The sequence below is a fragment of the Arcanobacterium pinnipediorum genome (assembly GCF_023973165.1).
GTDB lineage: Bacteria > Actinomycetota > Actinomycetes > Actinomycetales > Actinomycetaceae > Arcanobacterium > Arcanobacterium pinnipediorum.
This window is the reverse complement of record NZ_CP099547.1, coordinates 288,358-346,028: the sequence shown is the minus strand read 5'-3', so window position 1 is coordinate 346,028 and position 57,671 is coordinate 288,358. Positions and strand designations below refer to the sequence as shown.

The 57,671-nt window shown below is 51.2% G+C and carries 55 protein-coding genes and 1 riboswitch (2 of these 56 only partly in view); of the genes, 21 read left to right on the top strand and 34 right to left on the bottom strand.

The features are described 5' to 3' along the window. Positions 1-942 carry the 5' portion of a hypothetical protein gene (locus tag NG665_RS01485; protein ID WP_252673557.1) on the bottom strand. Its footprint begins 99 nt before the window's first position, so only the first 942 of its 1,041 coding nucleotides appear in the window; the start codon lies at positions 940-942; its stop codon lies off the left edge, out of view. A gap of 172 nt (positions 943-1,114) precedes the next feature. Between NG665_RS01485 and NG665_RS01480 the strand changes: the two genes are divergently transcribed. The 6 genes from NG665_RS01480 to NG665_RS01455 all read left to right on the top strand — a co-directional run bounded on the left by NG665_RS01480 (position 1,115) and on the right by NG665_RS01455 (position 5,807). Continuing rightward, the gene (locus NG665_RS01480; protein WP_252673556.1) at positions 1,115-2,362 is read left to right on the top strand and encodes a DUF5692 family protein; all 1,248 of its coding nucleotides are present in this window, start codon (positions 1,115-1,117) and stop codon (positions 2,360-2,362) included. A 148-nt stretch (positions 2,363-2,510) separates the two neighbouring features. Beyond that, positions 2,511-3,476, top strand: coding sequence for an SPFH domain-containing protein (locus NG665_RS01475; protein WP_252673555.1), 966 nt, complete (start codon positions 2,511-2,513; stop codon positions 3,474-3,476). Between the two features lie 16 nt (positions 3,477-3,492). Next, positions 3,493-3,708 carry a type II toxin-antitoxin system antitoxin gene (locus NG665_RS01470; protein WP_252673554.1) on the top strand — a complete coding sequence of 72 codons (216 nt, stop codon included), beginning with the start codon at positions 3,493-3,495 and terminating at the stop codon, positions 3,706-3,708. Between the two features lie 1,249 nt (positions 3,709-4,957). Next, a complete protein-coding gene (locus tag NG665_RS01460; protein ID WP_252673553.1) occupies positions 4,958-5,257 on the top strand; it encodes a hypothetical protein in 300 nt (99 codons plus the stop codon). 54 nt (positions 5,258-5,311) lie between these two features. Continuing rightward, complete coding sequence (locus NG665_RS08685; protein WP_435366681.1) at positions 5,312-5,452, top strand: DUF2599 domain-containing protein; 141 nt, start codon at positions 5,312-5,314, stop codon at positions 5,450-5,452. Next, a complete protein-coding gene (locus NG665_RS01455; protein ID WP_252673552.1) occupies positions 5,445-5,807 on the top strand; it encodes a hypothetical protein in 363 nt (120 codons plus the stop codon). The genes NG665_RS08685 and NG665_RS01455 overlap by 8 nt, the downstream gene beginning before the upstream one ends. A gap of 94 nt (positions 5,808-5,901) precedes the next feature. Here the strand turns inward: NG665_RS01455 and NG665_RS08785 are convergent, their stop codons facing one another. From NG665_RS08785 to NG665_RS01425, 7 genes are all read right to left on the bottom strand, one after another. Beyond that, positions 5,902-5,976, bottom strand: coding sequence for a 50S ribosomal protein bL37 (locus NG665_RS08785; protein ID WP_372443439.1), 75 nt, complete (start codon positions 5,974-5,976; stop codon positions 5,902-5,904). A 192-nt stretch (positions 5,977-6,168) separates the two neighbouring features. Then, positions 6,169-6,450 carry a mycothiol system anti-sigma-R factor gene (rsrA, locus tag NG665_RS01450; protein ID WP_252673551.1) on the bottom strand — a complete coding sequence of 94 codons (282 nt, stop codon included), beginning with the start codon at positions 6,448-6,450 and terminating at the stop codon, positions 6,169-6,171. Then, positions 6,450-7,058, bottom strand: coding sequence for a sigma-70 family RNA polymerase sigma factor (locus NG665_RS01445; RefSeq protein WP_252673550.1), 609 nt, complete (start codon positions 7,056-7,058; stop codon positions 6,450-6,452). Before NG665_RS01445 ends, rsrA begins: the two co-directional genes overlap by 1 nt. Positions 7,059-7,157: 99 nt before the next feature. After that, the gene (locus NG665_RS01440; protein ID WP_252673549.1) at positions 7,158-8,318 is read right to left on the bottom strand and encodes an N-acetylglucosamine-6-phosphate deacetylase; all 1,161 of its coding nucleotides are present in this window, start codon (positions 8,316-8,318) and stop codon (positions 7,158-7,160) included. Next, positions 8,315-9,091 (bottom strand): glucosamine-6-phosphate deaminase, encoded by a 777-nt coding sequence (locus tag NG665_RS01435; protein WP_252673548.1) that lies wholly within the window; start codon positions 9,089-9,091, stop codon positions 8,315-8,317. The genes NG665_RS01440 and NG665_RS01435 overlap by 4 nt, the downstream gene beginning before the upstream one ends. A 55-nt stretch (positions 9,092-9,146) precedes the next feature. After that, positions 9,147-9,818: an N-acetylmannosamine-6-phosphate 2-epimerase gene (locus NG665_RS01430; RefSeq protein WP_252673547.1), complete on the bottom strand. Its 672-nt coding sequence runs from the start codon at positions 9,816-9,818 to the stop codon at positions 9,147-9,149. Continuing rightward, the gene (locus tag NG665_RS01425) at positions 9,818-10,738 is read right to left on the bottom strand and encodes an ROK family protein (RefSeq protein ID WP_252673546.1); all 921 of its coding nucleotides are present in this window, start codon (positions 10,736-10,738) and stop codon (positions 9,818-9,820) included. Before NG665_RS01425 ends, NG665_RS01430 begins: the two co-directional genes overlap by 1 nt. A 123-nt stretch (positions 10,739-10,861) precedes the next feature. Between NG665_RS01425 and NG665_RS01420 the strand changes: the two genes are divergently transcribed. The 9 genes from NG665_RS01420 to NG665_RS01380 all read left to right on the top strand — a co-directional run bounded on the left by NG665_RS01420 (position 10,862) and on the right by NG665_RS01380 (position 19,637). Continuing rightward, positions 10,862-11,620, top strand: coding sequence for a FadR/GntR family transcriptional regulator (locus tag NG665_RS01420; protein WP_252673545.1), 759 nt, complete (start codon positions 10,862-10,864; stop codon positions 11,618-11,620). 80 nt (positions 11,621-11,700) lie between these two features. Beyond that, entirely contained in the window at positions 11,701-12,216 is a 516-nt protein-coding gene (locus NG665_RS01415) for a DoxX family protein (RefSeq protein WP_252673544.1), read from the top strand. A gap of 67 nt (positions 12,217-12,283) precedes the next feature. After that, the gene (locus NG665_RS01410) at positions 12,284-13,720 is read left to right on the top strand and encodes a 3-phosphoshikimate 1-carboxyvinyltransferase (RefSeq protein ID WP_252673543.1); all 1,437 of its coding nucleotides are present in this window, start codon (positions 12,284-12,286) and stop codon (positions 13,718-13,720) included. A gap of 6 nt (positions 13,721-13,726) precedes the next feature. Next, positions 13,727-14,794: a ribosome small subunit-dependent GTPase A gene (gene rsgA, locus NG665_RS01405; protein ID WP_252673542.1), complete on the top strand. Its 1,068-nt coding sequence runs from the start codon at positions 13,727-13,729 to the stop codon at positions 14,792-14,794. An 88-nt stretch (positions 14,795-14,882) separates the two neighbouring features. Beyond that, positions 14,883-14,986, top strand: a riboswitch (TPP riboswitch). Between the two features lie 22 nt (positions 14,987-15,008). After that, on the top strand, positions 15,009-16,163 hold the full coding sequence (locus tag NG665_RS01400; RefSeq protein WP_252673541.1) for a phosphotransferase enzyme family protein: 1,155 nt from the start codon (positions 15,009-15,011) through the stop codon (positions 16,161-16,163). A gap of 27 nt (positions 16,164-16,190) precedes the next feature. Beyond that, positions 16,191-17,201: an ABC transporter substrate-binding protein gene (locus tag NG665_RS01395; RefSeq protein ID WP_252673540.1), complete on the top strand. Its 1,011-nt coding sequence runs from the start codon at positions 16,191-16,193 to the stop codon at positions 17,199-17,201. Further along, the gene (locus NG665_RS01390; RefSeq protein ID WP_252673539.1) at positions 17,198-17,971 is read left to right on the top strand and encodes an ABC transporter permease; all 774 of its coding nucleotides are present in this window, start codon (positions 17,198-17,200) and stop codon (positions 17,969-17,971) included. Before NG665_RS01395 ends, NG665_RS01390 begins: the two co-directional genes overlap by 4 nt. Next, a complete protein-coding gene (locus tag NG665_RS01385) occupies positions 17,964-18,710 on the top strand; it encodes an ABC transporter ATP-binding protein (protein ID WP_252673538.1) in 747 nt (248 codons plus the stop codon). Before NG665_RS01390 ends, NG665_RS01385 begins: the two co-directional genes overlap by 8 nt. A 9-nt stretch (positions 18,711-18,719) precedes the next feature. Then, on the top strand, positions 18,720-19,637 hold the full coding sequence (locus NG665_RS01380) for an ABC transporter substrate-binding protein (protein ID WP_252673537.1): 918 nt from the start codon (positions 18,720-18,722) through the stop codon (positions 19,635-19,637). Positions 19,638-19,697: 60 nt separating this feature from the next. Here NG665_RS01380 and NG665_RS01375 read toward each other — a convergent pair whose 3' ends face one another. Then, the gene (locus NG665_RS01375) at positions 19,698-21,137 is read right to left on the bottom strand and encodes a hypothetical protein (protein ID WP_252673536.1); all 1,440 of its coding nucleotides are present in this window, start codon (positions 21,135-21,137) and stop codon (positions 19,698-19,700) included. 166 nt (positions 21,138-21,303) lie between these two features. Here NG665_RS01375 and NG665_RS01370 point away from each other — a divergent pair, with 166 nt between their 5' ends. Both NG665_RS01370 and NG665_RS01365 read left to right on the top strand, forming a co-directional pair. Next, positions 21,304-22,497 (top strand): metallophosphoesterase family protein, encoded by a 1,194-nt coding sequence (locus NG665_RS01370; protein ID WP_252673535.1) that lies wholly within the window; start codon positions 21,304-21,306, stop codon positions 22,495-22,497. A 1-nt stretch (position 22,498) separates the two neighbouring features. Continuing rightward, complete coding sequence (locus tag NG665_RS01365; RefSeq protein WP_252673534.1) at positions 22,499-25,564, top strand: AAA family ATPase; 3,066 nt, start codon at positions 22,499-22,501, stop codon at positions 25,562-25,564. A 25-nt stretch (positions 25,565-25,589) separates the two neighbouring features. Here the strand turns inward: NG665_RS01365 and NG665_RS01360 are convergent, their stop codons facing one another. From NG665_RS01360 to NG665_RS01350, 3 genes are read right to left on the bottom strand one after another with little or no spacing between them, the layout of a single operon-like run. Beyond that, positions 25,590-26,039, bottom strand: a complete 450-nt coding sequence (locus tag NG665_RS01360) for a DUF6912 family protein (RefSeq protein WP_252673533.1) — start codon at positions 26,037-26,039, stop codon at positions 25,590-25,592. After that, the gene (locus NG665_RS01355; RefSeq protein ID WP_252673532.1) at positions 26,018-27,235 is read right to left on the bottom strand and encodes a CpaE/TadZ family protein; all 1,218 of its coding nucleotides are present in this window, start codon (positions 27,233-27,235) and stop codon (positions 26,018-26,020) included. Before NG665_RS01355 ends, NG665_RS01360 begins: the two co-directional genes overlap by 22 nt. After that, on the bottom strand, positions 27,235-27,822 hold the full coding sequence (locus tag NG665_RS01350; protein WP_252673531.1) for a CpaB family protein: 588 nt from the start codon (positions 27,820-27,822) through the stop codon (positions 27,235-27,237). Before NG665_RS01350 ends, NG665_RS01355 begins: the two co-directional genes overlap by 1 nt. 123 nt (positions 27,823-27,945) lie before the next feature. Here NG665_RS01350 and NG665_RS01345 point away from each other — a divergent pair, with 123 nt between their 5' ends. Continuing rightward, positions 27,946-28,158 (top strand): helix-turn-helix domain-containing protein, encoded by a 213-nt coding sequence (locus tag NG665_RS01345; RefSeq protein ID WP_252673530.1) that lies wholly within the window; start codon positions 27,946-27,948, stop codon positions 28,156-28,158. A 168-nt stretch (positions 28,159-28,326) separates the two neighbouring features. Here NG665_RS01345 and NG665_RS01340 read toward each other — a convergent pair whose 3' ends face one another. Further along, the gene (locus tag NG665_RS01340) at positions 28,327-28,875 is read right to left on the bottom strand and encodes a hypothetical protein (protein WP_252673529.1); all 549 of its coding nucleotides are present in this window, start codon (positions 28,873-28,875) and stop codon (positions 28,327-28,329) included. A gap of 139 nt (positions 28,876-29,014) precedes the next feature. Between NG665_RS01340 and NG665_RS01335 the strand changes: the two genes are divergently transcribed. Both NG665_RS01335 and NG665_RS01330 read left to right on the top strand, forming a co-directional pair. Then, on the top strand, positions 29,015-29,662 hold the full coding sequence (locus NG665_RS01335) for a LysM peptidoglycan-binding domain-containing protein (protein ID WP_252673528.1): 648 nt from the start codon (positions 29,015-29,017) through the stop codon (positions 29,660-29,662). Between the two features lie 5 nt (positions 29,663-29,667). Continuing rightward, on the top strand, positions 29,668-30,264 hold the full coding sequence (locus NG665_RS01330; RefSeq protein WP_252673527.1) for an Rv3235 family protein: 597 nt from the start codon (positions 29,668-29,670) through the stop codon (positions 30,262-30,264). A gap of 120 nt (positions 30,265-30,384) precedes the next feature. Here NG665_RS01330 and secA read toward each other — a convergent pair whose 3' ends face one another. The 18 genes from secA to NG665_RS01240 all read right to left on the bottom strand — a co-directional run bounded on the left by secA (position 30,385) and on the right by NG665_RS01240 (position 52,663). Further along, on the bottom strand, positions 30,385-33,240 hold the full coding sequence (gene secA, locus NG665_RS01325) for a preprotein translocase subunit SecA (RefSeq protein ID WP_252673526.1): 2,856 nt from the start codon (positions 33,238-33,240) through the stop codon (positions 30,385-30,387). A gap of 110 nt (positions 33,241-33,350) precedes the next feature. After that, positions 33,351-34,301: a polyprenyl synthetase family protein gene (locus tag NG665_RS01320; RefSeq protein ID WP_252674057.1), complete on the bottom strand. Its 951-nt coding sequence runs from the start codon at positions 34,299-34,301 to the stop codon at positions 33,351-33,353. A gap of 65 nt (positions 34,302-34,366) precedes the next feature. Then, positions 34,367-35,965 (bottom strand): NADH-quinone oxidoreductase subunit NuoN, encoded by a 1,599-nt coding sequence (gene nuoN / locus NG665_RS01315; RefSeq protein ID WP_252673525.1) that lies wholly within the window; start codon positions 35,963-35,965, stop codon positions 34,367-34,369. Further along, positions 35,962-37,494, bottom strand: a complete 1,533-nt coding sequence (locus NG665_RS01310) for an NADH-quinone oxidoreductase subunit M (protein WP_252673524.1) — start codon at positions 37,492-37,494, stop codon at positions 35,962-35,964. Before NG665_RS01310 ends, nuoN begins: the two co-directional genes overlap by 4 nt. A 19-nt stretch (positions 37,495-37,513) precedes the next feature. Next, positions 37,514-39,439 carry an NADH-quinone oxidoreductase subunit L gene (gene nuoL / locus NG665_RS01305; protein ID WP_252674056.1) on the bottom strand — a complete coding sequence of 642 codons (1,926 nt, stop codon included), beginning with the start codon at positions 39,437-39,439 and terminating at the stop codon, positions 37,514-37,516. A 21-nt stretch (positions 39,440-39,460) separates the two neighbouring features. Next, positions 39,461-39,760 (bottom strand): NADH-quinone oxidoreductase subunit NuoK, encoded by a 300-nt coding sequence (nuoK, locus tag NG665_RS01300; RefSeq protein ID WP_252673523.1) that lies wholly within the window; start codon positions 39,758-39,760, stop codon positions 39,461-39,463. Beyond that, entirely contained in the window at positions 39,760-40,767 is a 1,008-nt protein-coding gene (locus tag NG665_RS01295; protein WP_252673522.1) for an NADH-quinone oxidoreductase subunit J, read from the bottom strand. Before NG665_RS01295 ends, nuoK begins: the two co-directional genes overlap by 1 nt. After that, positions 40,767-41,450 carry an NADH-quinone oxidoreductase subunit NuoI gene (gene nuoI, locus NG665_RS01290; protein WP_252673521.1) on the bottom strand — a complete coding sequence of 228 codons (684 nt, stop codon included), beginning with the start codon at positions 41,448-41,450 and terminating at the stop codon, positions 40,767-40,769. The genes NG665_RS01295 and nuoI overlap by 1 nt, the downstream gene beginning before the upstream one ends. A 2-nt stretch (positions 41,451-41,452) precedes the next feature. After that, entirely contained in the window at positions 41,453-42,772 is a 1,320-nt protein-coding gene (nuoH, locus tag NG665_RS01285; RefSeq protein WP_252674055.1) for an NADH-quinone oxidoreductase subunit NuoH, read from the bottom strand. A 5-nt stretch (positions 42,773-42,777) separates the two neighbouring features. Continuing rightward, entirely contained in the window at positions 42,778-45,372 is a 2,595-nt protein-coding gene (locus NG665_RS01280) for an NADH-quinone oxidoreductase subunit G (protein ID WP_252673520.1), read from the bottom strand. Beyond that, positions 45,369-46,709, bottom strand: a complete 1,341-nt coding sequence (nuoF, locus tag NG665_RS01275) for an NADH-quinone oxidoreductase subunit NuoF (RefSeq protein WP_252673519.1) — start codon at positions 46,707-46,709, stop codon at positions 45,369-45,371. Before nuoF ends, NG665_RS01280 begins: the two co-directional genes overlap by 4 nt. Then, entirely contained in the window at positions 46,706-47,386 is a 681-nt protein-coding gene (gene nuoE, locus NG665_RS01270; protein ID WP_252673518.1) for an NADH-quinone oxidoreductase subunit NuoE, read from the bottom strand. Before nuoE ends, nuoF begins: the two co-directional genes overlap by 4 nt. Beyond that, entirely contained in the window at positions 47,386-48,735 is a 1,350-nt protein-coding gene (locus NG665_RS01265) for an NADH-quinone oxidoreductase subunit D (RefSeq protein WP_435366680.1), read from the bottom strand. Before NG665_RS01265 ends, nuoE begins: the two co-directional genes overlap by 1 nt. After that, complete coding sequence (locus NG665_RS01260; RefSeq protein WP_252673517.1) at positions 48,735-49,433, bottom strand: NADH-quinone oxidoreductase subunit C; 699 nt, start codon at positions 49,431-49,433, stop codon at positions 48,735-48,737. The genes NG665_RS01265 and NG665_RS01260 overlap by 1 nt, the downstream gene beginning before the upstream one ends. Next, the gene (locus NG665_RS01255; RefSeq protein ID WP_252673516.1) at positions 49,430-49,987 is read right to left on the bottom strand and encodes an NADH-quinone oxidoreductase subunit B; all 558 of its coding nucleotides are present in this window, start codon (positions 49,985-49,987) and stop codon (positions 49,430-49,432) included. Before NG665_RS01255 ends, NG665_RS01260 begins: the two co-directional genes overlap by 4 nt. Positions 49,988-49,992: 5 nt before the next feature. After that, positions 49,993-50,352 (bottom strand): NADH-quinone oxidoreductase subunit A, encoded by a 360-nt coding sequence (locus NG665_RS01250; protein ID WP_204424912.1) that lies wholly within the window; start codon positions 50,350-50,352, stop codon positions 49,993-49,995. A 91-nt stretch (positions 50,353-50,443) separates the two neighbouring features. Beyond that, positions 50,444-51,727 carry an NAD(P)/FAD-dependent oxidoreductase gene (locus tag NG665_RS01245; protein WP_252673515.1) on the bottom strand — a complete coding sequence of 428 codons (1,284 nt, stop codon included), beginning with the start codon at positions 51,725-51,727 and terminating at the stop codon, positions 50,444-50,446. 195 nt (positions 51,728-51,922) lie between these two features. Then, a complete protein-coding gene (locus NG665_RS01240) occupies positions 51,923-52,663 on the bottom strand; it encodes a class I SAM-dependent methyltransferase (RefSeq protein WP_252673514.1) in 741 nt (246 codons plus the stop codon). A gap of 38 nt (positions 52,664-52,701) precedes the next feature. On the opposite strand from NG665_RS01240, the gene NG665_RS01235 reads away from it, so the two are divergent. Beyond that, positions 52,702-54,012, top strand: a complete 1,311-nt coding sequence (locus NG665_RS01235; protein ID WP_252673513.1) for an isochorismate synthase — start codon at positions 52,702-52,704, stop codon at positions 54,010-54,012. Positions 54,013-54,074: 62 nt separating this feature from the next. Here NG665_RS01235 and NG665_RS01230 read toward each other — a convergent pair whose 3' ends face one another. From NG665_RS01230 to NG665_RS01220, 3 genes are all read right to left on the bottom strand, one after another. After that, positions 54,075-55,574 carry a S1C family serine protease gene (locus tag NG665_RS01230; protein ID WP_252673512.1) on the bottom strand — a complete coding sequence of 500 codons (1,500 nt, stop codon included), beginning with the start codon at positions 55,572-55,574 and terminating at the stop codon, positions 54,075-54,077. Positions 55,575-55,660: 86 nt separating this feature from the next. Further along, the gene (menD, locus tag NG665_RS01225; protein WP_252673511.1) at positions 55,661-57,289 is read right to left on the bottom strand and encodes a 2-succinyl-5-enolpyruvyl-6-hydroxy-3-cyclohexene-1-carboxylic-acid synthase; all 1,629 of its coding nucleotides are present in this window, start codon (positions 57,287-57,289) and stop codon (positions 55,661-55,663) included. A 10-nt stretch (positions 57,290-57,299) separates the two neighbouring features. Beyond that, positions 57,300-57,671, bottom strand: the 3' portion of a protein-coding gene (locus tag NG665_RS01220; protein WP_252673510.1) for an o-succinylbenzoate synthase. The gene runs 609 nt beyond the window's last position; only the last 372 of its 981 coding nucleotides appear in the window; the start codon falls outside the window, past its right edge; the stop codon is at positions 57,300-57,302.

Here is a 57,671-nt window from a genome sequence, read left to right as displayed (position 1 = left end):
CCAATCAGTGAAGTAATCTTCGTCGACAATATCAGCCCATGGTGTGCCTGGACCCGTCGGTGGCCATTGTGGGTTATCCGTAACAGGTTCACGAATTTCGGCTACCGCCGGGGCTTGGCGACCGTATCGCATCCACTGGGTGTAGGTCTCTTCGAACAGCGGCGTACCATCCCAGCGTCCAGCTGGTGTACCAGTATTAAACCAACGGCCACCTAGAATACCGCGCATCATCTTCCCGGTGTGTTGTTGCTTCTTGCGGAATTCCACCACACGCTTGACGTAGAGGTTTTGCAGGTGAGTCATCACCCCACCAATGAGCTCAATATTGATCCAGTTGATGGCTGAAATCGTCGGGTTATCTGGCTCGAAACCGATACGCCAATGGTTAATCAGACGGCACCGATCTCCTTTGAGCGGAACAAAGTAGAAACACCATGCCGCAGCAAAGTGCTTCATGAATGGGAACCGGAATGCGTAAGAACCTGGCGCGGCTGGAGGGTTCTTGGTATCAACCCACTGCACCATGTACTTTCCGGGAACAATATCTGCCCATTCCATCGACATTCCGTGAAAATCGAAGGCGGCAACGTCACCGGGCATCATTGAGTCTGGCTGTTGGAATTCTTCCTGAATCTCATAGGAGTTAAAGAATGGTAGCCGAGCAAAGGTTCGCTCAAGGAATTCAGAGCTGAACGAACCGGACTTGTCTGCACCAATCTGCTTGAAAATTCGGTAAACAGCATAAGCTGGAGCATCAATATCGATAGCGTATGTTGATGAATAGCCATTTTCATAGTTGGCATCAATCAGATCATCGCCGGGGTAGACCCATTCTTGCTCTTCTTTGGTAGCTTTTCCGCTGAACTGGCTAAAAGCCACCAGTCCGCTAAGGCCGGTGAGCGCTGCAGCTCCACCGAGCTTCATCCACGATGACGTTTTCATCGATTCTCCTTCGTTGTTCCGTCGTAAAAATACGACCAGTCACTACTCTGTGACGTTAGTCTCCAGTATCTCAAATTTTTCACGCTAATATTGAGGATTAAGTCCTACTCGATACAGAGATGTATCGGATAAGACGCCCATTTTTCCGCAATATACGAACAAAGGACATCTCATGTCGTCACTATTCCTATGGGAAATCGGAACTCCCGCAGTTTATATTTTCTGGGTGATTGTTCTCGTTGCCCAGATCGCTGTAGCTGAAATCAATCGCCGGTGGAACTGGACCATTTTCACACTATGGACTATCGGCGGTATTGCGGTGATGCCGTACGTGATCATCCATGGAGTACCTATGGTGGGCTGGTTCCCATTTGGCAAGTTCGTCATCATGATCGCCACGGCAACAATGACTGGTTACCTGTTGGTGTTTGGCAAACGCCATCCGGACAAGGCACGCAAATACGCACTATGGATGGGGATTGCGCTCTGGCTAGGATTAGCAGTTAATATCATGGAAGCCAATATCCGCGATATTACTATTTTCTTCCAAGCTGATTCCTACTATGCGTGTGCAGCAAGCCCACAATGTTTGCAAGACATCAACGCCTCCCATTCGATTGACGTCCTTAACGGCTTGCCTGAATCTCGTGGCATAACTGCACCGCTGCATTCCGCCGAATGGTATCAAGCTCTGGCAGCTAACTTCGAAGCCAATCACGTCGGCATTGATCCAGCCACTGGATTCCGCACCATTGGCGGGCACTGGAACATCGTTTCCGCACTTGCAGGTTTGCTCAATATTATTACGATTACCGGTTTGGGTAAGATCTTCGTCACCTCAGAATCGAAGACGACGACGGCGAACGGCAAGAAGCAGGTGCGCGGACTTATCTGGGTGGATATGGTTTGGCCATGGGTCATTGCCTACGATTTGTGGAACCATGCGTTCTTGTATAACGCTCTTGCTGACTACACCTGGTATTGCACCTTCGCTTTGCTTCTGGCGTGTACGATTCCTGCCTTCACTTGGGCTAAAGGTCAGTGGATTTGGTTCCGATGCTTTACATTGATGTTCTGGATTGCAGCCAATAATTTACTGCCCGAGCTGCTGGTTAAGCCAAGCTCAATGACGAACTACGCCACCATGAATCCAGTTGCTAATATCGTCTGCGCTTGGGCAGCATTGCTGTTCAATATTGGTTTGTTTATCTACTGGTTGTATAAGATCATTAAGCACAAGCGCAATCCGCTTACCAATTGCTTGTACTTCGAGATGGGCGAGTTCCGCACGATTGTACGTCAGCACGCCGACGACGATACGGCACGTTGGTTGACCAATGAAATTCCAGAAACTGCCGAGGATTTAGGGTTTATCGATCCTGACGTAAAACCGATGCGCACAGCTACACACAAGCACTAGGAATTAAAACACGCCAAGTTCACTGCTGGTTTGGAGGCTAAAATCGTTAGTCACACTTCCAAGTGCGTGAACTTGATGTGGACACCTTGCCTATCCTCGTAAAAGTGATATCATTTTAATATCACTTTTACGAGGATAGGATTTTATTATGAGCACCACTCCAACAGTGAAGGTAGCAGCCGATCCGGTAGGACACTCCGGCATCAGAGTTGATGTAACGGAAAAGCGAGCGTGGTGCCTGCCAACTGGTCTCGCGATAGTTGCGCTCTTCATCGTCATCGCAGCTATCATTGTAAGTTCGTGGTTCTTTATCCAAGGAGCCATCGCGCAAGATTCTGGTAGCGCCACCACCCTGACGGGTATCATCATGGCAGGTTGTGCGATCGTAATCTTAGTCAGTGTCATAATGCTAAGTGGCTTCATCGTCATCTCCCCCGGAGAATCACGCGTCGTCCAACTCTTTGGTACCTACAAAGGAACTATCCGCATCACCGGTTTTGGCTTCACCTACCCACTCTCAAGTCGTAAGAAAGTCTCGGTGCGAGTACGCAATTTCGAGACCAACGAGACAAAGGTCAACGATTACAGCGGTAATCCGATTAATATTGCTGCGATCGTCGTCTGGCAAGTAGCTGATACCGCTAAAGCGCAATTCTCTGTGGAGAACTACGTAGAATTTATTAAGTCCCAGTCCGAATCAGCGCTCCGGCACATTGCCACCCAGCACCCTTACGATTTCCCAGTAGATGGCCGCTCCTCACTACGCGGATCTACCGAAGATATCAGCATCGAACTAGCTAATGAAGTTGCCGAACGAGTGAGCGTTGCCGGCTTAGAAATCGTGGAGACGCGCATTTCTTCTCTCTCTTACGCTCCTGAAATCGCCCAAGCAATGCTACAGCGCCAGCAAGCTGCGGCAATCGTGGATGCTCGCGAAACAATCGTAGACGGCGCGGTATCTATGGTTGAGATGGCACTGGATCAACTCGAACAAAAAAATATCGTCGATCTTGATCCAGAACGACGCGCCGCCATGGTTTCCAACCTGCTCGTTGTTTTGTGTTCTGACGGCCAGACCCAGCCAGTTATCAACGCTGGCGGCCTCTACCAGTAACCAACATACTGACAAGATGGCACAACGAAAAGCAATCTCACTTCGCCTCGACCCAGCAGTCCACGATGCCATCGCCCGCTGGGCCGAGGATGATTTACGGTCAGTCAACGCGCAAATCGAAGTGATCTTGCGCGATGGGCTACGCCGTGCCGGTCGACTACCAACCAGTACCGGAAAACTTCCCAAACGCGGGCGCCCGCCAAAAAATCCAGAAGAGGACGCCAAAGCGTAGGCGCAAAGCATGTAGGTGCCTGTAGCAAAAATGTGTTATTGGCTGGGCAGGTAATTCAGCATGTGGGCACCGACCACGACAACATGGTTTCAACTTGACGATCAAGGCCCATACCCTGATAAACACTTAGCGATAACTGCAACTAAGTGTTAATCACACCCTCAATATGATTCGACGTCGACGCAACACGATCACCATCGATGTGGAGTATAGGGTCAAGATAGGTAACCAAAGTACCTTTCTTCACCAGAGTGTTTAACAAGTTTTAGCCGGGCTCAACCTGGCATAAGTGGGAACTCAGCTACCATTTGGTAGCCGGGTGCGGTGAGCTAAGAACGTGTGATACGTGGTATTCCAGTCAGCGAGTTAACTTGTCTATTCCACTACCTAACGCAGTCTTGCGCTTCACCATACTCAAGACATGCGCATTCTTTACCACACTAGCGATTGCCTGCTCGTCGTCGCGCCCCACAACATCAAAGGGGAGCTTCGAGACATTAACGCCTGCCAGGAACGCATTGTCTCACCTTCGCCACATACCACCCACGAACATGAGTTTTCGTGCACAGTTAAAAGAGATGTTACCTATTTCGCAATTTCACTTCACCAGGTCACATATTTCTTATACACTCAAAGAGTGAGATGGCACACATGTGAAATCTCACTAAATGTTCACTTCGAGGAATGGAAGAACCATCAGAAAAATATCAGTACTCACGTCAATTGCCACTTCATGCACTCTTGCTATCGGCACTATGACTTACGCGTTTGCGTCACCCTTATCTGAGAATTCACGTGATCTAGGCGATCAGGAACTTGCTTAAATTGTCGCTCAAGCAACGCCCGATAAAGTAGCTATTAATAACATAGAAGCCGTCCCAACCGAAGATGGATATCTTTCGCGCGGTGATGTGGATGTAGAGATCCCTAAAGACACCTACAAGCCAGTTGTTATTACTTCGACTAACAGCCCCTCTCCTACCTCTAGCGCTAAACTGTTTCTAGACCCTGAAGTGAAGAGCAAAGGTCCACTTACAGACGATGGATCCGTTGTTTATGCTGGCGAGAATCTCGCTCAAACGGTACAAGCAACAAAAGATGGCGTACGAATCAACACTGTCATAACCTCAATAGATAGCCCTCAAGAATTTCACCATAGGCTGGATTTATCTTCGGACTTACGATTGGTGACTGGTGCGGAACTAGAACAATTTACACCCCTGAGGGGAGAACCGAACCTCTGAAGGGCGTGTATATTCTAAACTCTAATAATGATCTGGTTGGCGGAATTTCTGCCCCTTGGGCAATTGACACTAAGGGGATGGAAGTTCCCACTTACTACACCATCGAGGGTAATGCCGTTATACAGCATGTAGAACATCGAGGGGCAGATGTTACCTATCCGGTAGTTGCTGATCCTTGGTTAGGTTTCGACTTAATTTCAACGGCAAGATGGGAGCACCGGGGTGAAGGGTGGACCCTTAAGGTTTCACCAACGGGTTGGGCGCGCGCTAATGCTCCTGGTTATTTAGTTGGTGTTGCGGGCTGAAACGAACTTTACGCGAAATACAAGAATAGAGGACTAAACGTCAATCTTGACGACATGCGAGACCAATATATCTGTCACCAACAATTTACTTTTTGGAAATCGACGTGGAATCTTGATGAATGGCGCCCCAACGTCGGCTACCTGCAAACTGTTAACTCAATGTGCAATCCAGGTGGAGGGAAGATAATTGACTAAGACAAAAGAGAAGATATTTCTGGCGACGTGGCCAGTAGGAGCCATCTTAGCTCCTTTCATCCTAGCTCCGATAGGTTCTTTCATTAGCGTAGCTTTGTTTGTTGCCGCCGTTGTGTTGTTGACTAAAGATTCGCAACTAAACAACGTAGCGAGAACCGCTACAGCGCTGCTTTGGGTCACATCACTTGCGTGCTTCGTCTACGCAATGCTTGCTTTCGGCTCGATGGTCGAAGCAGCAGATAATATGTCACCTAATCCGCCATGGACGCAAGGATTCCTACCGATCATCCTTGCCGGCATGATCGCACTTATCGCTTCAGCTTTCATCGTTTTGAAAGAAAAAACGCACACCTAAGAATCCAGTGCGCAATTAACATATGAAAAGAGAGCAACTATTAGTTGCTCTCTTTTCATTGGAATCAAGAGATTCCCAAGCTTCGGACCCAAGATCAGGTGTTGGGACGCTTGCCGTGGTTTGAACCGCGCTTCTTGCGGTCACGGCGCTTACGCGAACGCTTCGACATAGTGTACTCCTTCAACTCCGGCCGTAGATTTACGGCACGACAAAAACATATTCTACCGGCTATAGGCTACTGCGTCATATTGACATTGATGGAGCCACTCACGCTGGAGCAATGTTGACTAATAGGATGGCTGCCTTGGAGAAGAACACGAGCAGAAAAATCAAACCCCACAGCGTAATTCTTCATCAAAAGCTAGCCTTGCAAAGCATCTGCAATCCGCGCCCGCAGCTCTTCGGGAGCTACTTCAGATCCACACGAACGTTGTAATGCGACTCGCACTTTAACTTCCGCACGGATCATATCTGCACAATGATCACATCCAGCGCTGTGCTGTAACATTCGCTGCGCTTGATCACACGGTATGCCTTCATCAACAAGCTCAAACAAATGCGCTAAAACTTCTGAGCAATCACACTCCACCTCGGCACAGTGGCACTCATCTAGTTGGTCCAATAAATCGTCAAAACGTTTCACTACTTCTCCTCCGCCTTCTGCTTTACTTTATATCCCAGTCCGCGGGCATAGTCACGAAGAATCTCTCTGAGCTGAGTACGCCCACGGTGAAGGCGAGACATCACTGTGCCAATTGGCACCCCAACAATGTCGGCAATTTCCTGATAGGAAAACCCTTCAATATCAGCTAAATACACCACTGTTCGACGATCGTCAGAAAGCTGGTCTAACGCATCTTTGATCTCCGAATCGGGAAGGGTTTGTAGAACTTCGGCTTCAGCAGACATCAAACCTCGTGAATCATGAGTAGAGGCAGCATATTCTTGCCAATCTTCTACCTGATCTGAGTCACTTTCTTTTGGTCTACGCTGCGCCTTGCGATAGTTAGAAATGAAGGCATTATTGAGAATACGATACAGCCACGCCTTGAGATTAGTGCCCTGCTTATATTGATGGAATGCCGCGAAAGCCTTGGCATAGGTTTCTTGGACTAAATCCTCGGCATCAGCAGGATTACGAGTAAGGCGCAACGCTGCACCATAAAGCTGATCCAGTAACGGCAAAGCTTGACTTTCGAACTGATCGGCGAGAATACGTTTATCGACTGAGGCAGTTATGACATCGTTCATCACTACCAGCTTACATGGAAAAGCGGACCAGATACCGCATAACACTTATGCAATATCCAGTCCGCCCAGAACTCGCGTAGAGTCCGTAAACATCAAAATCTATGCGCGCTGATAGTGCGTCATATTCAAATCAGCGTCAAAGACGACGAAGTTCGGCTTCTTGCCCACTTCGAAATCCAAAGTAACGCCAGGTTCATCGCCACGCAGTCCCAGTGCACGAGCTGGACCGGCAACACAACAACGCACAGCCGATTCCATATCCAAGTGCCCGCCGGTAACCATCCGCTGGATCTCCTCCGCCAAACGCGCAGTACCACCAGCAATCGCGCCACCATCGGTCAGCCGAGCAACCCCGTCGATGATAGTAACTGCGAGGGAACCTAGGATGTAATCCCCATCAGGCATTCCAGCCCCAGCCATAGCATCGGTGACGAATGCTACGCCAGCCATCTGGCCCGAATCTTCAACTACCCGTACAACATCACCAACCAGATCGGGGTGGACGTGGATAGTATCGGCAACGAGCTCTACAACAGTTTCGCCACGGCACGCCGAAGCAATCAGCTCACGAACTGGACCTGGCTCGCGGTGGGCAAGGGTAGGCATAGCATTAAATAAATGCGTTGCCGTTTGTGGCACCTCAATCCCCTTCGATCGGCCATATTCGGTCGTGCGCGCAATAAGATCACGCGCATCGGCAGTAGTGCCACTGGTGTGTCCCCACGAAGGTAGTGCCCCAAAATCGAGCAATAAACACGCCGCTTCATAAGCGTTATCGACTTCGGGCGCAATAGTCATTGACTTAATCCAGCCCTTGCCTACCTCTAACCAAGTACGCAACTCATCGACGTCGGGATTGCGCACTGCGGCAGGATTTTGTGCCCCACACTTATGCGGAGAAATATATGGACCTTCCATGTGGATGCCCAACAATTGCCCAGCTTCACATGCCTTGACCAAGTTCTCAATAGCAGGCACCGGATCGATCATCGAAACAGTAGAAGCCAACATTGCGGTAGTGCCAAGCTGGCGATGAGCCTCAATCCCCGTATAAACCCCGTCAAGGTCAGTTTCGTCTGGGAAGGAAGCACCCCCACCGCCATGGTTGTGAATATCGATCAGCCCTGGCGTGATCCATCCGTGCGCCAACTCATCACCAACAGGTAAAAGATTGACGAGCACGCCGTCGTCGTCGATCTCCAAACCGCCACCAACAAGCTCACCGCGTGCGTTGAGAACTTTTCCTTCGAAAACGCTCATCGTAGTGACTCCCAGCGTTCCATGTAGAAGTCTTTGAGTTCAAGCTTAGCTGCGGCGGCTTCATCTAAGAAAACTACAGCTTCTTGATGCATCTGCAGAATCGTGGCTGGCCACTTGGCTGAAACACCACCCTCAACAAGTTCGCGAACTGCGTCTGCCTTACCAGCGCCAGTAGCAATCAGCAGCGGCACACCACACTCCATGATGGTGCCCAATCCTTGGGTGATGCAGCGGGTTGGAACCTTGGCCAGATCATTGTCGAAGAAGCGGGCGTTATCTTCGCGAGTTTGTGCTGTTAACGCTTCGACGTGTGTACGTGAGGTCAGAGCACCACCTGGTTCGTTGAAACCGATGTGACCATCAGAACCGATGCCGAGAATCTGAACGACGATGCCGCCCGAATCCTTAATCGCCTTATCATACGCCTGGGCAGCTCCATACGGGTCAGCCGCGCTACCATCTGGGGTGTTGAGATCTTCTTCGCGCAAACCGGTGCGCTCATCTCCAACAAGCTCGGCGCGCAACACGTTGCGGTAACGCTCTGGGTGCTCTGGATCGATGCCGATGTACTCATCGAGAGCGAAGGCCTTAAAGCCTTCGAGAGAGAAAGTACCAGCAGCGTGGGCCTGGCGCAGTTCTTTATAAAGTGGTAGCGGTGTGGAACCGGTGGCCACGCCTACGACCTTGGAATCAGATTCATTGAGCTTGTTGATCAAATACTGTGCTGCGGCTTTAGCGAGCGTTTCTTCGTCTTTAAAAATTCCAACATACATGTGCGAGTCTTCTTTCGTTGTTGCCGAGAACTTTCGTTCTTGAGTTAAAGTTTCGTTATTTAGTTGCGTTGATAAACCAGGACGTGATCGAAGTTGGGTGCGTAATTGCAGTGCCGACGACGGCGGCAAACGCACCGGCTTCAAGGACCTGGCGAGCTTGTTGTGGAGTATGGATTCGACCTTCGCAAATCACTGGCATAGTTGGGAATGCTTCTACCATCTGCGCCAATAATTCAAAGTCTGGACCATCTGTTTTTTCCCGATCTCCACTATACCCTGCCAGTGTGGTGGAGATGATGTCAGTGCCTGCATCGACAGCGCGTTGGGCATCGTCAAATGAACCACAGTCAGCCATCGTTAAGATGCCATCTTTCTTCAACTCTGCAATGGTTTGGGCGTAGCTTAGCCCATCTGGGCGTGGCCGGCCGGTAGCGTCGATAGCAACAATATCGGCGCCAGCCATCGAGCAGGCCCGGGCATGGCGCAACGTGGGGGTGATATAGACTCCCTCATCGCCTTCTTTCCACAATCCAATGACTGGGATTTTGACTCGCCCTTTGATTGCAGAAATATCGGCGAGGCCTTGGCAGCGAATGGCAGAGGTGCCACCCAGTTCAGCAGCCCGCGCCATCTGAGCCATAGTTTCAGGGTGGCGCAATGGCTCACCTGGATAGGCTTGCACCGAGACGATTACGGTGCCTCGTAATGATTCAATAAGCGGATTCATCACTTACTCTCTCTTGAATAGTAATACAGGGCGGCGCCATATAGCGGGGCGTCAGACCCTAACTCACCGTTGCGTAATTGAAGCTCCGCAACGAAATCCATGGCACTTGCGCGGTATCCGCGGCGCACTTCGTCCCACCAGGTTTGCCCCGAGCGGGTCATCGATCCAGATAGGACGATGACGGAAGGATCGATGGAATTTGCTAATGATCCAAGAACTTCACCGAGCGCATAGGCTGATTGGGCAAAGGTTGTGGCAGCAAGTTCGTGACCAGTTTCAGCTAAGTCTTGGAGTTGGCGGCCATTGTTTACTGTTACATCGCCCGAGCGCGAATTGAACCAGGTAGTGATGCCAGAACCAGAACAGATCGCCTCAATGTGGCCATCACGCCCGCAAGAGCACTGCTGCCCGGCCGCAAAATGATGGTGAATATGGCCGAAATGCCCAGCTAAGTTGTGGTCGCCGAAAACTATTCGACCATCACTAATATGTGCGCCACCGATTCCAGTACCTACAGCGCAGGCTAGAACTGAACGAAAACCGCGCCCAGCGCCGAGAATCGCTTCGCCTAAACCGTGTGCATGAACATCGTTGATAGCCCACACTGGTTTTCCGGTAGCTTCACGCAGCAGATCACCTAGCGGGGTACCACCCCAGCCTGGCATCGTTCCGGTTGCAGATACAATAGCTCCTGTTTGTGGATCGACGACGCCGGCAGAGGCTACCGCGATGCCATCTACGCTCACTCGTTCCACAATCTCGGTTGCCAGCTCGCAAATTCGTTGCGCAACCCGCTCACCGCCGTCGAAAGCCTGGGTTGGAATCGAACCACGTTCGCTGATCGATAGTTCGTCAATGCCGCCAGTAACGATCGCCCAACCGACTTTGGTACCACCAATATCTAGTGAAAGAAGAACCACCTTTGTTCCTCAGCTTTCTGACTGTATCGCACACTGCCTAGACAAAATTAGCGAAAAATTAGTTCGAAAAAAATCTGCCGTAAAACAGGGCAACGATGCCTTGTATTCGTTACAATTAAGCCTATGTTGTCTGACAAGTCATTGCAAGTGATCCTGAAGAAGTACACTGCTTCATCAACGCCTGATCGTTCGATGATTGGTACAGTCATGCGTTCAACAGCCACGATGGATGCAATAAAAGGTTATATCCTCAACCACCACCTAAAACCTGGTGACGCACTGCCAACGGAGGCAGAGTTGTGTGCAGATTTAGGAGTCTCACGTTCATCAGTTCGCGAAGCTCTTCGTCAATTAGCTGCTCTTGATATTGTGAGCGTCCATCAAGGTCGTGGATCTTTCGTTGGGCAGATGTCACTCGAACCTCTCGTTCAAACCCTTATTCTTCGCAATTCGTTAGATCAGTCGTCTGGAAAAGCTAGCTTGCGCCAAGTAGTTATTACGCGAAAAGTTCTCGATCTAGGGATTGCCGATGATGTTGTGCGAGAATTTGCCGGAACGCATAATCCAGAATTGCACACTCTTGTAGATCGTATGGTTGAACGTGCCAGCTCGGGACAAACGTATCTTGACGAAGATATTGCTTTCCACGAAGCATTGACCCGTTTTGCTGGAGATTCGCTCATCTCGCAATTGATTAGTGCGATGTGGCTGGTCCATCAAGCCTTCATTCCGGAGCTACAAACCCCAGCTTCGGATGAACTTCTTATTACTGCGCATGCCCACCGAGATATGCTTCAAGCCGCTGAGGCTGGCGATCTTGAGGCCTACAAACGTGCTATTGATGCACACTATGGGCCGCTCGCCAAAATCATTGACCTCTAGGAAGCCATATTCAACTCTACTTTCAGCGTAATTTTCTGTGTTTCGCAAACTTCGTGGGAATGTCACGCTAAGCTAGGGCTATGACTATTGTGAACAAGATTTCTCGTCCGTTACTCGCTGCACCATTTATTGTCTCTGGCATAGATGCTGTTACTAAGCCTCAAGATCATCGCAAGCCAGCCCGCAAGCTCTGGGTCTTAGCCCAAAAAGCTGGTGTGGATACGAAGCTGGGAATTAGTGAACCTAGCGATGCAACGCTCGATCTACTCACTCGCCTATCCGGTGGCGTGGTTGCCCTCGCTGGCCTGCAACTAGCGCGTTCGCGAGCGCCACGCTCGGCTGCTCTTTTACTTGGAATTACCCAGATTCCACTGGCACTGGCAAACAATCCAGTGTGGGAAAAGAAGCCTCTAGCTGAGCGCAAGAAGGACATTTCAGGGCTACTTTCTGCCGCTGGTCTTATTGGAGGTGCGTTGATTGCATCCACCGATCGTTCTGGCAAGCCCTCGGTTGGCTGGCGCGCAGCCCGGTTAAGTGAACGAGCAGTTCAAAATGCATCCCAGCGTTTTGAGCAGATCGCTCCCGCACGTTCCTAGCATGGTAGTCGATGCGGCTGGAGTTATAACGTAATGACTGCAGCCGCTCGCACCTAACGTCGTCTTCGTGTCAAAACATCGCATGATAAGTGATTCTCCCGAGAACTCATGGTGGCATGCTCCAACAGTGCCAGCAAACTATCGGCTCACCAGCCGGATCAGCCTGCCTGGTTCTAAATCACTAACCGCAAGATGGATGATTCTCGCTGCAACTGGTAGCGAACCAGTCGAGCTTTATGGCGCTCTTAAATCACAAGATACTTTCGTGATGGCTGAAGCCCTAACCACTTTGGGTGCCCAAGTGAAATGGAATGCGCACTCGTGCATTATTTACCCCTTACCACGCACCGAATCGGGCCACATCCGCATTCGCGGTAATATATCGATCCATGCCCACCAGGCCGGGACGGTAATGCGCTTCATTCTCCCGCTCGCAGCTATGGCTACCGGGAAAGTTACCATCGAGTGCGCAACGAACGCCCGGCACCGCCCAATTTCTGGTCTAGTTCGCGCCCTAACTGATCTCGGAGTCACAATAACTTCACCTAGCACTACAGGTGTGAATTTCCCACTGACCATCGAAGCCCACGGCCCAATCACGGGCGGGCGGCTAACCCTCGACTCTGGCGCATCATCGCAATTTCTTTCAGCTCTCTTGCTCAGCGCTCCCCTGATGGAAAACGGTTTAGTCATAGATCTTAGTCCCCAACAACTCCCCTCCGCCCCGCACGTCGCAATGACCGTAGATGTTATGCGCCAAGCCGGGCACACCGTCGTCGTCGATAATAATTCATGGTCGGTTCTACCAACCAAACCTAATCCACGTCCAATAGGTGACCTCAAAACCGCCAGCGCTGCGCAACCACCCAGCGCTCAGCGAAAGTCAGTGCACACCGGCTACGGCCAGCGAATCGACATCGAACCCGACCTGTCCAATGCCGGACCTTTTCTTGGTGCCGCAATGGTTACCGGCGGCGAAATAACGATTGAGAATTGGCCACAAAACTCAACACAGCCCGGCCGCGCATATCTTGAACTACTACGAATGGCAGGCGGTAAGCTCCACGTCCAACCTACTGCTGCGGGAAGTAAACTCATCTGCCACGGACCGCAAACTATTAAACCACTCGATGTAGATATGGGCGACGTCGGTGAACTCGTGCCCACCATCGCCGCTATCTGCGCCTTTGCACCCGGGCGCAGTTTCCTGCGCAACATCGGGCATCTGCGTGGCCATGAAACCGACCGCCTTGAGGCATTAACAGCTACACTTAATCGCGTTGGCGTTAGCGCATACACCCGCGGTGATACTCTCGTTATCGACGCAGATCCACGCAAGCTACACGGCGGCGATCTCCACTCCTATGCCGATCATCGCATGGCAACATGCGGTGCGATTCTCGGGTTGGGTATTGCCGGGGTGCGCGTTGATAATATAGAAGCTACAGCAAAAACTTTCCCACAGTTCGCCACAATGTGGCAAACAATGATCACGAATGGATGACTTTAGGTGAGTAGAGGCGATACAGGAACAGATGACTACCGGGTCAAAGTTCGTCCGGGAAAACCCTCACGCCCGCGCACCAAGATTCGTCCCGACTATTCTTCTGCACCGCGCGGACGAATCTATCGGGTTGATCGCGGACGCTACCATGTGCGCATGGTCGAGACGGGCATTGATGTTGTTGCAGTTAAAGCCCGCGAACTGGGCCGGCGCGGAATCGTTGTGGGCGACGTTTGTGCTATGGTCGGAGATCTCTCTGGACGCAAAGATACCCTGGCGCGGATAGCTGGGGTCGACGAACGCTCAACCGTGTTGCGCCGAGTTGGCGAAGAAGGTGAAGCATCTGGCAATGAACGAATTATCGTAGCCAATGCTGATCAATTAGTGATTGTGGCAGCCCTTGCGCAACCAGAACCGCGCACCGGCATGATTGACCGCTGCGTGGTAGCTGCCTACGACGCCGGGATGGACGTTATCTTAGCGTTGACGAAATCGGATTTGGCTCCAGCAGAAGAATTACGGGCAATCTATGAACCGATGGGGTTAGATATCGTTGTCACCAGCGTCGTCGAACACGGCGACGATTCCGAGGCTAAAACACATAGTGAGGCCAAAACGAACCGTGCCGACGACGGTTTGGCACAGTTGCGCGAAAAACTCACCGGCCGCGTCTCGGTACTCGTTGGGCATTCCGGGGTAGGAAAATCGACCCTGATCAATGCTCTGATCCCGCAAGCTAGCCGCGAAATCGGGCGGGTTAATGAAGTTACCGGGCGTGGGCGTCATACCTCGACCTCAGCGATGGCTTTCGATTATCTTGGAGCTGGGACCGTTATCGATACCCCAGGTGTGCGCACCTTTGGCCTAGCGCACGTCACACCAGATGGATTACTGCGCGGCTTTCCCGATTTAGATGAGATTGCAGATCATTGCCCGCGCGGATGCACACATGAGGCCGGCGTGATCGAGTGTGCCCTTGATGATCCACAATTCGTTGAACCCGACTCTCTGCTCGCGGCGCGTGTTGAATCCTTTAGACGATTACTAGCTTCGCGTGGCAAGCAGGAATGGTAGGATTTACGCCTCTTGGGTAGCACCCACCTACGTATATGCTGTGTTGTGGATATCAAAAATATGCCAGCATCACAAAAGCCTGTTATCCTGTAACCGACACGGGAGCCATTGTGGCTGAGAGGGAGGGTCCCACCTCCGACCGTTGACCTGAACTGGGTAATGCCAGCGGAGGAACGTCGCGCGTCGGTGCCGTGCTGTGCCTAAAAGGTGACTTATGGAAGTCGAGCAACAGCTAACGGTAGTCGAGCAGAAATGGCCTGCCATAACGCAGGCTGAGATTGCTCACTACTCCTCCCGGATCGTTTCAGATCTGGGAGTTTTGTCTACTACCCATGTTTCTCCTCGCATCGTGCGCCATTCGCATAGACCTATGGCGGCCGGGTGCGAGGTAGATCTAGGGCCAGACCTACCCCATATTTTCGTTAAACGCTATCTGCCGGCATTGTATCCAATCCGCCAGTTGCAAGCTCAACATGATTTCACCACGTATCTACACTCATCTGGGTTCCCTACCCCGCCCTTGGTGCTGACCGAACAAGATGACGGCGAAATCGCATCGGTTATGCGTTTTGCCTCCGATTCAGGTGAATGGATCTATGAAGCTACCTATGCGGGAGTGGGTGAAGATAGGTATCGCAATACGAGAAGTTGGGCCGGGCCAAACACCCTTCAAGAAGCACATAAGATCGGCCAGATAGCGGGGATGCTAGCCAATGTGAGCGAGAATTATCCGGCCCATGATCCGGGAATGAGCGCCTATGATAACCGGTTCCAGCTTCTGCTATCTGATCCGCTTCAAGCCCTGCCTGACTTTCTCGAATCCCATCCTGCAGTTAAAGCTTTTATCTCCACTCACGGCTATGACATAGAGTCTGATTTAGACTTACCTCGACAACTATCTGAAGATATCGATCCCACTATCCCGCAACAGTGGACGCATGGCGATTTGCACTGTTCGAATATGTTGTGGGATAAGGAACAGGTCACATCCGTTATTGATTTTGGCCTCGCCGCCGTAAATCCGCGCATCTTTGATCTTGCAATAGCGATAGAACGCCATGCTATCGATTGGCTCGCCATTAGCGCTGGAGGCAACGTCCACGCCCGCCACGATATTGCGGCAGAGATTATTTCTGGCTACCTCGATCACGTTCACCTAACCGCTGCAGAACGTGCATCGTTGGCTCCTATGCTCGCCTTGACTCAAGTCGAAGCCGGACTTCATTTCTTGGAATATTACGCACAAGCCCCGGTAGATGCGTCTATTGCGCACTGGTCGTATAACGAGTATTTCCGTGGGCACACTGCGTGGTTCGTATCGCGGCCAGGTCAGCAATTTCTTTCTCATATTTCGCAATGCGTTTCTTGATCCACTTGTTTTTTTGAAAGGTTTACTATGAAAAAATTTCTTGCGCTATGCTGTAGTTTCGTTTTAGCTGCCGGTTTGAGCGGATGTGATGCTTCGACGACGGACGATACCGCTAACCGACATGTGCGCGTGATTTTGGATTGGACACCAAATACCAATCACACCGGAATATATGTTGCGCTCAATAAGGGCTATTACGAAGACGCTGGGCTCGACGTCGAAGTTCTTGGGTTTTCCCAAGCCGGGGTTGAATCAGTGGTCGAGCACGGTGGGGCCGAGTTTGGTTTCACGGGCGCTGAATCGCTGGCAATTGCCTACGGGCAGGGCGCTGATTTGAAGATGGTCTATTCCTTACAGCCGTTGTCTAGCCAAGGAATAGCTGTTCGGGCTGATTCCGATATTCATACACCCAAAGATCTCGATGGCAAACTTTTTGCAACTTATGGTGGTGTGCAAAACACTGACAAAGTTAAGGAGATGATAAGACACGACGGCGGAAAAGGTGAGTTTGACACCGTTGTTATGGGAACTGCTGCGTACCAGGCTGTTGCAGATGGCAGTGCTGATTTTGCCGAAGGATTATCCACTTGGGAATCGATTGAGTTTGAGTTAAAAGGTTCTGCGTTGCGGTTTATGTATCCGTGGGAGTGGGGTGTGCCTGGAACGCCTGCGGTGTTGGGAATATCGGCGAAAAATGACCTGATCAAAAATGATCCGGAACTTGTCAAAGATTTTGTTAGCGCAACGAAAAAGGGGTATGACTATACGTTGGATCATCTTGATGAAGCTTCCGATATTTTGATAGCTGAGAATCCCGATGCCCAGCTCAATCCAGAGTTAGTCAAGCGTTCACATGAGCTGTTAACAACAAAGTTTTGGCCAGATGCAACGGGTAGAACCGGGCTGGCAGATTTGCAGGCGTGGCAGACCTTCTTGGATTATCTCGTGGCGCATGGAACTATCCTTGATGCCAATAACCAACCGAGATCTGCAAAACTCTTGGCTGAAGATCTGGTGACTAATGAGTTTGTGAAATGATGGGCTTGGCGAATCGGCGAATAAAAATTGCGATCACTGTGCTGGCTGTGAGTGCCTTGCTTGTTGGATGGGAAATATATGTCAAGATCTCTGAAATAGATGCTTTGACGCTTCCTGCTCCTACGGGTATCGCACAGGCGTTGATCCACAACTATGACAGTGTTATCCGGGCTCTTTACGTAACCGGATGTGAAGTCATTATCGGGATCAGTTGCGGGATAATCGTTGGGATGCTGGTTGCCTATCTCATGTTTATCATGCGGGGATTGACTCACCTTATGCACACGCTGTTGGTGATCTCTCAAACCATTCCTATCATAGCTATCGCGCCGCTTCTCATTATTTGGTTTGGCTTTGGCTTGACGAACAAGATCTTGCTGGTAGCTGTCTACACGTTCTTCCCCGTAGCTATCTCTTTTCTCAAAGGATTAGGTAGCGCAACACTTGACCAGATAGATGTGGCACGAACCTTGGGGGCTTGTCGATGGTGGCGCCTTATCCATCTCCATACACCGGCAGCTGCTGGACAACTGTTTTCGGGGATTAAAATAGCCGTTACTTATGCGCCAGCCACAGCTGCTCTCGCAGAATACGTCGGAGCACGCCAAGGGCTTGGAATTATGCTGATCTCGGCTCAAGCTTCGTTTCGCACTGACTTGGTATTTGTTGTGGCATTCGTGTTGATGGCGATGAGCGTATTGCTTTACGGCACAGCCACACTTGTTGAATCTGTTGTGGTCAAAAGTGGCAAGGCAGAAAGTAATGACTGAGCTCCTAATCCTTAACCAAGTGTCCAAAACGTTTACGAACCCTGAGGTCACTGCGCTTTGTCCGACGTCGTTGACGTTATCTGTGGGGCAACGAATAGCTATTGTTGGCAGAACTGGTTGCGGGAAAAGTACCTTGTTACGCATCATTGCGGGCGTTGAAGAACCCACTAGTGGTAGCCTCCAGTGGAAAACCACGCCTGTATTTGGGCATATGCCCCAGGGGCTAGGGCTCTATGATTGGCTCACCGTGGTTGACAATGTTGCACTTGGGTTGCGCATCGCAAAAGTTAGTAAAGCCCAAGCTCGCGAACGCGCCTACGCTATTCTCACGCAGTTCGGGTTAAACAGTTTTAGCCACGCTTACCCGCATCAGCTCTCTGGCGGAATGCGTTCCCGAGTGGCTTTTTTGAGAACCATGCTTATCAATCCCACCTTGATCACCCTCGATGAACCATTTGCTGCCCTTGATGCAATTACGCGCATTGAACTCCACGATTGGCTTTTGGGCATATTACAGACGCGTAACCAAACGATGATTTTGGTTACCCACGATATTGAAGAAGCAGTCTATCTAGCTGATCGAATCATCGTCATGAGCCCGCGCCCGGGACGTTTCACTCAACAATTTGACGTCCCTAGCACACCTGGTTCGCGACGTACCAAGGATGGCGCCTTTTATGCCACCTGCCAACAAATACATCAGTCACTGTATCAGTGTGACGAGAATCAACACATGTGAGGAGAAACAATGAAACTCGTTCGTATTCGAATGGAATATGTTCATCCGTGGCCAAACCATGCCGGCTTATTTACTGCTCGCGCCCAGGGCTTTTATCGCCAGGCTGGTCTCGACGTCGATATTATCGCTGACGGGTGGGAGCGCGGGACGCCTGCCGAACTTGTTGCTCGGGGCGAATACCAGTTTGCCTCCATTCGGTTAGGGGAATTAGTTGAAACCCGCCAAGGAAAGAATCCTATGAAAGCGTTGGCGACTTTCAACCAGCGGCAAATGGGTGGGGTCATATCTTTGAAATCGAAAAACATTCATTCCTTTGCGGATCTGGAAGGAAAAACTGTTGCCGTTCCATTTACTGAACCGAGATTGGTGGAATCAATTCGCCAATCAGTAACGCGTGCTGGCGCAGACTTTTCAAAAGTCAATATCGTCCACCCTGGCGGAATGTGGGAACCCGATATTCGCGCCGTCGAAAAGGGACAGTTTGATGCTGTTTTCAATGTTTTAGGATGGGAGTCTTATCAAGGGATTAGCCCGGTTGACGAAATTGTTCAGCTGAGCTTTGACGAGGTAGGTGTTACGCCACATCATACGTATTTTATCTGTGCCACCGATGAGATGATCGCTTTGGAGCCCGATACTGTTCGTTCGTTTATCCAAGCTACGCAACGCGGTTTTGAATATGCTTTTGCACATCCAGATCAGGCACTTGAAGCTTGTGCTGACACCATGTGCCACGTCGATCCTGAGGTGTTGCGACATTCGTTAAACTTCATGATGCCATCGTGGCTAACCGATAACGGACGCTGGGGTCACATTCAGCCCGAACTGGTCGATAACTACATGCAGTGGATGATTTCTGGTGGGTTTAGCACCGGGAAGATGGCCGATGTTACATCCTCGTGGACGAACGAATTTTTAGATTCATAAGCTTCTACTAGCTAGCTAGGAATCACATATCTACCACAGTTCTTAGCTAGCTAGCAGATTTTATCCTTGCATAATCAACACTTTTGCATGGATTTCGAGCACGATCTGCGATAGTTCAGCAAAGTTTTCCACCTCGGAGATAGTGGTGAGCTCGCGTTGGAGATCCGCCAAGCGTTCATGCGAGGCCTGGGCGTGGGCGATGGCTTGGGCGACGGTGGCGTTGGCAGAGTCGATGATTTCTGGCATTTCTACGTCTACTGCTGACATTTGCCACAGCTCAAGTAACTGACGCGGAATCGAAATCGCATGCAATACTCGATCCATGTACTGGGCGATATCCTCAGCAAGCTCGCGGTATGCGCGGGCGTGGCTTTGGAGGACTTCGACGTCGTCGTTGAGTACCGAGCTGAGCATCTCTAGGGATTCTAGCCGCTCCCGGATCGCACGTTCTTCGGCAGTTTCGTTAGCTTGAACGTCGAAGACTTCGCGGGTTACAAATCCGGGAGCAAGCCCCGGTACTCCGATTTTGGCATCATATCCGGTGTCGATGAGTTCGGCAATGAAAATTCCACACATATCCGAGTGGAGGCGCGATAGCGCAATCCGGAAGCGGGTTTGTGCAATTTGTGCGTTTAACGCAGTGACCTTAGAGATGAGCGCATTGAGATAGGTGGCACTGACTTTTTGCATCCGGTTCCACACCAGCAGTGGCTCGATCGCACTGTACAGTGCCGGGTTACCTTCGCCCAGTTGGGTAAATTCACGCGACACTTCCAAGACGTTTGCCATATCGGTGCGCACGTGTTCGACGACGGTGTTAAGCCGGTGGCTCATCTTGGCTAACTCGTCTTGGTGATCCATCCAGGCTTGAAGTGTTTGGTGTTCTTTGTCAACTGCTTCGAGCATCTCGTGGAGTTGGGATTGGCCGTGGCGTTGAGGAAAAGTTGCACCGTAGGATTCACGCAAGGCTACTTCTTCGGGAAGTGCTGAAATTTCGAAGTCTTCATAGGAGTCAATTCCAATGCGAGAAAGTTCTTGGGCGAGGAATGGCACTGCGGCTTGAGCTGCTTGACGTCGGTTGAGTCCGCCGTCGATCAGTGACTTTTCGTGGTCAAGGACCCGGGCGTAAACCTCGCGAATGTTTGCGAAAACCTCTTCGCGCATGGGGCGGGCGCGCACCGACAAATACCCTCCGGTGGGCAGTGGAGTGATGGTGGCAAAAACGTCGTATTCGGAGCCATCTCCGGCGAGGTTGAGCATGTAGGCAACAAATGGTTTGCCTGCTTCTAGGGAGTCCCACACCAGTTTGAAAATCGAGGCGGGCATATCGGGGTGGCGCACAATATTGTGTGGGGCACCGCGCAGTTCATCGACGTCGTAGCGAGACAGACGGGTGAAAACTTCGTTCGAGAGTTGAATAACGCCTTTGGAATCGGTGGTGGAAAAGAATAGTTCGTGTGGAGCGACGTTTTGAATTTCTCCAGTTGGTGCGGGTTTCACGTTTTTCTCCTCGGTTTTCGACGGCGGTGGCGAAGGTTTCGCAAACCATCTGCTGGTGTTATTTTACCAGTTTGCTGGGTGGCGATTGTGCCGGTGTTGCGAAATATGTCATGCGATATTCTGGTGTCATTGATTTTATGTGGGAGGTGATCGTTAGACTTACATTATGAGGTTTTTACATACGTCAGACTGGCATTTTGGTCGCACGCTTCACGGAACAGATCTACGTGAAGCCTACGAGATGTGGGCAGATCATGTGGTGGGTTTAGCGCACACCCACGATCTTGATGCCGTGCTTATATCTGGGGATGTTTTCGATCGTGGTATCCCACCGGTTTCCATGGTTCGGTTATTATCCGAAACTCTTCAGCGCTTGGCGGAGGTAACCACAGTTATTATTACCCCCGGTAACCACGATGCTCCTACCCGATTGGGGTTTACTGCCGGCTTGCTAAAAGATAACGTCGTTATTGCAACAGATCCATCCCAAGTAGGAACGCCAGTTCAGGTTCGGCGCAACGGTGAGCCAGTTGGATATGTATATGCACTTCCCTATCTGGAACCCGATATTGATCGGTTTCGGTTAGCTCTAGATCCGCAGTCTCCGCTTGCTCGAAGCCATGAAGCTGTGGTGGGTGCGGCCATAGATCGAGTGGCGGAAAATATTGAACACACGATCGCTAACCATCCTGATCAGGCCGAGCTGCCTCGAGTTATTATGGCGCATGAATTTGTTGTCGGCGGTCAGCCTTCGCAGTCCGAACGTGACCTCCATATTGGCGGTGTCGATAGTGTGCCTAGTGCTCTTTTCGATATTCGTATCGATGGAAAGTCAGTTATTGATTATGTGGCGTTGGGCCATCTCCATGGTCCACAACAAGTCCATGCTGAGCCACCGATGCGCTATGCGGGCTCACCGCTACCGTTCTCATTTTCTGAAGAACATCACACAAAATCTTCGGTTCTGGTCTCAATCGAGCACGCCGGAGCAGTGCCCGATATTGAGTTGATCCCGGCCCCTGTTTACCGGCCACTTGCTACGCTGCGCGGCAGTTTTGATGAACTTATCTCTGCCCAGTATGCACAGTTTCACGATCATTTTGTTCGTATTTATGTAACCGATATCGATCGTCCAGATCGGATGTTAGCTCGCCTCCGTCACTATTTTCCTTACGTTTTAGAAGCACACCACGATATCGGGCTTAAGCAGTTAGCTTCTTATGATCTCAACCCCGCAAAAATCGATCCGCGCGAAATTTTGGTGGAATTCTTTGTGAGTGCCGGCGGGCGGGAACTGACGCCAGATGAACTCGCACTCATCACAGCACAGTGGGAAGAGCTAGGGAAGGTAGAAAAGTAACATGTTGTTTCGTCGCCTTGTCATCGATGGGGTTGGTCCGTTTGGTTCCCACCATGAACTTGACCTTGACTCGCTAACCAGCGGCGGGTTGTTCCTTTTAGAAGGTCCAACCGGCTCTGGGAAATCTTCTCTTATTGATGCGATTGTTTTTGCCTTGTACGGCGATACTGCAGGTAGTGAATCAGACTACAGCCGGATTCGCTCCACTCATGCAGATCCGAGTAAACCTTCGCGGGTTGAACTAGTCTTTACCGTCAGTGGTGGCACCTATCGAGTGATGCGCGAGCCGCGTTGGGATAAACCAAAACGTAACGGCGGATATACTGCAGTGTCAGAAAAAGCTACCTTGATGCGGATTTCTGAAACTGCTATTGAAGAAGAACAGTGGGATCAGGGCGAAATACTGGCTAGTGGAGCACGCGATGTTGGGGTTGAGTTGTCTAAGATTCTGCCGCTTACTCGCGCACAATTTGTCCAAACAGTTGTGTTACCTCAAGGCCAATTCGCTGATTTCTTGCGGCTAAAATCTGAAGAACGCTCCACCCTTCTTGAAACCTTGTTTAACACCGGTCCTTACCGTGAGTTTGCCACAGCGCTGCACCAACGCGCGGTTACAGCTAGTAAAAAGATAGAACAGCGCCGGCAGGTAGTTGTTGAGGCCACCGCGAGTTGGCTGGGTAATCCGGCTGTAGCCGAGTGGGAAGAAGATATTCGTCAGCTCGTCGATGAACTAGTTGATCCAGACCATCAAGAACTGCTTCAGGCACTTTCGAACGCCTCGCAGGTTCTCGATGAGCGCCAAGAACACAGTGTTGGTGAACTTAGTCGTTATACTCAGTTAGCAGACCAAGCCCGCGAAAAGCTCTCAGCAGAACAAGCATTAGCTGAGGCTATCGAGAAGCGGGCTAGCCTTCTCACCCAACAAAAAGATCTCGTGGAGCAAAGTGAGCATATTGCAGATAGTCGCAAGCTCATCGAGAGCCACTTTGCCTCGGTGGTGCCATTGGAGCGCCGGCGTGCTGTACTCGATGCTGATGCTGAGCTGAGCCAGCGCCGAGAAGCTTTAGTCAAAGCGCTCGCCAATATTGACGCTGTGCTCATCTCTTATGAGAATTCTTCAGATCAGGGCATTGAAACTCTTTTGGTAACCCAAACCACTCAGGCTGTAGAAAATCGATTTGAAGAAATAGATGAACGGTTGAGCTACCTACAAGAACTACACACTCTCGAAAAGGAAAACACTGCCCGCGAAGAGAGCATTACCGAACTAACTGATCTGCGCGAAACTTGCCGTGCGAAGTTACATGAAACTCGTTCGCGCCACGATGAACTTCCGCAACATATCACCCAAGCACAACAGGATTTAGACCAAGCGCGCCTTGTGGCAGATACGCTACCAATCATCGACCATCAACTCGATGAACTCAACGCAAAAATTCAGATCGCAGCACAGGCCGAATCTACTTTTGCACAGTTAGAAGAAGCTGAAACAACACATCAAGAACTGCTCGCAACTTTTGAGAAGCGAAACGCTGCCTATAGCGATATTAACACCCGTTGGGTTGCATCCCAAGCAGCTATCCTTTCGCAGCAGTTAGCTGCCGATACCCCCTGCCCGGTGTGCGGCTCGCTAGAACATCCAGCTCCTGCCCGGCCCCAAGCACAACATGTGAATAAGGCCGAGGTGGAACGCGCCCACGAAGAATTGGAAACAGCACGAACTGAGCTCGAAAGTTCATCTGCGCTCCTTACAGCTACCCGCACCGCATACGAGCATTGTCGCGAACAACTCGGGAAGGAGACCCCACTCACCCTCACAGCCAAGATCACTGAGATTAAAGCACAACAGAGCCAGGCACATTCTGCACAAGCAGACGTTGAAAAACTTGATGGTTTATTGGCAAAGTTGCGTGCCGAACATGAGCAAAGCTCCGTTGCTATGTCACGGCTGGAAGCAGAATACGAAAACCTCACTGCTGGCATTGCTAAAGAACAAGCAAAACTTGATAAAGATAGTGCACGCATCGCTAAGGAACGTGGCGATGCGGCCTCCATTAGTGAGCTGATAGCAACTTTGCGGCAGGATAAAAAAGATCTCTCAGCCGCTGTTAATGCCGTTTCCACCTACGATCAAACGCGCGATCGCGTGCGCGTGGCACGTCAGCATCTTCACGATGCGCTGCGGGAAGCAGATATGAGTGAAGATGAAGCCCGCCAAGCGTTTCTTGATAAACACCAACTAGAACAACGTCAAGCCGAAATCTCTGAATTCGACGCGAACTGGGCCCACGTCCACGGGCAACTCCAAGCACCTGATATCGCCACATTAACTGGCGAAGAAACCACCGCCGTCGCGCAACGCGCTCAGGAGTATGTAGCAGCTCAAGAACGCCAAGAACAATCAGCCCAGCAGGCTGCTATTACTCGTGAAGGTGCACTCACTGCACGTCGGCTCTTTAACAGCGTCGATACAGCCTTTCACGCCTGGCGGAAGGAAGTTGATGATTTAGGCCCACTAGCTCGTCTCGACCAGTTAGCACAAGCTGGCAAAGCTTCACATACCAATGTGAGTTTGCCAGTGTGGGTGCTTATGCGTCGTTTTGAGATGGTGATAGCCCATGCTAATGAATACTTAACTCGTTTCTCACATGGACGTTATGAACTTGTGCGTTCTACCGAGGCGGAAAAGGAACGAAAAACAGGTTTAGGGTTATCTATCATCGATTACGATGCTCGCGGTGAAGGCGTTAGTGAGGTTCGCTCCACACGCAGTTTGTCTGGAGGAGAAACATTCTATACATCGCTTTCCTTGGCACTTGGGCTAACGGATGTTGTGCAACAAGAAAATGGCGGGGTTCGAATCGATACGCTGATGATCGATGAAGGTTTTGGAACTCTCTCTAGCGATGTCTTAGACGAAGTGATGACTACGCTGAGTGAATTAGCTCGTGATGGACGCAAAGTCGGACTGATTTCTCACGTCGATGAACTCAAATCACGGATCGCAAATCAGGTCCATATCACTCCAACCAAAGGTGGCGGATCAACGATTAGCGTTATCAGTTAACGCAACGAAGAATCAAAGATTGGCTCTAGTCAAAGCTAAGGTGTTGGCGTTCACTAATGTCATACCACAGTAGTTCAATATCTCCGGTTGCTAAAAACGCTTCCTCGTCACCGTTAAGCGCTCGAGCAACTAAAGATTCTGATCCGGGCGCATCAATATGGAACGATTCGATCTCATTCCACTCCAGATCAGCTATTACGTCCTGTTCGGTTGGTAACTGTGGCTGCCGGACTGGCCGCACGATGTTGTCTGCTACTTCAGCTACGCCAACCACTCGCCGCAACGGCAGAGTGGAATTCTTATCCAGGAGGCGCAACGAATCGTCGGCTGCTGCTAATGTAGCGATATATTCATATCCTTCATTATCTTCGTCGGTGATCATTGCTCGAAGCTCAGCAGTAACCGCATGAACGCGACGTGCAGAAACTCGTGGGGCAGATAAATCGCTTAATGTCAATGGGATGTAGATACGCATATCTGCATTGTATCCTCAATCCAGCGACAAACTCGCTCTACGTCATGGCAATAGCCAGTCTTGGGATAGGCCTGCATCATAGATTTCCCTGCGATAAGCACTCGATCGAGTCGAGCATAGTCTTGACGAACACCAAAAATGGGCACTTGAGAAATACCTGCACTGTGGAGCACTTCGCGGGCATGGAACATTGGTTTAAGGCCCAGTGCGGAGGCTCGAACCGCAGTGAGTACAACGGCTTCGTGAGTAAATCCTTGGTCTCGAGTGGCATCCCAGTGTTCGATCAATCGCCGCAACCCCGTGGGCGTAGCTGAGGCAATATGTAGAACGATATCAGCACTTGCCAGAGCCGAACGCGTGAGAGCCCAGCGATCTATTCGCTCCGCGTGTTCATCTAAGCCGCCTGCTAAATCCACGAACACTCCACCAGGTTGAGCACAAAGAATCGGCCACATCCGATCTGCTACTGGACGCGAAATCTCACGCCATCGATGCCCAGTATTCATCCCAGCCAGCAATTCGACGTCGTTAAATTGTGGCGGGAGATCCGAAAGCATTGCCGATACGTTGGCTTCCTTACCTTGATCGATCATGCGGGCGACGCCGATGATTCCGGAGTTTTCTTCGACGTCGAAAAATTGTGCCAACGACGGCGAAGAGGCATCTGCGTCCACGACGCGTAGTGTGTGTTGGCGCGCCAATCTCACCGCACAATCGCGGATTAGCGACGACCGTCCATGTGAACCATGAGGTCCCCAAAACGCAACCAATGGACTGCGTGGCGATATGCTGCTACTAAGTTCACCGGAGTTGGGCCGAGGCGAAAAGGATCTTCCATCGTGCACTGCCTGCATCCGTGCCACAATCTCTCGCGGCGCGGGAGAAAGAATCTCAACATCTCCTAAAGAACGCAGATCGCGCGATGAGATGCGTTGCGAAGAATGTAGGCCATCGGTTGCAGTATTGAGAACAACTGCAACACCAACGTATTGCCGTAGCTCAGATATCAGTGTTAAATCTAAGAAATCAAGATCTTCAGAAATGATCGCCAAACTAGCTATGCGAGCACGAGCACCGGCAAGAACTTCTGCTAAATCAGCGCAACGACGCGCTATCAGATGCGTTTGGCCAGATTCAGAGAGCATTTCAACTACTGCCGAATCAATCTGAGCCGGTAGACATAACAAGACACTCACTAGTTACTACCTTCTGCAACAATAATAAATTCATCGCCGTTTCCCAGTGCAGTAATGACGCCTGCTATTCCAGCATCATTTAACCGGACATCAACAATTGGTCTGCCATCGGTCATTGCACGAGTTTCATGTACTAAGACAAAGAGCGCATGTTGGGCAACGATGCTGGCCTGACCATCATAGTGATGCGGGATTCGCCAAATGGTCACTTCTTGACCAGGCTTGAGATCCGATGAGACTGGAGCGGCTAACGATAGTGCGATCGTATTGCCTTCCTTTGCGGTTCCGATCGTGGCCTTGGGGAGAAACTCCCCTGGCGCTAGTGCACGTTGTGCGAATGAACCTTGTGGGATGTGGGACCCGTGAACATAGCTCGCAGCAAGATCTTGGGGCATTTCCACAAACGTGAACTGCTCGGCAGTTAAGTGGTCACCTGCTGCAATGTGGACACTGGCTTGAGGCACATAAACGCTTTGTGTTGGCTGTGCAAGTAGCCCACCAACCACACCTCCGCCCAATACTAGAACAGTGCCTAGTAAAATGCGCGGATCACGGGCTCGCTGAGTTATTCGCTGAATTGAAAGCATAACTTAATAATCTCAGTAATAACACCAACGCCAGAAAAGTTATCCACAGCTAGTTTTCCACAACCGTACGCCAACTGCGAATTTCGTACACCGTCGCGTGGAAAAAAGTGCCAAAATAGCAACATGCAAAAGTTTCTTACCATCGCGGACGTTGCTGAAAACCTTAGCGTCTCAGCCGGTCAGGTCCGCACTCTGATTAAAAATGGCGAACTGTCTGCGATCCAAGTTGGTGGCCGCGGGCAGTGGCGGATTTCGGAAAATGCAGTTGAAGAATACATTCAAGCTGCCTATGAAAAGACCCGTGAGAAAATCTCATCAAACAGTTTTGACGATTAGTTAGATTCAAACATCCCTACAGTATGCGGGTGATGATCTGCCAGGTAGATCATCACCCGCATTCTATTTCTCGCCTGACTATCTCGCCTAGCATCCTCACCTAGCGCAATCTTCATAGCGCACTACTCACAGCGCAATCTTCACAGCGCACTGCTCACAGCGCAATCTTCACAGCGCACTGCTCACCATTTTTACCCGAGCGAGAGGGATGTAACGCTCGGTTTGTCCAGCAGAAAAGTGCTCCGCCGTCTCGTAGGCCATAGACCACTGTGTCACAGCCGAGCTGGAGAGCACAATGTAGTCCATCCCCACCTCAACGAGCTGCCCGGTACTCATTTCTCTAACTCTATTGATCTGAACATTTTCCCCGATTAAACGACGTAGAACAGAGTTCATCGTAGGAACATACCGCGTCGTTTGCGCCAAGGCATGGCTCAGGCCCACAACGGAGTCTATCGCAGGCAAAGAGATAAGATGTTGCTGGGCTTGAGCTGAAAGTATCAACCAGTCAGCCCCAGATTCGATCACCATCCCACTTAGGTAGTGTTCATCGACTGCCACTGTAATGTAGCGCCCGCGCGCGCCGCGGATCCGGTCACTGAAACTGACACTAGCAGTTTCTGCTTGTGTGATTTCAGCTATTTCGTCTAATAGATGAGCGCGCTCTTCATTGCGGATTTGGGCGCCGATGCTCTCAATAATTGCTTCCCAGACCATGGTTTCGATTTTATCTAACCCGTAAAAACCTCCCGGGAACTTATCCACATTATAGATGCCGGGTGTACCCCCTTTTATATTTCTAAAAAGAACGAAAGAATATCAAACATCATTAAATAGTCGCTAAAGAGAGCCACGTATGAAAAAAGCATTAATACTACTCAGCTGTGCACTAACGTCCTCATGGGCTGCCGCCCAGCTCACTACACCCCGCCATTTCAGCGATGTTAATAGTCTTCTAGCTCTTTTTAGCCTCGTGATTCTTGCCGCCATGTTTTACTGGCACAGCTTCTCACATCTGCTGTTAGCTATTGCGAAAACCTACAATCTATCAACTGTTTTACGCTACGTTGCACGGTTTGGCTCGCCAAAAGCGCGCCATATCGCAGTGTCTGTCTTGCTACTCGCACCTACCCCTGCTTTCGCAGCCGCTGACAATCATCCTAGACCGCCGGAACCTCGAGCAGTATCGCAAGAATACGCGCCCGCGCAACACAGTCCCGAGCAACACAGCTCCGAGCAAACACCACAATCGTTACGACGTCGCATTATTGCACCCCACGATATAGCCCTAGCTGCACCCACTTCACTCCCTGCTCAGTCCACAGTCACCGTCTTACCAGGAGATTGCCTCTGGTCAATCGCTAATCGACTATTTCCCAACCTCTCTGATTCTGAACTCTCTACCAAAGTATTAGACCTCTGGGAAGCAAACCGCGAAACCATTAGCGAACCCAATCTCATTCATCCTGGCCAACAAATATTCATCCCCACACACGGAAAGTAAAGACCATGCCTAGCGCTCCCGCCTACAGTCTTCAGACTCAACAACCAGCTAGCTATCTGCCAGCACAGCAAACACTGAGTTATATGCCAGTTCCTGCCCAGACCTCTGCGCACTTCCAGCTCCACACTCCGGTAACTGAGCGCGACTACAGTTCGCCTCCCACCACCTCACTCGATCACCCCTTTGATCGTATTGCGATCATGATTTCCAGTGGCGAGCATATCGATGACGACGACGACCGCCGAGCTTTGGATAAACCGCTACCACACGAGCTGGCACCGGCAAAAACATTTGCGGCACGAGTGGTTGGACAAACCATCGAAGTTCTTCAAGGGCATCGACCAATTCGCCATCTACAATCCTGGTTGACGCCAGGAGTTTACCGCGCACTGGCTTCACGTGCCGGATTGAATCTACGGTTGCACGGGCCAGCATCGCGCTCAGCTCGCCCTGTAATTCGCCGGCTCTGTATCAACTATCCGCGGCGTCGCATCGCAGAAGTATCAGTTGTCATCCACGACGGATTTCGCATTCGAGCAGTGGCGCTACGCCTAGAGATTCGCCGTGAACGCTGGCAAGTAACCGCTCTCGAAATTGCCTAAATACAATGGTTGGGTCACGCGCAATATGCGCGTGACCCAACAATGACATTCTACTTAATTAAGCATAGGTATCACATTATTAAGCTAGGGTATAAAGCCCCAAGCTAGTGCGCGATAACCTTACTTGCGCTTTTTAGCTGCGCGACGCTGAGCACGATTCATCTGTGGAGCTTGGGAGCCGGCTGTGGTTTGCCCGCTAACCTCACGACCTTGCGCATTGGTTGCACGCGCATCACCTGAACCGTCCTTAGCCGAAGACGTGTAGGTCATCTTCGCAGCAGCAGATGGACGCTTGAGCCCAAGAATCTTCTCAGTTGCAGCCTTTGTTGCTTCTGACTTAGCTGCAGCCACAGCAGCGGCGGCGGCTGTTGGAGAGGCTCCTTGCGTTCCAATTAGCGCACCCTGGCGTGCGATGACTTCAGCAGCTTCACTGGCTTCTCGAGCCAAACGCTCTGAAGGTAACTCAAAGCCCATCAAGAAACTGACCGTCTCACTGCGGATCTGGTCATTCATTGACTGGAACATTTGGTAACCCTCTTGCTTATATTCCACAAGTGGGTTGCGCTGGGCCATAGCACGTAGCCCAATGCCTTCCTTCAAATAATCCATCTCATACAGATGTTCACGCCAATTGCGATCCAGGGTCTGTAATAAGACCTGGCGTTCAATATGACGCATCTGCTCATCACCTAGTTCTTCTTCACGCTCTTCATATTGGGCGTGAATATCTTCGATGAACTCATTGCGAATAATCTCTCGGGTGAGCAACTTCTGATCGCCATGCTCTTCAATGAATTCTTCTGGCGTAAAACTGGGCTTAAAATATTGGCGCATATCAGCCCACAACATATCCAAATCCCAGTCGTCTGCAGGACCTTCAGTGTTAGCTGTAACGATGTCATCAACAACAAAATCCATAAAGTTTTGGATCTGGTTCTCAACATCTTCCCCACTGAGAATTCGCCGACGTTCAGTATAGACAACCGTTCGCTGATCGTTCATAACGTCGTCATACTTCAACACGTTTTTACGCACTTCAGCGTTTCGGCCATCGAGTTGCGCCTGCGACTTTTGGATAGCATTGGCCATAATCTTAAAATCAAGCGGTTCATCTTGGGCACTGCTACGTAGCGTATTGACAATCGTTGGCCCGAAAAGTCGCAAGAGATCGTCGTCGAGAGAAAGATAGAAACGAGACTCGCCCGGATCTCCCTGACGTCCGGCACGACCACGTAGCTGATTATCAATTCGGCGTGACTCATGGCGCTCAGAACCCAAAACGTATAACCCACCAAGAGCCGTCACTTCGTCGTGTTCGGTGGCAACTTGATCTTTAGCGGCCTGCAAAATCTCTGGCCAACGCTCTTCGTATTCTTCGGTGTTTTCTTCCGGATCAAGCCCCAGCTTAGCCATCATTTCCACCGCAATATGTTCTGCGTTGCCGCCCAGCATGATGTCTGTACCACGGCCAGCCATATTCGTAGCAACTGTTACTGCATGTTTACGCCCAGCCATCGCCACCACTGAAGCTTCGCGCTCATGTTGCTTCGCGTTCAAGACCTCGTGCGGAATCCGGGCTTTCTTCAGCAGCCCCGAAAGCAGTTCCGAATGCTCAACCGATGCCGTACCAACCAATACCGGCTGACCTTTTTCAAAACGCTGCTTAATATCATCAACAATCGCAGCAAACTTCAACTCAGCATTCGCATAGACAATATCGCGCTGATCGATACGCGCAACCGGCTTATTAGTTGGGATCGGAACAACACCAATATCATAGGTGGAGGCAAACTCTTCTGCCTCGGTTTCCGCAGTGCCGGTCATACCCGATAGTTTGTTATACATCCGGAAATAGTTTTGCAAGGTAATGGAAGCCAAGGTCTGATTTTCTGCCTTGATTTCCACCCCTTCTTTAGCTTCAATAGCTTGATGCATACCATCGTTATAGCGTCGCCCAGGCAAAACACGGCCGGTATGCTCATCAACGATCAACACTTCACCGTCACGAACGATATAGTCCTTATCGCGGTAGAAGAGTTCTTTGGCCTTAATCGCATTATTGAGATAGCCGATCAACGGAGTATTGACTGACTCATAGAGGTTATCAATCCCCAGCATATCCTCGACCTTGTCGATTCCCGCCTCTAAAATACCTGCGTTGCGTTTCTTTTCATCGACTTCATAATCAGTGTCCCGGCGCATGTTTTTCACCGCGTCAGCAAACGCCACATACCACCGGTTAGCATCGCCATCGGCCGGCCCTGAAATAATAAGCGGAGTACGCGCTTCGTCGATAAGGATGGAATCTACTTCGTCGACGATGGCGAAATTATGACCACGCTGGACCATCGAGCTTTCTTCCATCGCCATGTTATCGCGCAAATAATCGAACCCAAACTGGTTATTCGTACCGTAGGTAATATCGGCAGCGTATTGCTGGCGGCGCTGATCTGGGGTTTGACCTTCTAAAATACAACCAGTAGTCATACCTAAGAATCGGAATACTCGCCCCATCAACTCAGACTGATAGGAAGCCAAGTAGTCATTGACGGTAACGATATGGACGCCGTCGCCGGACAAACCGTTGAGATAAGCCGCAAGTGTTGCAACCAGAGTCTTGCCTTCACCAGTTTTCATTTCGGCAATATTACCGAGATGTAGCGCCGCGCCACCCATAATCTGCACGTCATAATGGCGCTGACCTAGAGTACGCACCGAGGCTTCTCGCACCGCAGCAAAAGCATCAGGCATGAGATCGTCAAGCGTCTCCCCCGCGGCGATCCGCTTGCGGAACTCAGCTGTGACGGCTTTGAGCTCCTCATCACTCATCTGTGAGTAAACGTCTTCAAGCAGATTCACTTGGTTTGTGATAGCGTTAAGCTTTCTCAAAATCCGGCCTTCACCGGCTCGAAGAAGCTTATTGAGAAGATTGCGCACGTATGACTCCTTGGTTCTGGCGTTGAAAATAAAACGCATATACTATCTGTTATTCTACTCTGATTTGTGGCATCACGAGTAGTTACGTGCGTCAAGTTCACCTCAAGCGTGGCGTTTTGTTTCGCTTCGGCATGGCGCACAACCGCGCACTATGCGAGCCGATCCACCATTGCTCGTGCGAAGGATTCAAGCGCATAGCGCACTTGGCCATCCGGGACGATTTCTAGATGAGTTAAAGCCTCGTCAATCCACTGATGAGCAAGCATCCGGGTTTCTTCAACAACACTATGCGAGCGCAAAAGTTCGACGACGACGGCGAGATTATCGCCTTGCGTCAGGTCACGTTCATCAAGATAGGATAAAATTTCGCGCCCCATCTCATCCAACGTGCCATTGGTTGCATGGCGGCGAAGTAATAACGTTGGCATCGTAGGAACGCCCTCTAATAGGTCTGTTCCCGGTGTTTTTCCGGTGACTTCTGGATCAGATACTAAATCAATAACGTCATCAGCAATCTGGAACGCAACCCCAACTTTTTCGCCAAACTGAGCAATTTCTTCCGCCAACTCATGGTCGCCACCCGAATACAAGACGCCGTAGCGTCCCGATGCGGCAATCAACGAACCCGTTTTATCTGCCAACACTTGGATATGGTGTGCGATCGGATCTTCACCAGCACGCGGACCAATCGTTTCATGGAGTTGTCCCATACACAACCGCTCAAATGTTTGCGCATGAAGCAACACTGCTTGCGGACCTAGTTGAGCAACAATGCTCGAAGCTCGCGCAAACAACACATCACCAGCCAAAATAGCTGAAGAGTTGCCATAGATATATTGCGCTGAGGGAACACCGCGACGCAGTGGAGCATCATCCATTACGTCGTCGTGATATAGCGTTGCCAAATGGGTCAACTCAACCACAACAGCAGAATCTAAGACTTCTGGATCTGCTGGACGTGGCCCGAGTTGGGCAGTCAAAAGGCATAATGCAGGCCGAAGCCGCTTCCCTCCAGCCATAGCTAGATGGGAAGTGGCTTCGTCTACAACAAGATCATCAACTTGGACAGCCTCGCGCAACGCTGACTCTACTTTCTCCATCCGGGAAGAAAGTTCTTCAACAAGAGCTGAAGACTGCTGATCAAATAGTTTCGAAATAAGACTCACTAGAATATACCCGCAATGAAATCGAGGATCGGACTTGGGAAGATACCTAGCACGATAGTACCAGCCAGTGCAACACTGATGGCAACTAAACTCAGACCTTCGGAAGAAACAACCTCAATGTGATCTTCAACAGGTTCGGTGAAGAACATAAGTTGGACCAAGCGGAAGTAGAAGAACGCAGTAGCAACTGAGGCAATGATCGCAATAATAACCAGTACGCTATCGCCAGCAACGATACCGGTAGCAAATACTTCGAACTTACCAATGAAGCCGGCTGTGAGCGGGATACCAGCAAAGGACATCAAGAAGACAACCATAGCTGTGGCTAGGAACGGATGGCGTTTACCCAAACCGGCCCAGTGCGAAATCGTAGTTGCTTCACCCAAAAGGTTTCCATCTGCGTCTTTTCCACGCACGAGAGTAACCACGCCGAAAGCACCAATTGTTGCTAAGCCGTATGCTAACAGGTAGAAAACAATGGCGGCTAGCGAAGCAAGCTGAATGCCTTGGATACCAGCTAACGTAGCATTTACTGCGATCAGAATAAAACCAGCATGGGCGATGGACGAATACGCTAACAACCGCTTGATATCAGTTTGGACGAGACCCATCACGGTACCAACAACAATCGTTGCAATGATAATGACCCACATAAAGATACCAAACGCATCAGGCACACCGCCTACGATCCATACGAAAACGCGAATCATCGCAACGAATGCCGCTGCTTTGGTACCTGCTGCCATGAAGCCGGTGATCGGCGTCGGCGCTCCTTGATAGACGTCAGGAGTCCAAGAGTGGAAGGGGGCTGCACCGACTTTGAATAGTAAGCCGATGACGAGCATAATCGCACCAACCGCCAAGAACATCACGGTTGCTTGTTCTTGGCGAGCCAAAATAGCAACGCCATAGAAGCTCAACGTTCCAGTTGCCCCGTAGATAAATGCCGCACCCATCAAAAATACTGCCGACGAAAACGCCCCTAGGAGGAAGTACTTCAGCGCAGCTTCTTGGGATAGGAGTCGGCGACGCCGAGCTGTCGCACTCAATACATAGAGCGGAAGTGATAGCAGTTCGAGCGCGATGAACATCGTGAGTAGATCGAAGGCTGAGACGAAGGCCATCATGCCACCGGTAGCGAATAAGGCGAGAGGGAAAACTTCGGTTTGTTCCCGACCTGCTTCGGTTGATTCACGCTCTTGGGCAGAGCCTGGGCGCGTAGCTGCCGAAGCCGCAAACGCGCCATCACGAAGCACGCTGCGATCTGCGATGAGCATGAACGCCAAGAATGCACATAGCACGATGACGGCTTGCCCCAGAATGGAGATACTATCTTCGACTAGGGATACCCCGGAAAATGGCGCACTTTGTGAAAAAGACAGTGGGCGTAACATCCCTGGATTTTCTTGACCAGAAAGTTCCATCCAACGCCACACAACAACGATGAACGTCGCAGTGAGTGCCACGAGAGATAACCCGATTTGAGCCACGCGACGCATAGACCGGGGAAGAAAAGCTTCGAACAAAGTACCCAGAACTGCCGCTCCCAATACGATGCCGAGTGGTAACGTAGCAAGCCAATTAACCGTGAGATTCACTTGGTGCTCCCTTCAATCGAAACTTGAGCGTTGTCTGGTGTTGAAACGGCAATGATCGTAGAGTTTTCTGCCACCGGAGTGACTAGATCTAGAATCGGTGCTGGATAGAATCCCAAACCGAGCATTACAGCGATAAGAACGCCCATCACCGTCTTTTCACGTCCGCCTAAGTCTGGAACGTCCACGTGTGGTTTTGGTCCAGTAAAAGCGCGCTGGTAGGGCAACAAGATATACAGCGATGCCAGAACTACCCCAATAGCTGCCACAATAGCAGCGTATGGACGCAAGCTATACGTTCCCATCAATACCAGGTATTCGGGGATGAAGCCGGACAATCCTGGCAAGGCAATTGTTGCCAGACCAGTAATTAAGAACGAACCAGCAAGAACCGGGGTTACTCGCTGCCAGCCGCCATAATCCGAAATCAAATATGACTTGCCTCTGCGCTCAAGGAAGCCAATGACCAAGAACAAGCCTGCTGTACCAATACCGTGCGCAACCATATACAAGATTGAACCAGACAGCGCCAAGGCCGAACCTGAGAAGATACCCATGACGATAAAACCGAAGTGGGAAACCGAGGTGTAGGCAACCAAGCGCAACATGTTATCTGAGGAAATTGCCATCAGCGCACCCCAGATAATTGAGATAACAGCCAAGGTGATCACCACTGGAGCGGCAACTAAAACAGCGTGCGAGAATAGTGGCAAACAAATAGCGATCATGCCAAAGGTACCCAGCTTATCGAGGATGCCAACTAGCAACGTCGAGGTACCAGGTGATGCCTGTTGCGCAGTATCTGGAAGCCAGGTGTGTACCGGCCACATGGGGGCTTTGATCGCAAATGCGATGAAGAATGACATGAAGATCCACATTTCAGATGTGTCTGTCAAACGCAAGGTTCCAGCGATGTCGTCGAGAACAAATGCGCGCGGTCCGCCACTGCCATAGGCATACACTGCGATAACACCAGCAAGCATAATCAAGCCACCAGCAAGGGAGAACAGCAAGAACTTCATCGCTGCTCGAGTGCGTTGAGCTCCCCCGTAGCGACCAATCATGAAGTAAACCGGAATGATGAGCGCTTCGAAGAATACATAGAACAGGAAAATATCACGAGCCGAAAACAGCCCGATCATAATAGCTTCCAATACTAATACCCAAGCAAAGTAGCCAGAATCTTGAGTCGATTCGAAATCGTTCCATTCTGCAAGAATAACGACGGGGACTAAGACGGTTGCCAAGGCAAGCATCACAGCTCCCATGCCGTTAATGCCCCACGTTATCGTCACACCGATTTGTGGAATCCACGCATAGGTCTCATACAGCTGGGTAGAACCAGCCTGCGCAAGATCGAAACTGGTAGCAAAAGCAGTAACGAAACCAGCAAAGACAAGGATTGAGATCGCCAACGAGAACTGGCGCGCAAATGCACGAAGTGGTTTAACCAGCCATAAGACTATGCCTGAAATGAATGGAATCGCAACGAGGATCGTGAGCCACGGAGCGCTTGTTTCAATGATGTTCATGTGAATATTTCTCCTAGTCTCACATTGCTGATTGGACGGCTAGAACTAACGCTAGGACAACGCCAACCGTGATCCAGCTTGCATAGGTTCGAACGTATCCGGTTTGCAGCTTGCCAATCAATGTGCCAGATGAACGTGCCCCGCGGGCCAGTCCTTCAAAGCCACCGTCAACAATCATCTGGTCAGCAGCCTCAGTTCCAGCAGTAATTGCAATACCTGGCTTCATAACAAGATTTTCATTGAAGGCATCTTGATAAAGATCTACTCGTGCTGCACGCACTAATGCGTTGCTTTGTGGCGCAAGTTTCGGCATATCACTAACCACATACATCTTCCATGCCAAACCAACTCCGATAGCCACAACAGCTAAGGTTAGAACTGTTATCGCCCAAATAGGAATGACTGGATGAGGGTGGTGACCTTGCCCGATTGCTGGTTCTAGCCAGCCCAAGAAGCCGGTATAATTTAACACTGCACCTAAGCCCAGGGAGCCGAGTGCCAAAATAGTCATCGGTACCCACATGAGCGGAGACGGATCATGCGGATGTTTCTCATCGTGATCCCAGCGTTCTTTACCTAAGAAGATGGCAAAGAAAACGCGCGACATATAAAACGCAGTCAACCCGGCAACAAGGACTGTGATTGGTCCAAATACCCATGGCTGAATACCTTCACCAGAGAAAGCAACCTCAATAATTTTATCCTTAGAGAAGTATCCCGATAAGAATGGGAAACCGATAATAGCGAGGTATCCGGTTAGGAAGGTCACGAAGGTAATCTTCATGTGCCGTCCTAGCCCGCCAAAGCCACGGATATTTACTTCATCGCTCATCGCATGCATAACTGCACCGGCACCTAGGAACATATTTGCTTTGAAGAAGCCGTGAGTTAGCAGGTGGAAAATAGCAAATGCTGCGCCAACTGGTCCCATTGTGGCAGCCAACATCATGTAACCAATCTGCGACATGGTTGATGCGGCAAGCACTTTCTTCATATCGTCTTTAGCGGCACCAACCACAGCACCAAACACCAAGGTGATCAGGCCGATAATTGACACAATGAGTGAAGCGGTTGGACTCACAGCGTAAATCACGCCCGAACGAACCATAAGATAAACGCCCGCGGTGACCATTGTGGCAGCGTGGATGAGTGCTGAGACTGGTGTTGGACCAGCCATCGCATCTCCCAACCACGCCTGGAGTGGGAATTGCGCTGACTTACCACACGCAGCAACGAGGAGGAAAATTCCAATAAATGTTGCGGTTGCGGGACTGAGCGTTTGGGCGCGCGCTGCAATGTCACTAAAGGCCACGGAACCAAATGTTGCCACCATTGACATCATGGCAATGAGCATTCCCAAATCGCCGATTCGGTTCATGACGAAGGCTTTCTTACCTGCAGTTGCGTATGCAGGAACATGGTTCCAGAAGGAAATGAGGAGGTAGGACGCTAAGCCCACGCCTTCCCAACCAAAGAACAAAACCAGGTAGGAATTTCCCAGTACAAGCAATAACATTGCTGCTACGAAAAGGTTGAGGTAAGCAAAGAAACGACGTCGATCACTATCGTGTTCCATGTAAGAAACAGAATAGATATGGATAAGCGTACCTACGAAGGTCACGAGCAAGACGAACGTCATTGACAACGGATCGGTTCGCGTACCGAAGTCTACAGCGAGTTCACCGGCTGGTACCCACGTGTAGAGAGTTGTTTCGACGACGCGATTAGCTGCGTCCATATTCAAAAGCTCTAGGGTTGCGGCTAGACCAACAACGAAGGAACTTGCAGAGGCAAGCGTTGCCAACCAGTGCCCCCACGAATCGGCACGACGGCCCAAGATTAGAAGAATTCCACACGAGATCAGCGGAATCGCAACTGCAAGCCAAACTGTGCTTGCTGCTCCGGTTGCCTGCCCAACCTGTGCGACTGCGGTTAGATTAAACAAGAGATTCACACCTGCTTTCCGTCAGTGCTTCATGAGGTTGGCACCGTCAAGCGATGCAGACCTGCGGGTTCGGAAAATGGACACAATGATAGCAAGACCCACAACCACTTCTGCTGCTGCCACAACCATGACGAAGAACGCGAATTGTTGGCCTTCGAGGTTGCCGTGCATTCGGGAAAAGGTTATGAATGCAAGATTACATGCAGAGAGCATCAGCTCAATGCCGAGAAGAGCGATAACGCCGTTACGGCGGGTGAGCACAGTTGCTGCTCCGATCGCAAAGAGAATCGCAGCTAGTGCGATGTAAAACATGAGGGTCATCAGTTCTCCTCCGACTTCTCGGTGTTCGCTTCGGTAATATCGTGCTCGCGCTGAACAGTTTCTTGATCTGGAATCTCATCTGTTCCCGGCGCCGTCATCGGAGTTTCAGCGCTACCTAACCGGGCTAGAGCTTGCTCATGATCCGGGGCACTTTCACCTGGCATGCCAGGAATCTGTGCCCAACCGGTCACACCATAGGTTGAAGGTCCGTGGATACCGCCGTCGATAACACGTTGTACTGTCGTTGGCGAAATTTCGGCAACGGTACGTACCTGGCCACGAATATGAAGCACACGGCTCGTAGAATCTTCTAGTGGCTGGCCGCCCACAGTCAATGCTGGGTTAGCTGAAGAGTTAGACTCCGCAAACACACCCGGCGGTGGCTTTTGCCCAACATGAACACCAGCAGAAGTAAATTGTTGCATGCGCTGGTGTGCTAGTTCTTCTTGAGTGATACGTTCTTTTACGCGATCGCGATGAGTGAGGGTCATTGCGCCCAGAGCAGCAACGATCAACAACGTTCCGGTCAGTTGTAAGGTGAGCACTGAGGAAGAAAAAATCAGTGTAGCTACGCCTACCGGGTTGGACTCAGAATTGGCTAGTTCCAAACCTACGCCTTGGGGTGCGTGAGCACCAAAAGCTACCCCAATAAGAATTGCGGCAATGCCAAGGCCGCCCAAAACTGCAACCGGACGCTGAACTTTAAGTGTTTCATGCCCCGAATCTGCCGAATCGACACCGATAAGCATTAGTACGAACAAGAACATCATCAAAATCGCGCCGGTGTAAACCACAACTTGAACAACGCCCATAAATGGCGCTTCGAGAGCTGTGTAGAGCACTGCCAAGCCAACCATGACGCCGATGACGCTCAAGGTAGTCAAAACAGCTTTCCGGGTGATAAGCAGACCGAAGATCGCCAAGGCAATCATGCACACCGACGTCACGGCGAAAAGGATCATTTCCCCAGTGCCGATCGACAACGTCATAAGAGGTTCATTAGGCATCAGTTCTGCGCCTCCTTGGTAGCCACAGTGCTCACCTGAGCAGATGACACTGTTGGATCATCGGGACGTACTTGTTTCACCCAATCAACTTGGTCTTGGGTAGGGCCAGTGATCTCACCCCTATAGTAGTTGGCATCGGTTGTTCCTTCAGCCATAGGATGAGGTGTTGAAAGCATGCCTTGGGCAAGTGGAACAAGGAGATCTTGCTTCTCATAAATCAAGGATTCACGAGTTTGGTCAGCAACTTCATACTCGGTAGACATCGTCAATGCACGCGTTGGGCAGGCTTGGATGCAATATGAGCAGAAGATGCAGCGAAGATAGTTGATCTGGTAGACGCGCCCGTAGCGTTCACCTGGCGAATACTGTTCGCCTGGATGGTTCGAGGCAGCTTCGACGTAGATTGCATCTGCCGGGCAAGCCCACGCACACAACTCACACCCGATACATTTTTCTAAACCGTCAGCATAACGGTTAAGGCGGTGCATGCCATGATAACGCGGACGCGGTGGCGTCTTTTGTTCTGGCTTATGCGGCAAATACTGTTCGGTAACAGCAGGCCGGAAGAGCGTAGAAAATGTGACACCGAAACCAGCAACCGGTGCAAATGCGCGTCCTAGAGGGCCTTTCTTATTCGGGCTATAGAGCGATTCGTCAGGTTGGGCGAATTCTTTTTCTGACATTCTTACGCCTCCTGGGTTGTAGTTGGCACGGTGTTTGCTACTCGGCGAGTAGCGCGAGGTGATGGTGGAAGATGCTGGCCCGGCAAAGGAGGTACCGGATATCCATCTTCGAATCCATCAAATTCTTGGCTTTCACGTTCGGCGATCAACTGGCTTTGCGAAACCGTTTCCTCATCGCGCACAAATGCCCAGATTAACATCATGATCGCAAATCCGGTCGAGAGGATAACCATCGGCCAGCGGTCATTAAACTGCGGATTAACCAGCTTGTATCCATGCAAAATAAGCACGATCGTCAGCCAAATCAACGCTGATGGGATAAGTCCTTTCCATCCCAGCTTCATGAATTGGTCATACCGGAACCGCAACAGCGTTGCACGAACCCAAATAAAGACAGCAATAAACACCCAAACCTTGAACGTGAAAACAAGCATTGGGAACCAGCCGGTATTAGGATCGAAACCAATCAATCCACCGAGCGCGGTCAAAATTGGTCCCGAACGCCAGCCACCGAAGAACAACGTGACCGCCAACATCGATACATTGAACATATTGACGTATTCACCCAAGTAATACCAGGCGAACTTCATCGAGGAGTACTCGGTGTGCGGACCGGCCACGATTTCGCCTTCTGCTTCGGGAAGGTCAAACGGTAAGCGGTTAGTTTCACCAAACATCGTCACAAGGAATACTAAGAATGCAGGGAGCAATGTCACTACATTCCAGATATCTTGCTGGGCACCAACAATGCCTGAGGTAGACATTGTGGCTGCAGCGAGGAAGATTGTTACCAAACTCAACCCTTGGGCAAGTTCGTAGGAAATCATCTGAGTTGCCGAACGAACCGAACCGTAGAGCGGAAGAGTGGACTTAGCTGACCAGCCACCAAAGACCATACCGTATTCACCTAATGCAGCAACTGCTAAAACGAAAAGCATTGCCACCGGCGAATCAGTTAATTGCAACGGCGTATGCAAACCGAAAATCGATACTTCAGGCCCCATCGGAATAACCGCCATCACCGAAAATGCACACACTGCAGTAATAACCGGAGCTACGATGTAGACGATCTTTTCGGCACCTGCAAGCCAAAAATCTTCTTTAAAGATCAGCTTCAAGGCATCGGGGAAGGATTGTCCTAGACCGAAAGGGCCCACCGTATTTGGACCAACGCGGTTTTGGAACCGAGCAATTAAGCGACGCTCAAACCACAGTGCAAAGATGACTGAGAAGATCAAGAACAGCACAATGAAAAGTGCTTTAAGCACAGAAATCCACCATGTATCATTGGAGAAATCTGCAACGACCTGAGTTAAAATCATGGGTTTCACTTCATAACCTCCGTCGCGTGAATTGACACCAGATCGCCTGCAGTTGCCCCGATCTGTGCGATCTGGCTACCAACAGAATTTTGCGGAACCCAAATAACACCATCTGGCATGGCAACAATAGCTGTTTCAAGAACCATCTGACCGGTCCGCCCGGTGATCTCTACGTGAGATTCAATCCGCGCATCTCGAGCCGTCTTTTCCGACATGAGCGCCACAGGACGGCGTGCGGTACGTGCTAGGTTAGGCTCTTGGGACTGCAAAGCTCCAGCGTCGAGCATGAGTTTCCATGAGGCAAGAACTGCTTGGCCAGGGCCAACGAGCGGTGGCTCAGAGGTGCGAACAACTGGATCTTGACCACGTTCGCCATCCCAGTTACGCATCAGCGCCCATTCATCTACCGCATCAGAAAGCTTAGCCAAACCTAGATCCACTCCGAACTCACGAGCCAGATCGTGCAAAACACGCCGATCTGGGACGTTATTCGAGACCAATGTTTGACCAAAGGGACGCAATCGGCCTTCCCAATTGACGAAAGTTCCACCCTTTTCAGCAGGTGGTGCAACCGGAAGAAGAACATCAGCAAGTTCAGTTGTTTGGGTCTTGCGCACTTCGAGCTGAATAACGAAAACGTTCTCCAGAGCTTCACGTGCCCCCAAAGGCAAATCAGCAAGCTCAACGCCGCCTAGAATAACGGCACCGAGTTCTCCGGCTGTCGCTGCAGCTAAAATTTCTTCAGTTGAACGGCCCGGAGTTTCTGGTAGACGCTCCACTCCCCATGCTGCAGCAACATCAACGCGCGCAGCTGGATCAGAAACCAGGCGGCCACCTGGAAGCAGATGCGCAACCGCGCCAGCATCCAAGGCGCCACGATCACCCGCACGCCGCGGAATCCAGGCTATCTTCGCGCCGGTGCGCTCAGCTAGACGCAATGCTGCCGAAAGCGCTCCCGGGAAATCAGCACACCGCTCACCGAGAAGAATAACTCCACTATCGCCAGCCAAGTCGCGGTAGGTATCACCAAAGAGACCCTCGCCGGCGTCGTTGATCGCATCGAGAACTTCTGATTCTGTACCGGGAGTGGCAGGGATGAATCGTGCGTTCATCTTGGCACTACCACGTGTTTCGAATGCAGAAACAACCGATACCGACGTCGTCTTGTCGAGCACTCCCTTGCGCAAGCGCAAGAACACCGAACCGATTTCTTCTTCGGCTTCCAAACCCACGATCAAGACGTGCTGAGCATGCTCGATATCGGCGTAGGTAACATCGAGTTCCTTACCCGCAACTCGAGCTGCCAGGAAGGCATCTTCTTCTGCACTATGCTTACGGGTACGGAAATCAATATCGTTAGTGCCCAACACGATTCGGGCAAACTTTGAATACGCATAGGCATCTTCGAGAGTCAATCGACCACCGGTAATAATACCTACGCCCTTCTTCTGCGCTTTCTTCAAACCTTGCGCAGCCACATTGAGCGCTTCAGCCCACGAGACTGGTTCAGAAGGATCTACACCTTTAAGTTGTGGATAAACCAGGCGGTCCTGACCAGTTTGCCACCGGAAGGCAAACCTATCTTTGTCTGTAATCCAGTCTTCGTTGACGTTCATATCTTCAAGCGCAAGCCGACGCACAACTGTGCCGCGTCGATAATCAACGCGAATCGCTGAGCCCGAAGCGTCATGTTCGGATACAGATGGAACCGAAACCAGATCGAAGGGGCGAGCCCGGAACCGGTAGGAAACTGAAGTCAATGCACCCACCGGACAAATCTGGATGACATTGCCCGAGAAGTAGGAAGAGAATGGCGCTCCAGTGATATCAACTTCGTTAGGTTCTACTGGACCAGAAGCATAACCAACAGACATACCAGACTCGCCGCCAGGTCCGGCAAACTGATTCAACGCAACCACGGACTCATTGTGCTCATCGGCAGCAAAATCGAGCACTCCGGCGTCGAAATTACCAATCTGTGAACCATGCAAACCGTGGACTTCCATACCTGCGCTACCGCCGGAACGGCCGTGGAGCTGGATGAAGGGATCACCGGCGATTTGGCTAGAGAATCGAGTACAACGCTGGCAAAGAATGCAGCGGTCGCGATCGAGCAAAATATTGGCCGAGACTGAAATCGGCTTAGGATAAGTACGCTTGATATCAACGAAACGTGACTTAGTGCGACCATCAGTCATGGCCTGGTTTTGCAGTGGGCACTCACCGCCCTTATCACACACTGGGCAGTCCATTGGGTGATTGATCAGCAAGAATTCCATGATCCCGTGCTGTGCTTTCTTCGCAACCTCAGAGGTTTGCGCCGAATAGACTTCCATTCCTGGCGCAACGGTTACAGCACATGCAGGCTGGGGCTTAGGCATCTTCGAAATGGCGCCATCTCTGCCCGGTGCAGCTACTTCGACCAAGCACTGGCGGCAGGCAGCTGCCGGCTTGAGTAGCGGATGGTCACAGAACCGCGGAATATGTACACCAACTTTTTCCGCTGCGCGAATGATCAACGTTCCTTTAGGAACTGAAACTTCGCGGCCATCAACTGTGAGTGTAACCAACTCTTGGGTTGGAGATACTTGCGATGTCATCGAACACCTACTTCGCTGAAAAGAGCCGATTGAGCGATTGGATATTGCTGGGCAGTTGGCGTAGAACAAGCATCAACAAATTCCGAACGGAACAAATCAATTGCAGAACGAATCGGTGTTGCAGCTGCATCTCCTAGCGCACAGAAAGACCGGCCAGCGATATTGGAGGCAATTTCGTAGAGCAAATCGATATCTGCTTCAGTTCCCTGACCAGCTTCAAACCGGTGCATGATTTGGCGCATCCAGAAGGTGCCCTCACGGCACGGGGTACATTTTCCACACGATTCGTGCTGGTAGAAGTCGGTCCAGCGTGAGACGACGCGCACCACCGAAACAGTTTCGTCAAAAATTTGGATGGCACGAGTTGCCAGCATCGAACCTGCTTCGGCAACTTCTTCGTATCCTAGTGGAACATCGAGGTGATCGGGGGTGAACAGCGGAGCTGACGAACCGCCGACGGCGAAGAACTTCAGTTCGTGGCCCTCGCGGATTCCGCCGGCCATCTCCAAGAGTTCACGCATGGTGATACCGAACGGAGCTTCGAACTGTCCGGGGTTCTTCACGTGTCCAGAGATCGAGAAGATCCCGTGCCCTGGAGAGTTCTTCGTACCAGCTCCCATCGCGGTAAACCATTGAGTTCCGTTATTGATAATTCCAGGAACTGAGGCGATTGACTCGACGTTGTTGACAACAGTTGGCCGAGCATACAGACCAGCAACCGCCGGGAATGGTGGCTTTAACCGTGGTTGGCCACGGAAGCCTTCGAGGGAATCAAGCAATGCAGTTTCTTCGCCACAAATATATGCTCCGGCGCCAGCATGGACGGTGATGTTGATATCGTAGTTGCCATCTGGCCCACAGCCTTTACCGATAATTCCGGCTGCTTTGGCTTCGCGTACCGCAGCTAGTAGACGGCGGTAGACGTGAACAACTTCGCCACGCAGATAGATAAACCCATCATGGCCGCCAATGGCTAACAAACAAATAGCCATACCTTCTATCAGCAGGTGCGGATTAGCCATTAAGAATGGAATGTCTTTACACGTTCCAGGTTCGGATTCGTCAGCGTTGACAACAAGGTAGCGTGCGCCGCCATCTTCTGGAGGCAAGAACGACCATTTCAAACCGGTTGGGAAGCCTGCCCCGCCACGGCCGCGCAGACCTGATTCTTTAATCAGGTTCGTCAACGCACCCTTTTCTTCGTTGATCTGCCAAGCGCGCGCGATTGCCTGGTAGCCGCCAGTAGCCTGGTATCCTTGAAGAGTCCACGGACGCTCGGCATCCCAATTGTTGGAAAGAACCGGGCTTAGAGTTCCCGGTGCACTAAAAGCATTCACTGTGCCTCTCCTCCTTGTGGACGTGGCGCAGCCCAATCGTGGGCACGCGCAATTTTCAAGCCACGCAACGACGCTTCGCCAGCTGCGGGTCCTTCGTCGACGTGTCCATCTTCGAAACCGGCAAGCACGCGAGAGATTTCTTTGAAGGTATGTACCTTGTTGGGTCCGCGAGTTGGCTGGATATCTCGACCAGCACGAATATCGTCAACGATTTGCTTTGCCGACGCCGGAGTCTGGTTATCGAAGAACTCCCAGTTGACCATAATAACTGGAGCGTAGTCACATCCGGCGTTGCATTCGAGCTGTTCGAGGGTGATCTTACCGTCTTGAGTCGTCTCGTCATGGCCTACGCCTACGTATTGGGAAAGCTCTTCCCAGATGAGGTCTCCGCCCATGACTGCGCACAACGCATTGGTACATACACCGACGTTGTATTCACCGTTAGGGTGACGGCGATACTGGGAGTAGAAGGTGGCCACGGCCGAAACCTGGGCGCGAGTGAGCCCTAAAATATCTGCTACCAGCGCGATACCGCGAGGCGAACAAAACCCATCGATCGATTGCACCAGATGCAACAGTGGCATCACAGCCGAGCGAGAATTGGGATAACGCGCAATAACTTCGGCAGCGTCTGCTCTAAATTTTTCTTCAACATGTGGTTCGTATGGGGTACTCATTACCGATCGACTCCTCCCATAACCGGATCGACTCCAGCAAGCGAAACAATAAGATCAGCCAACATTCCGCCTTCGGCCATAACTGACAAGGATTGCAAGTTATTAAAGCCCGGATCGCGGAAGTGGGCGCGATATGGCCGAGTGCCACCATCAGAAACCAGATGCACACCGAAAATACCCTTGGGGTGTTCGACCATCGTAAAGCTCTGCCCGGGTGGGACTCTAAAGCCTTCGGTAACTAACTTAAAGTGGTGAATCAAAGATTCCATTGATTCGGTCATAATTTCTTTGACATGTTCTGGGGTTGAGCCTTGACCATCCCCCGCGATCGAGAGTTGAGCAGGCCAAGCGATTTTCTTATCGCCAATAATCACAGGCTCACCGGCAGTCTTATCGAGTTCGTCAAGAACTTGGTAGCAGATACGCAAGGATTCATAGCATTCACGGAACTTAACGTCGATGCGGTTATAAGCATCTGCCTTATCAGCAACTGGAACATCAAATTCGTACTTTTCGTAGCCACAATATGGCTGGGTTTTGCGCAGATCCCACGGGACTCCGGCAGCGCGAACTGATGGGCCAGTCATTGACAGTGCCATCATCGACGACAGTGGTGAAACACCCACATTGACGTGCCGATCGAGGAAAATCGGGTTCTTCATCGTCAGGTCTTGCATTTCGGAGATCGTCTGGCGAACCTTTGGCAGCAACTCACGGCAATAGTCGGTAAATCCTTCAGGTACGTCGTTTAGCACGCCACCGGGGCGAACATATTCGTGATTCATGCGTAGACCGGTGACGTCTTCGAGCAACCGCAAAATATCTTCGCGCGCACGGAAGGTTAGGGTCAGCATCGTCGTTGCACCGAGTTCGTTTCCACCTGATCCGATACCGACAAGGTGGGATGAAATACGGGTAAGTTCCATGAGCAAAACACGAATCGCTTGTGCACGCTGGGGAACCTGATCGGCGATGCCGAGCATTTTCTCAACACCCAAGCAGTAGGCCACTTCTTGGAAAATTGGCGCAACGTAATCCATTCGGGTACAAAATGCCACGCCCTGAGTCCAGGTGCGGTATTCCATATTCTTCTCGATACCGGTGTGTAAGAAACCGGTTGCGGCGCGAACTTCCTTGACATTTTCGCCGTCGAGCTCGACTTGGACGCGCAAAACACCGTGGGTTGAGGGGTGAACTGGCCCTAGGTTGACCACAATATGTTCTTCGCCGACTTGTTCAGCTTCACGGGCGATATCAGCCCAATCGCCACCAACAGCCTCAAAGCTGGTGTACGAGTTAGACTCTTCTTCATTGATTCCACGCGTTGCGTGTGGCATCTGGGTAGTCATTAGTTGTACTCCCTGCGTGTGTCCGGTGGCGGAATAACAGCGCCCTTATATTCAACTGGAATACCGCCAAGTGGGTAGTCCTTACGTTGTGGGTGTCCAATCCAGTCATCTGGCATAACAGATCGAGTCAAACCAGGGTGACCGTCAAAAACAATTCCCATCAAATCCCATGCTTCGCGCTCTGGCCAATCGTTGCCAGGATAAACACCGACGATCGACGGAATATGCGGATCGCTTTCTGGAGCAGCAACCTCAACAGATAGGACGCGGTTATGGGTGATAGAGAAGAAAGTGTAGAACCCGTGCAGTTCTCGATCCTTATCTTCGGGATAGTGAACTGCAGAAACACCTAAACACAGTTCGAAACGTAAATCCTGATCGTTGCGCAGATGACGTGCAACGCTCACCAAATGCTCTCGCTTGACGAAAATAACAAGTTCCCCGTACTGGGTAGTAACTTTTTCAATAACATCGTCTGGGCGCAACCCTTCGGCGGCAAGGAGTTCACCAAGAATGTCGACGACGTCGTCGAACCAGCCACCGTAGGGACGGTGGGCAGGTTGTGCGATCGTGATGACTTCTTCGTGGCCACTAAAACCGGTGGTATCAGCGCCGTTTTTGACGCCCCACATTCCTTTGCGGGTGGTGACGTATTCTGCCCCTACCCCGCCTTCGGTTAACGAACCGTGATCGGTCATGCGAGCAATCCCTTCTGTGATTCGAGTGGAAGAGCTTTCAATGCAGCAGCTTCTGCTTTGCGGGCTACTTCCTTGCGGTGTTCGCCCAACGGCCGGTTCTTCATGAGGTTATTGCGCAGTTCGAAAACGGCATTGATCAACATCTCGGGGCGCGGTGGGCATCCGGGCAAATAGATATCAACTGGAACAATGTGGTCAATACCTTGAACGATGGCGTAATTATTGAACACTCCACCTGAGGAGGCACATGCCCCCATGGAGATAACCCATTTCGGATCAGGCATCTGATCGTAGATATTGCGCACAACTGGAGCCATCTTGTGGCTAACGCGACCCGAAACGATCATGATGTCTGCGTGACGCGGGGAAGCACGGAAAACTTCCATGCCGATTCGTGAGGCGTCAAATCGGGTGGCGCCAAAGGACATCATTTCAATAGCACAGCACGCCAACCCCATCGTCACTGGCCACGGGGAACGCTGTTGCGCCCATCCGGCTAGTGCTTCAACTGTGGTCAGGCCGATGCCGGTCGGAATTTTTTCTTCCAGTCCCATTTATTTCACTCCCAATCTAGGCCGCCGCGGCGCCATTCGTAGATGAATGGAACCGTGATAAGGAAGACGAAGGACGCAATCGCGATCAAACTTGCTAGCCCTAACCGATTCGCCGAAACGGCCCACGGGTAGAGGAATACAACTTCGATATCGAAGATGATGAATGTCATTGCCGTCAAGAAGTACTTGATAGGGAAGCGACCAGATGCTCCAGCTGATGGAGTTGGCTCTAGTCCACATTCGTAATTAGCTACCTTGACGCGGTTGTATCGCTTTGGACCGATAATGGCGCTGACTGCTAAACCTCCGATACCAACCAGAGAAGCAACTGCAATCATAATCAGCAGTGGCACGTAGGGATTCATGCGACCTCCAACCCTTCGTTGTGTGCCTGCGGTGAACAGACATAAATCTTACTCATCTTTTTTGCGTAATTTAGTGGTTTTTCGTGCATCGTCATGCTTTAGGAACCACCTTCGTTAACGTCGTAATAACCTTATCCATCCAATCGCCGTCGTTGCGATCATAGGAATCTGACAAAAGCTTCATAACTAATTTCATCAACGTCGGGCGCGGTAGCCCGTACTTGACACACAGATGCATAATTTCCGGACGCTCAATAAGCGAAGCAAATACGCGCCCGAGCGTGTAGTATCCACCCAGCTGCGCCCGCAGTTCCCGGCCATACTGGTTCATAACGCGATCTTGGGCTCCCACAGTTGGACGCACAAGTGCTTGGGCAATAAAATCGGCAACTAACCGACCGCTTGCCATAGCGTATGCAATTCCTTCTCCGTTAAACGGTGAAACCATTCCGCCGGCGTCACCAACCAACGCTAAACCGTTTGCATAGTGTGGTTTACGGTTAAACGCCATCGGCAACGCTGCTCCACGCAACCGCCCTACCTGATTTTCGGGGGTCAGTTCCCACTCAGGTGGAGTGTTGGCGATCCACTTGGCAAACACGTCACGATAATCAACGCCAGTCGGCTGGGCGGTAGAAGACAGCGAACCAAGCCCCACATTGACCAGGCCATCACCGACGGCGAACATCCACGCATACCCTGGCAGTAACTCAGATTCGCCCGGCTTACCAGCCCAAAGTTCGAGCTGGGATTCCATCATGTCGGTGTTGGCAAGCGGGGAGCGGAAATAGGTGCGGTGCGCTACTCCCATCGGGCGATTCAATGCTTTTTCTCTGCCGGCAGCAATTGCCATACGCGCCGATACCCCGCCACAATCGACTACGAATCGAGCAGAGATAACAAATTCGCTTCCGCGTGAGCCTTCCGCCGTCTTGCGCGCGCGCACCCCAACGATACGGCCGGAGCGTTCATGGACTACTGGACCGAGAACGGTTACCCCTTCGCGCAGGCGCGCTCCAGATGCTACGGCATGTTTAATCAGTAAATGATCGAGATCTTTGCGCGGCATTGCGGAACCAAAATTAGGTACTGAAGCCAATTCTGGCCACGGTACTTCGATAACATGCCCGGCGCCATATCCGCGAACTCCCCAGTTACGCACCCAACCATCTTCTTCACGTACCGAAATCCCCATGCGGATAAGCTCAGCCATAGCTCGTGGGGTTAAACCATCTCCACAGACTTTATCGCGCGGGAAGGTGGCCTTTTCGAGAACTAGAACATCCACCCCATTTTGTGCAAGGTAATGCGCGGTTGCTGCACCACCTGGGCCAGCGCCCACCACAACAACATCAGCATGTTCAGGCCGGGACAATGTTCACCGCTTTCGCTCATAGATTAGGACTTCGTGCCCCAGTCTACGGACTTTGGCAAAGCTCTAAGAACTTAAAACAGATGCATTTACGTTAGTCTTTAGTTTCTAAATTCTTTTAGTAAAATGCGCCACAAAATCGTGCGCTAGAATCACGCACTTTTTCTGGTGATTTTTACGGCTAAATATAGATAACGCTTATGGCCGAGTAGCGCGATGTAAGGCAACGATTCCGTTGGTGAGGTTCTTGTATTCAACTTCGCGCCATCCGCTATCTTGCATGAGGCGAGCTAGTTCTTCTTGGGAATGCCAGGCCTGAATTGACTCGCGAAGATAGTCATAAGCGGGCGCATCCGAAGAAAATATTTGCGATAACAGCGGCATACCCAGTCGCATAAACTCAAAGTACCCGGCGCGTAAAATCGGGTTCGTTGGCTGAGAGAACTCCGCGATCACGATCTTTCCACCGCGTTTAGTTACGCGCAGCATATCGCGTAGCGCCGCTGCAGTATCGACGACGTTTCGCAGCCCGTAAGAAATAGTTACGACGTCGAATGTTTCGTCGTCAAAGGGCAGTGCCGTCGCGTCTGCCACGCGCAAGTCCAAACCGGGGTGAAGTTCTAGCCCACGCGAAATCATTCCGGGGGAAAAATCGCAACCGATCACATCGGCGCCATCGCTCGCATATCCCGCAGCCGAAGCGCCGGTGCCACACGCTACGTCAAGGACGCTAAGCCCCGCGCGAGCGCCTACGGCATCGCGGGTGACGTTGCGCCAGACATGAACTAATCCCCCGGTTAAAACGGTATTGGTGAGGTCATAATGCTGGGCGACGTCGTCGAACATCTTCGAAACATCGTGTGGCTTTTTCTCTAGCGATGCACGATGCTGGGAATTTTCGGATTCAGTTTGTGCAATGTGCGATAGCGGTCTTTTCATGTCTGCATTTAATCACTTTCCGCACTAACATTCGAACCATGTATACCATCCCACATTTGCGTGCCCAAACTACTCGACTGCCTGACGTGCCAAATCTATCAAAAATTATGACGGCACAACGCGGTCAGCTCGCCTGGCTACGCAACTCCAGCGGTTTCATCGGTGCCGGGCAAGCCGCGCGTTTCGATGCTGAGCCAACGAGCCAAACCTCGCGCGAAGATGGGCGACGTTTCGCACTTGCCTCCCAGTGGTGGAATGACCTACAGCGCGAAACCGAGATCCGAGACGAGGTCAATCTGCCTGGCACTGGGCTAATCAGTTTCGGCTCATTTAGTTTCGCCCCACATTCCCCAGCTGGATCTGCGCTGATCGTGCCTGAAGTCGTGGTGGGCATAACTGGACCGGGCACCGGATCTACATCTGCCGGCACGCCTTTCTTGACCTTAATCGGGCCTATCGACCAAGACATCTTCACAACGCTCTCCCCCCAAGCCAAGCAGCTTCTTGACGCTGTACTGCTCCAAGCGCTGCCTCAATACCGCGAAAATGGCATCGGTCGGATCGAGCCAGTACACGATTTTGCGGACTATGTTGCCGATATTGACCAGATCACCCGCACTATTGCCGAAGGTGACCTAACCAAAGTCGTTATCGCCCGTCAGCTCGATATCGTCACAGATTCCCCGATCGATGAGCGCACCATTATTAGCCATCTGAATGAAAAGTTCGATGATTGTTGGACGTTTGCCGTAGATGGCCTCATAGGTGCAACACCTGAACTCTTGGCTCAAAGCCAGGGCGATAGCGTCACTACCCGAGTCTTGGCTGGCACAGTCAAAACCGATACTACCAACACCGCCGCAGCGCTCCTAGATTCGCCTAAGAACCGCCACGAGCACGATGTTGCAGTACTATCTGCCCTAGAATCTTTGAACAAAATTGGCACGGTGACGACTGGTGAACCATTCGTTCTCCAGCTACCCAACGTCTCTCATTTAGCAACCGACATTCATACGCATCTTGATGCTGCGGCAAATGCCTTGCAAATTGCTGGCGCCTTGCATCCTACGGCAGCTCTGGGCGGGACTCCGCGAGTTCGCGCCCTAGAGGTGATTGCCGACGTCGAACCAACCGATCGTGACCGGTTCGGGGCACCAGTTGGCTGGCTTGGCTCAGGCAACGCCGGGCAATGGTGTGTTGCGCTGCGCTGTGCGCGCATCGATGGCGATTTTGGGGCTCGCGCCTGGGCAGGTGGCGGAATCGTTAACGACTCTGATCCGCGCGCCGAATTTGACGAAACTGAGGCTAAGTTCAGTGCGATTTTATCTGCGTTCGGATTAGCTAATTAACGCTATCTCCACCTACGAGAGTTATTGTGTCATCAAATTTCGGTGCTCGTTATCCGAGCTTTTTAGCGACGTGGATCTTCGCGAGCTGAGAGCATCACATCAACTTCGAGAAGTTCACCATCGCGTTCAAACTTCAGATTAAGCATATCGCCAGCTCGATACTGGCGAACATAGCCCGTCAATGCGGTAGCTGTAGAGACTTTTCGCCCATCCACTTCGACGATATTATCCCCTTCACGCAATCCCGCCTTATCTGCTGGTGTTCCAGGTTCAACAGTTTTCACAGTTGCTGCCGTACGTCGAGCACCATCGAAATTGGCAAGCCCATTCGAAATCGTGATACCAAGGAAAGCGTGTTCCGCATGGCCTTTTTCGATCAGTTGGCTTGCAATATTCTTTGCGAGATCAATCGGGATCGCAAACCCCAAACCAATCGATCCACCGCCTTGACCACTGAAACTCGTCTTGACTGTAATAATCGACGAAGCAATCCCAATTACTTGCCCTCGCTGATCAAATACCGGGCCACCGGAGTTTCCAGGATTGATCGCCGCATCAATCTGGATCGCGTTTGTGACAACATCGCCGCCACGATCTGCTTGAGTTGGCCGATCGAGTGCGGAAATGACACCGGTTGTCAGAGTTGAATCTAATCCCATCGGATTTCCGATAGCTGCAACCGATTGTCCAACACGCAACATAGACGATTCACCCAAGTGGGCTACAGCCAGATCTGACGGCGCATCTTTAATCTTAACGACTGCCAAATCGGTAGCCTTATCTGTACCAACAATGTCACCTTCATAGACGCGGCCATCTGAAAACATCACGTAAAGCTCTGTTGCATCATCTACGACGTGGTTATTGGTAAGGATATGGCCACGATCATCAATAATGACTCCAGATCCTTGGGACTGCCCGGTATCGGTTGTCACATCGAGTGAAACAACGGTTGCCCCAACTTCTTGGGCCACCGCCGCCCAATCTGGAGCTGGCGCTGAACTTTCGACGAGTTGAGTCTTGCCAGTGGTGTTTTCCTCGGTAATCATTGTTGCCGCACGCGGACCAGGATATTTGACGAAATCCTGCGCTCCTATACCAATTCCGCCACCAACCATCGCTGCTATAACTGATGCAACGATGAGTGCGCTCCACCCAGGTCTGCTCTTGGACCGGCTTTGAGGGCCGGCATCACTTTGGCTATCGGGAAGCGAGGCTGGTACATAATGGCCAAAACTCCCGCCACTACCAGGTTGCTGCCAAGGTTGGGCACTCGCCCACTGGGTTTGCCCAGCTTCACCCTGAGGTATCTGACTCGGATACGCGCCAGTTGCTGGTTGGCTCACTGGTGTCATTTCAGGTTGCGGATCGAAATCATTGAGGGGTTGATGAACATCGCTCCCAGAGATTCCCATCTCAGCCTGGGCCGGCTTTGGAGTATCTCCGTGATCTAGCTCCGGTTGTGGAAATTGACCAGCAGGCAAGTGTGGTTGTACCTGGTCTCCACCACCAAGATCACCACTATTGTCCATACCTGGACGTGGCATATTGTGCTCTTCCATCTCTATCTCCTACTTACCCAACAATCTTTACTACCTACAAAGATTCCCACGCGGATCTTCCAATACTCCCAAAGAAGTATGGGAGTTTACTGAATGTCGTTTAGCCCAAGGTGAACAGCGTGCAGGACATGCTGGCGAAGCTGGGACCGTAACGCCCTATCTTCATCCATTGCGGTATATCCTAACCGTACATGAACAATTCGTACCCCAACCGGTAATTGGCCGAGTGCTTGGCGTAGCTGCGCCAAAGAATCTACAGGTTGATAAGAGGCTCCCACAGCTTGCGCAAAAGCCTCAATATCGAGTTCTTTAGCAGTACGAAATACTCGATCATAGACTGCTTGGTGGCCGGTTCCATATTCGAGCGTAGCAAAAATTGAGCCACCACCGTCGTCAATCACAACAACATCGAGATCAAGGCTGCGCTGGTGTGCCGTGTGGACTAAAGCCCCCAGATCGTGAACAAAAGTGAGATCTCCCAACACCACTCGCACCGGCTTGCCGGTAGCTAAACCTATCCCCAACGCACTCGACATCGTGCCATCAATCCCAGCAAGTGCACGATTTGCATAAACTGGCGGTGCGGGAAGCGCAGCATAAAGATTGATTTCTCTAATAATCGACGAAGCTCCCACAATCAACGGAAGATGAGTACTTAACCGGCTGATCTCCCGGCCAATACCAGCATAACTAAAGTCCGTTACGTGCTGTCTGATGTAATTTTCCGCAGCTGCCGAGCCAGCCTGCCATGCTGCCAACCAGTTGTGGTTTTCACCCAACACCGCCGGAATATCCGCGGCGTCAACAACGCGCCCCTGCCCAGCAACATCAGCATACGCGGGCAGATCATCGACAATAAAGACGTCAACGTGTTCATCGGCCAGTAGCGCTGAAACCTCACGGGTGAGCGTGGGATGGCCGACGACGAGGACCCGGTTGATCTGCCCGCGCAACTGAGTCGATAACATAATCGGATGCGCTACAACCGCATTAGGGTGCTGGCGTAACCCCGAGGTGGGCTCAGCCAAGATTGGTACTGCGTCAAAAAGAGCGAAATCAAGATTACGAAGATACCTTGAGCTACCTGCAACAACCACTGCTCGAACATCCGCGCGCTCTTTTGCGGATTCTCGCTGTGCTTGTGCCACATCACTTGCTGCCGTATCCCAAGAGCTATCTGGCATCAATGGTTCAACAAAACCAACATTAATATGTACCGGACCAGGGACTGTACCACGGAATCTCCCCTGCGCACTACCAACTATTCGCCGCACCAAACCACCAGCATTCGCTAATAGTCCACCGGCTGGAAATTCTCGAAAATCACGCATTGACCCCGCAAGAACCGCCCGATGATCCGTTGTTTGACTGGCTCGCACCCCACGCATGTGATGTGGACGATCCGAACTGAGCACAATGAGGGGAATACCGCCATAGTATGCTTCTTCAACTGCGGGGTGAAGATTGGCAACAGCTGAGCCCGAAGTTGTTACAACAGCCGTTAATTCTCCAACAGATCCAGCTCCCAACGCAACGAAACCACCCACTCGCTCATCAGTTTCTACATGTAACCGAATCAGGCCTGCTTGTTCGGCGTCGTAGAGCGCATAAGCAAACGGAGCTGAACGAGAACCGGGACATAGCACAAAAGTACGCACGCCATTGGCAATAAGATGGCTGATAATGGTACGCGCGGTAGTGGTTGAATCTGCCACAATCTACTCCCTATTTAACGTAGTGGTCAGTGTGGAATGTGTAGTGTGCGTCAATATCGCAATACTCCCACATCCGTGCCAATCGTTCCTGCCAAGCCGAAGCGAGAATCGGATCAGGTGCGGGCAGATAGTCCGGCTCCACATTGCGTACCTGTATCACACCCGCTTCTGGCACCAGAGAATCGGTAACTGGATCGGCAGTTAATAACTGCACGGTTGCCAAGCCACACGCGTAAGGCAACTCGGGCAAGGCAGCGGCGAAGGCTAAACCTGCCCTAATTCCGATCGAACTTTCCAGCGCCGAGGAGACCACAACCGGTAATTGGAGCTGCTGGGCAATATCGATCGCTCGGCTCACCCCGCCTAACGGTTGGTTTTTGAC

Coding starts and splice junctions, on each gene's coding strand:
- NG665_RS01480 (WP_252673556.1), top strand. CDS start 1,115: ATGTCGTCACTATTCCTATGGGAAATCGGAACTCCCGCAGTTTATATT.
- NG665_RS01475 (WP_252673555.1), top strand. CDS start 2,511: ATGAGCACCACTCCAACAGTGAAGGTAGCAGCCGATCCGGTAGGACAC.
- NG665_RS01470 (WP_252673554.1), top strand. CDS start 3,493: ATGGCACAACGAAAAGCAATCTCACTTCGCCTCGACCCAGCAGTCCAC.
- NG665_RS08685 (WP_435366681.1), top strand. CDS start 5,312: ATGCGAGACCAATATATCTGTCACCAACAATTTACTTTTTGGAAATCG.
- NG665_RS01445 (WP_252673550.1), bottom strand. CDS start 7,058: ATGAACGATGTCATAACTGCCTCAGTCGATAAACGTATTCTCGCCGAT.
- NG665_RS01440 (WP_252673549.1), bottom strand. CDS start 8,318: ATGAGCGTTTTCGAAGGAAAAGTTCTCAACGCACGCGGTGAGCTTGTT.
- NG665_RS01435 (WP_252673548.1), bottom strand. CDS start 9,091: ATGTATGTTGGAATTTTTAAAGACGAAGAAACGCTCGCTAAAGCCGCA.
- NG665_RS01430 (WP_252673547.1), bottom strand. CDS start 9,818: ATGAATCCGCTTATTGAATCATTACGAGGCACCGTAATCGTCTCGGTG.
- NG665_RS01420 (WP_252673545.1), top strand. CDS start 10,862: ATGTTGTCTGACAAGTCATTGCAAGTGATCCTGAAGAAGTACACTGCT.
- NG665_RS01415 (WP_252673544.1), top strand. CDS start 11,701: ATGACTATTGTGAACAAGATTTCTCGTCCGTTACTCGCTGCACCATTT.
- NG665_RS01400 (WP_252673541.1), top strand. CDS start 15,009: ATGGAAGTCGAGCAACAGCTAACGGTAGTCGAGCAGAAATGGCCTGCC.
- NG665_RS01395 (WP_252673540.1), top strand. CDS start 16,191: ATGAAAAAATTTCTTGCGCTATGCTGTAGTTTCGTTTTAGCTGCCGGT.
- NG665_RS01390 (WP_252673539.1), top strand. CDS start 17,198: ATGATGGGCTTGGCGAATCGGCGAATAAAAATTGCGATCACTGTGCTG.
- NG665_RS01385 (WP_252673538.1), top strand. CDS start 17,964: ATGACTGAGCTCCTAATCCTTAACCAAGTGTCCAAAACGTTTACGAAC.
- NG665_RS01380 (WP_252673537.1), top strand. CDS start 18,720: ATGAAACTCGTTCGTATTCGAATGGAATATGTTCATCCGTGGCCAAAC.
- NG665_RS01370 (WP_252673535.1), top strand. CDS start 21,304: ATGAGGTTTTTACATACGTCAGACTGGCATTTTGGTCGCACGCTTCAC.
- NG665_RS01365 (WP_252673534.1), top strand. CDS start 22,499: ATGTTGTTTCGTCGCCTTGTCATCGATGGGGTTGGTCCGTTTGGTTCC.
- NG665_RS01360 (WP_252673533.1), bottom strand. CDS start 26,039: ATGCGTATCTACATCCCATTGACATTAAGCGATTTATCTGCCCCACGA.
- NG665_RS01350 (WP_252673531.1), bottom strand. CDS start 27,822: ATGCTTTCAATTCAGCGAATAACTCAGCGAGCCCGTGATCCGCGCATT.
- NG665_RS01345 (WP_252673530.1), top strand. CDS start 27,946: ATGCAAAAGTTTCTTACCATCGCGGACGTTGCTGAAAACCTTAGCGTC.
- NG665_RS01340 (WP_252673529.1), bottom strand. CDS start 28,875: ATGGTCTGGGAAGCAATTATTGAGAGCATCGGCGCCCAAATCCGCAAT.
- NG665_RS01335 (WP_252673528.1), top strand. CDS start 29,015: ATGAAAAAAGCATTAATACTACTCAGCTGTGCACTAACGTCCTCATGG.
- NG665_RS01330 (WP_252673527.1), top strand. CDS start 29,668: ATGCCTAGCGCTCCCGCCTACAGTCTTCAGACTCAACAACCAGCTAGC.
- secA (WP_252673526.1), bottom strand. CDS start 33,240: ATGCGTTTTATTTTCAACGCCAGAACCAAGGAGTCATACGTGCGCAAT.
- NG665_RS01320 (WP_252674057.1), bottom strand. CDS start 34,301: ATGGAGAAAGTAGAGTCAGCGTTGCGCGAGGCTGTCCAAGTTGATGAT.
- NG665_RS01310 (WP_252673524.1), bottom strand. CDS start 37,494: ATGAACATCATTGAAACAAGCGCTCCGTGGCTCACGATCCTCGTTGCG.
- nuoK (WP_252673523.1), bottom strand. CDS start 39,760: ATGACCCTCATGTTTTACATCGCACTAGCTGCGATTCTCTTTGCGATC.
- NG665_RS01295 (WP_252673522.1), bottom strand. CDS start 40,767: ATGCCTAATGAACCTCTTATGACGTTGTCGATCGGCACTGGGGAAATG.
- nuoI (WP_252673521.1), bottom strand. CDS start 41,450: ATGTCAGAAAAAGAATTCGCCCAACCTGACGAATCGCTCTATAGCCCG.
- nuoH (WP_252674055.1), bottom strand. CDS start 42,772: ATGATTTTAACTCAGGTCGTTGCAGATTTCTCCAATGATACATGGTGG.
- NG665_RS01280 (WP_252673520.1), bottom strand. CDS start 45,372: ATGACATCGCAAGTATCTCCAACCCAAGAGTTGGTTACACTCACAGTT.
- nuoE (WP_252673518.1), bottom strand. CDS start 47,386: ATGAGTACCCCATACGAACCACATGTTGAAGAAAAATTTAGAGCAGAC.
- NG665_RS01265 (WP_435366680.1), bottom strand. CDS start 48,735: ATGACTACCCAGATGCCACACGCAACGCGTGGAATCAATGAAGAAGAG.
- NG665_RS01260 (WP_252673517.1), bottom strand. CDS start 49,433: ATGACCGATCACGGTTCGTTAACCGAAGGCGGGGTAGGGGCAGAATAC.
- NG665_RS01255 (WP_252673516.1), bottom strand. CDS start 49,987: ATGGGACTGGAAGAAAAAATTCCGACCGGCATCGGCCTGACCACAGTT.
- NG665_RS01250 (WP_204424912.1), bottom strand. CDS start 50,352: ATGAATCCCTACGTGCCACTGCTGATTATGATTGCAGTTGCTTCTCTG.
- NG665_RS01240 (WP_252673514.1), bottom strand. CDS start 52,663: ATGAAAAGACCGCTATCGCACATTGCACAAACTGAATCCGAAAATTCC.
- NG665_RS01235 (WP_252673513.1), top strand. CDS start 52,702: ATGTATACCATCCCACATTTGCGTGCCCAAACTACTCGACTGCCTGAC.
- NG665_RS01230 (WP_252673512.1), bottom strand. CDS start 55,574: ATGGAAGAGCACAATATGCCACGTCCAGGTATGGACAATAGTGGTGAT.